Below are 51,836 nucleotides of genomic sequence, written 5' to 3' on the forward strand. Positions count from 1 at the left end.
GCGGAAGGTTAAGTCAACGACGGACACATTCGGAGTCGGGACTCGAAAGGCCATTCCCGTCAGTTTTCCTTTTAAGGCAGGTAACACTAAAGTTACAGCCTTAGCCGCCCCAGTAGACGATGGAATAATATTTTGGGCCGCACCCCGTCCCCCGCGCCAGTCTTTCTTACTGGGGCCATCAACGGTTGGTTGAGTGGCGGTCATGGAGTGAATAGTGGTCATTAACCCTTCCGTTAACCCAAAGCTATCGTTAATCACCTTAGCAACCGGGGCTAAACAGTTGGTGGTACAACTGGCATTAGACACGATTAAATCAGAGGCGGGGTCAAAGGTTTCGTGGTTGACTCCCACTAACAGAGTTTTAACTTTTTCCGGGTCTTTGGTGGGTGCGGAAATAATCACCCGTTTAGCCCCGGCTTCAATATGTTTGTGGGCGCCATCGTAGTCACTAAATAACCCCGTACACTCGACCACATAATCCACCGTGTCTTCCTTCCAGGGGAGTTGGGTGGGGTCTTTGATGGCCGTACAGCGAATAAAATGCCCATCGACAATAATGCCATCTTCCTTGGCTTCCACCACCCCCGGAAAGACCCCGTGGGTGGAATCATATTTGAACAAATAGGCTAAGTTATCGGGAGGAACGAGATCATTAATTCCCACAAACTCAATATCTGGGTTATTAATCGCTGACCGCATCACCAAACGACCAATGCGACCAAACCCATTAATTCCTACTCTTAACGCCATATTATTAACTCCTTGCGGCAAAATTTAAAGGGACTTGATGATTCAAGCCACAACTAGGGATAGACTGTAGCACAAGTCTTGATTGTTGAGCTTCTTTCTTTCTTTAATTTTAATAAAATCCGTATTTTCATTTTGATTAGATGACTTTCCAGGTTTGGCTATTTTTAGCAATTCACAAAAGTTTATCCCCAGGTTAAGGGTTTAAAACCCTGATCTTCTTACAATCAAGATTGATTTAATCGAGATGGTTTCATCGGTAAATCTCAAAAAGTTTTTTTCAATTAACGTTAAGAAACAATAAAAAACACTAATTTTTTCCCTAACAGTATTAACAAATTGATAGAAAATCTGTACTATTCAAGGGTATAGGATTGGGCTTAAATTTAAGATGAACAAACGTAAACGAATTGGCATTCTTACCAGTGGCGGAGACTGCCCGGGTCTCAATGCCGTGATTCGGGCTGTTGTCAATCATGCCACATCTGAATATAACTGGGAAGTCCGAGGCATTCCCTATGCCACTCAGGGGCTGATTGAACGAAAAAGTGTAGTATTAAATTCCTATGGTTTAGAGCGACACGGCACCGACCCCTTGTTAAGTATGGGGGGAACCATTTTAGGGTCGATTAACAAGGGAGATACCGAAGGCAATACAGACGAACTTATTCAGGGATATTATGATTTAGGACTTGATGCTTTGATCGCCATTGGCGGGGATGGTAGCCTAGCAATTTTGCAGAAACTCGCCGAAAAAGGCAATTGGAATTTAGTCGCCGTCCCCAAAACCATTGACAATGATGTGGCCCATACGGAGTTATCCGTGGGGTTTAACTCCGCCGTCACCACTATTTTAGACTGTTTAGATCGGTTGAGTTATACCGCCGCCAGCCACGACCGGGTGATGGTGGTGGAGGTGATGGGACGGACAACCGGACATTTAGCCCTATATTCGGGCATTGTTGGGGGGGCTGATGCTATTTTAATCCCAGAAATTCCCTATTCGATTAAAACCCTCTGTAGACGCATTCGCGAGTTACGCAATCTCTGGGGACGGAAATTTGCCATTGTGGTAGTCGCTGAAGGAGCAAAAACCGCCGATGGGGAGAGTCGCTACTATAAAGACGCCCTGGGAGAAGTCCGACTGCGGGGTATTGGGGAATATGTGGCCACGGAAATCGAAAAAAATCTGGGGGTGGAAGCCCGAGTTACCGTCCTGGGCCATGTTCAACGGGGTGGGGCTCCTTCGGCTTTAGATCGACTCATTGGCACAGCCTTTGGCAAGGTAGCCGTGGATTTAATTGATCAGGAAACCTACGGGGTGATGGTGGCTTGGCATAATAATGCCGTCACGACTATTCCCTTAGCTCAGGTGTTTGCCGATAGTCCCCTACTGGTTGACCCCCAGGGATTTTGGGTGGAAACCGCTAGATCCCTGGGAATTTATCTGGGAGAAGAACTCGATTGTGAAAATATCACTCCGATAAACCCGGATATTAATGGTTTAAAACCTGCTTCTTTAGAAACGATCACTCAGATTAATTAGGTTTGAACAGGGTGTTTGAACCGACGGAGGCGATCGGAATAACTTTTGAGCAGTTCTAAGGCAAACATGGGGGTTTGCTGAACGGCAAACAGAAATCGAGATTTATCCATGGTGGCTAAAAGACAATCCGTTTTAGCGATCGCCGTAGATGCTCGTGTTCGGTCGGGTTGAATCAGCGCTCCTTCCCCAAACACATCGCCAGCAATCAGAGTTTCCACCACTTTCCCATTCACCCATAACTGGATTTCCCCTTCAAGAATGCCATACAAAACCTCTCCGGTTTTGCCCTCCTCAAAAATCACTTGATTGGCCAGATAGGTTTGTTCTGGCTGTTTTTTAAACAGTTTTACGGTTTCGACGGGCTGTAACATAGTTTTATTCAGTTGAAATATGCGCTCTGGGATCAATCCTAGGGCAAAATAGAAAAAGAAAGATAGGGTGATATAGCGATCGCACCCTACAACTAGGACAGAAACTAATACTCAAACCCCAAGGTTAAAATCTTTTCTTCCCCATTACCCATTACCCATTCCCCGCTCTATTTGTATCTCATGCCTAACACTGTTACTGTAACCGTTCCCGCCACAACCGCTAACTTGGGGCCAGGATTTGATTGTATTGGAGCAGCCCTCACTCTTTATAACACGCTCCGGTTTTCTAATTTAAAAAACACCTCAACTGAGACTCTAAAAATTACGGTTCAGGGCACAGAAGCCGCGGCCGTCCAAACCGATGAGAGTAACCTAGCCTATCAAGCCTTTATTCGGGTTTATCAGCACCTGGGTCAAACCCCGCCCCCGGTTCAAATAGAAATTGATTTGGGCATTCCCTTGGCCCGGGGTTTAGGCAGTTCCGCCACGGCCATTGTCGGGGGAATACTAGGGGCAAATACCTTAGCGGGAAATCCCTTGACCCAGGGGGATATCTTGCAATTGGCGATTGAAATGGAAGGACACCCGGACAATGTGGTTCCCGCCCTGTTAGGCAATTGTCAATTATCCGTATCCCGAGGAGAACATGGTACTGGCTGGGAAATTTGCCCCATTCCCTGGCATTCTGATCTAGTTCCAGTCCTGGCGATTCCTGATTTTGAATTATCGACCGCAGAAGCCCGAAAAGTTCTCCCCCAAACCTATAGTCGGGGGGATGCAATTTTTAATACCGCCCATCTGGGATTATTAATTCGAGGGTTAGAAACCCGTAACCCCGACTGGTTAAGGGTAGCCCTCCAGGACAAAATTCATCAGCCCTATCGGAAATCCTTAATTAAAGGGTTTGAAGCCGTCCGCAGTGCAGCATTACAGGCCGGGGCTTTTGAATTAGTGATTAGTGGGGCCGGGCCGACGTTATTAGCCTTAACCGATGGCATTTCCGCCTCTAGGGTAGCCGAAGCCATAACGACCGCCTGGAAACAAGAGGGAGTTAACCCAGAGGTTAAGGTTTTACAACTAGATACTCAAGGAGCGACGACGATCAATATTATAACTCTTGCAAAATAATTTTATGGTATTATGGTGAGTTTTGCTCAATTTCATAAAATCCCAGAGACTAACCATTCTTCACAAACTTTTGCTAAAAACTCCATAAAATGGTAAAAATTGAAAGTGAATTAAGACAATAACTCGGCGATGAACACTCAATTTTATCTAAATTTGAAACCTCCTGAATTTAAACGGAGATTTGGTGTCAAGATTCAAACCTTTCAAGCAATGGTTAATGCCATAGAGCAGTTCAGGTTAGAACATCCTAAAGATAGGAGAGGACGTCACACCCGCCTGACTCTCCAAGAGCAAGTTTTAGTAGCCTTGGAGTATTGGCGAGAATACAGAACATATTTTCATATTGGGACAAATTGGGGAGTATCAGAATCAACTATTTGCCGAATTGTTGCTAATATTGAATCAACTTTAATGAAAACAGGAAAGTTTCGGATTCCGGGAAAGAAAGCATTAATTCAAGATTCTGGCTACCCCGAAATCGTAGTGATGGATGTCACGGAAACGGCTATTGAAAGACCGAAAAAAAAACAGAAAAAATGTTACTCAGGAAAGAAAAAACATCACACGCTCAAAATTCAGTTAGTAATTGAGCCAGAAACTAAACAGATTATTTGTACAGATTTTGGACAAGGACATTGCCACGATTTCAGCTTATTCAAAAAAAGCAAAATTCATTTTCACCCCCAAACTGATAGTTTACAAGATAGTGGCTATCAAGGGATTAAGGATTATCACTTGAATAGCTATGTACCCAAAAAGAAACCCAAAAATGGCAATCTTTCGGTCTTAGAAAAAGACTATAATCAAGCTTTGGCTCATCAACGAATTGTGATTGAACACGTTAATCGGAGCCTCAAAATTTTCAGGATCTTATCGAGTCGTTATCGAAATCGTCGTCGCCGTTATGGTCTTCGTTGTAATTTGTTGTCAGCCATTTATAATTATGAGTTGACACTCTTAGTCTGAAAGTGAAAGTTGGGCATTATAGCATAGATTTTTTTTGCAAGAGGTCTAATCTTTCCAGGAATTTGCTACTTTCTCCATATAAACTATCCGCCAGTACCAGTTCAACATTAAAGCCTTCATCAATTAATTCTTTGATATAATCTTAGGCTTCTTAATTTATTCACTGACCATTCGGAATTGGCTAGAAAATGATGTAATGACTGGGCAGATTTTATACTGACCACTTTAGCAATTTCTGGTAAGGATTTTCTTTTGATCGGTGAAATTATTCCTAAGTGTAAATATTTGAAGCATTCATAATTTCTGACTTCTTGAAATAAGTCTTTATACTCGGCACAATATTCGTCTATGATGGCAACTGTTGGCTGAGCCTCTCTTGCCAAATGCTTCAGGATTTGTATTTCTACATCCATTGCCACACCTACTTTGTAGAGTTTGATCTTTTGATTCTTCTATTCATTATACTCGGAGACTGACAAAAGAGGGTTAAGAGGAAGAAGAAGAAAAAAATTGTCCCAGAGTCCCCCTTCACTGATGACTGATAACTGATGACTGATAACTGATCAATGCTTCTCCCAAATTCCGATAAAACCATAAATGAATAGGTTCTCCTTGCAATTCTATCCCTTTTTGATAACAATTAATTGCTTCTTTTAAATAGCCTTGACGATGTAATTGTTGTCCTAGATCCTGATAAATTTCAGGATCGGTAGGACTATTTTTCTGTGTTTCCCGATAGCGAGAAAGGGGATCTAAGTTAACTGCCTTTTTTTTTTTGAAATCACACGACCCATGGCTTCATAGGCTAAATCAAAATCCGGTTTTAGGTTAATTGCTTTTTGCAAATAGGCGAGAGCATCTTGATAGTTTTCTTTCTGTTCTAAGGCTTCTCCCCAATGTAAATGAATATCGGGAGAATGGGGATAAATTTCACAAGCGCGACGATAGCAACTAATGGCTTCATCCCACTTTTGGAACATAGCAAAGGTATGACCTAAAAGGTGATAAGCAACCGGAGATCCGGGGTTGAGAGTACAGGCGCGCCGGAGGGCGACAATAGCATTTTCAATGTTCCCTTGTTGTCGGAGGGTTTGTCCTAAATTTTGATAGGACTCAAAGGAATTGGGGTTAAATTCTTGGGTACGAGAATAAATGGCGATCGCTTCTTCAAATTGACGTTGTTTGTCTAAAATTTGTTGTAGGCGAACTTGAATTTCTCCCTGATTTTCAGGATTTAATTCTAAGGCTTGGCGGTAAGCGGCGATCGCTTCTTCAAATTGATAAAATCGGGCTAAATTCTGTGCTAATTGATCATATAATTCCGCCGCAGTCGGTTGTAAATGACAAGCGTGACGATAAACGGCGATCGCTTCTTCCAAGTTATAAACCTGAACTAGTGCTTTAGCCAAATTCCATTGATTTTCAACAGAATCGGGGTTAAGTTCAACACAACGACGATAAACAATTACGGCTTCTTCCCATTCATTTTGTTGAGATAAAGCCTGTCCTAACTGTTGGTAAGCCTCGACAAAATCAGGATTAAGTTCACAAGCTTGATGTAAAGCAATAATCGATTCTTCCCACTCTTTTTGGTGAATTAATGCTGTTCCTAAATGATAATAGGCTTCGGCGGAGTTGGAATTCACCTGACAGCAACGGCGGGAGAGTTTAATAATTTCTTCCCATTGTTCCTGTTGTTCTAAAATAGGTCGCAAATTCTGATAAACTTCTATCAAACTAGGATTGAGTTGATAAGCTCGGCGATAATTTTTTACCGCTTCATCGGTTTGACCTAACTGCTCTTGAAGTTTAGCCAATTCTAAATAACATTCTGACCAATAGGGATTAATTTCTAAGGCTTGATGGTAGGCGGCGATCGCTTCTGGGTGTTGATGTTGCTGGGTAAAAGCCCGTCCGAGATGGTAATAGGTTTCCCCATCCTTGGGTTTTAGGGCTAACGCCTTATGAAAGGAAGAAATAGCCTCTGGAATCCTACCTTGTTGAGTGAGAGCAATGCCCAAATTTGTGTAAAATTGATGATAGCTGCCATCGAGATCAATCGCTTTTTGAAAACAGCTTAGGGCCTTACTTCCATCTCCGATTTGTAGTTCTAAACTGCCTAAGCGGTCATGAAACCAGGGAGAATTAGGGTTGAGATCCACAGCTTTTTGATAAGCCGCGATCGCATCTTCTGGATTTCCACTATTGACGAGAGCCTCCCCTAAGTTATAGTAATACCAAGCGGATTTTGGGTTTTCCTCAATCGCTTTTTGGTAACTTTCAATGGCATTTTCAAACTGACTTTTTCTTAACAGTTGATTGGCGGTCTCAAAATAGCTAACACTCATACTAAAATTCTCAATAATTTCTATGATTTTACTGAAAGTTTCGGGATATTTTGCCTAGGAGTACAAGAAAAACGATTAGAGGTTCAGAGGCTAATCACCCCCTAATTGTTCCCATTGAGTCTTTATCCCAGTATACCTATTTAAGATTTTACACCGAATTTATGTCATTTTCTGATTCCCAATTAAAAAAAATTCGAGATCAACTAGAGCGATCGCAGTCCTGGTTAGAAAATATTCAATCTGAGATAGAATCTTCCCCATCTCAATCAACTCTACCCCTTGCGTCCACAAAACCAACTCAACCCCCACCCTCGTCAATTTTATTTGACCGAGATTATGGAGGTTTTACCGGGGGACATTTAAAAGTTTGGGATTATTTTAATCATGTCACATTTTCACCTCGTTATTCTCCCTCGATTTATTTTACCCCCCAAAGTAGTTGGGATAGAAATAATCCTTGGTTTAATTTAGATAAAAAGTTTATTTTATCCCAACCTTTAGCTAATCCTGATCTGATTTTTATGGAAGGGTTAGACTGGCAGTTACTAGATCAAAACTATAAACATAATTCACCTGTTCCCATTATTAATCTAATTCAGCACGTTAGACACGGATACCCAGATAATCTCCGTTATCCCTTTCTTAAGTATAAAGCCATTCGGATTTGTGTGAGCCCTGAAATCAAACAATATTTAGAAGACCATGCTCAAGTCAATGGTGAATTATTAGTCATTCCTTGTGGCTTAGAACTCCAGCAGATTCCTCTCTCTAAAAATTGGGATCAAAAAGATTATGATGTTTTAATTGCAGCTTTGAAAGAGCCAGAATTAGGCCAAGAGTTAAAGCAGAAATTAGAAATAACGGGTCAAAAAGTAGAACTCTTAAGCCATCAACTTTCCAGGTCAGACTATTTAGAACAGCTAAATCGCGCTAGAATAACCGTATTTCTTCCTAACCAAAAAGAAGGGGAGGGTTTTTATCTTCCCGCGTTAGAAGGGATGGCGGTAGGAACACTGGTCATTTGTCCAGACTGTATTGGCAATCGTTCCTTCTGTCTTCCGGGGTATAATTGTTTACGTCCTGACTATCGGGTAGAAAGCTTATTGAATGCGATCCAACAAGCCTTACAATATTCTCAAACACAAGTTAAACCCCTATTAACCCAGGCCAAAAGAACTGCTAATGAACATAATCTTCTAAAGGAGCGTCAAGCCTTTTTAGAGATTCTCGATCATATTCATGAAATTTGGTGAGATAGATTACCAATTTCACGTAAAATTATTCTCTTGAGATAGTATTCATAGATCATGCAAAAATCTAACACAGAACAAACCGTTTTCATTATCACCGGAATGCACCGTTCAGGAACCTCGTTAACAGCATCAATTTTGCAAAGTGCGGGGGTTCATATTGGCCGAAATTTATTAGGTGCAGATCATGTTAATATCAAAGGCCATTTTGAAAATATTGACTTTTATCAGTTTCATATCAACATTTTGGACTCACAAGGAGTCAGTGGTGCGGGTTGGACATTACAGGATAATCTGGAAATTAAAGAAGAATTTGTTGACCGAGCAAAACAACTCATAGAACAAAATGCCTTAAGTTCAATTTGGGGATGGAAAGAACCTCGAACCACCCTGTTTTTAGAATTTTGGGCAAAACTGTTACCCGAAGCTAGATTTTTATTAATCTATCGATCACCTTGGGAAGTGGCTGACTCCTTATATAGAAGGGGAGATGAAATTTTTCAATCTCAACCCGAATTAGCGATCAAATATTGGCAACATTATAATCAAAAAATTCTCGATTTTTATAATCAAGAACAACATCGTTGCTTGTTGACTAACCTAAAAACAATTGTTCAATATCAAACTGCCTATATTGATACTATCAATCATAAGTTTAACGTTAATTTAAGTCATCCCGCCCCTACCGCTTACGATCCTTCATTGTTAAGAACAGAGATTTCATCGAATAGTCAGCGACCCACTTTAATTGACCATTACTTTCCCGAAGCTATTGAACTCTATCAAGAACTAGAAGGGAGAGGATGGCATCCTGAACAAACACCGGATTTTTCTTGGCAAGAATTATTAAAACCTACTCTTTATAAAACTTGGGCATTTCAAGAATGGGTCAATTTGCGTCAATTAGAAATAGAGAATAAATCCCTGAAATCTCAATTGCAGGAGGAACAAGTTGGATTAGAAGAAGTCAAAGTCATCCAAGCTGAATCAGAACAAACAAAAACCCAACTCAAAACAGCAGAATCTCTATTAGAGCAATCTCAATCTCAATTACAAGAAACCGAATCTGTTTTACAACAATCTCAAACTCAGTTAACTAAAACCGAGTCTATTTTACAAAAATCTCATCATCAACTTAATCAAACCCGGACTGAATTAGAAACAGCTAAAACCCAATTTAGTCAATCTCAATTTGATGTGATGCGGTATCAATCACAATTACATCAAACTCAAGAAGAATTAGAATATTATGAACTTCATCGCCAGGAGTGGGAAGATGCTCAATCTCAACTAGATCAAGTCGAAGTAAGTTTAAGTCAATTAACAACTCAGTTACAGCAAACCCAAAAGCGGGAAGAACGTTTTCAAATTCAACTGCATCAAACTTTAGAAGAACTAGAGCAAACTAAAACCCAACTCCAACACGATCAAGATAACTTCCAAGAAACCAGCAATCAAGTTAAACAGTTAAAGCGAGATTTAAAACGGTCTACTTCTCAACTTTATCAAGTACAAAGTGAGTTTGATGTGTCCCATTCTCAATTGCAACAGTCTGAATCTCAACTCCAACAAACCCAAACCGAATTAACCGAAATTAAATCCCAATTCCAGGAAAGCAATCGTGATTTAAAACAAAAACAAGCCCAGGTTAATCAACTGCAAACCGAATTAAAGCGATCGCAATCTCAAATGTATCAACTTCAGATTGAGTTAGCCCAATCGCAATTGCAAATTCAACAAATCCAAGAGAGGCAACAACTGGAACAAAGCCTCAGCAATGATCCTAAAAAACATACTGAGATGGACTATAACCTCTTAATTTGGGATGCCTGGAACGCCTATCGCAACGGTAAACTCTCTCAAATGAAAGCCCACCTGCAAAAAGCATTAAAGTTAACCACAGCTTCCCCCAGCGAAATCATTTTAACCTGGTTAGAAAGTTTCTCCAAATTGTCACTCGCCCAGGGAATGGAACTAGATTCCGAAAGTTTAACAAATTCCGAGGAATGGCAACAGTTAGTCCGACAAATGACACGAAAAAAAGGTGTTACCCTGACCGAAAAATTTCATGACCCAAGCAAGACCCAAGAGGTTGAAGTTGAAGCGGTTGAAACCGCAGCTACACAAGCAAAAACCGCCGATGCGGGTTAAAGATTTGGATGCTGTGGACATTATTTTTCCGCGCAGGCGGACATCGTTTGTGTAGTAGCGATTTCAATCGCCGGGATTTCTTTTTGCGAGAAAGGTTCCCAAATGTAGTAAACTCTGGCTGACACATTAAGAACCTTTTGCACCTGTAACCTCAGATGCCCCACCATCTGTACCACCTAATCGCTTTTGTGATTTCGGCTCTAGTTGTGATCTGGAGTACCCCGATTGTTAAGAAAATCGCCATCCGTTCAGGACGGGTTGATTTGCCCAATGATCGCAAAGTTCATCAACAACCGATGGTGCGCTTAGGTGGCGTTTCCATCTTTGCTGGCGCCTTAATTGCTCTGTTATTGGTTTGGGGGTTAGGTGGCTTTATTGATGCCACGGGAAAACCTCTAAGCCCACGGGATGAATATGAAATTTGGGGCGTAGCCCTTGGGGGTATTGCTTTTTTTCTGATTGGTCTAGCGGATGATTTATTTAACCTCTCCCCTTTAACTCGCCTCCTGTTACAAACCGGTGTAGCCAGTTTGGTTTGGTGGGTAGGTGTCCGCATTGACTTTTTAACGATCCCGAATTTGGGTCTAGTTCAGATTGGATGGTTGAGTTTACCCATTACGGTGATTTGGTTAGTGGGAATGACCAATGCGATTAACTGGATTGATGGTTTAGACGGACTGGCGGCGGGGGTTTGTGGTATTGCCGCCGTGGTGATGTTGATTGTCAGTTTATTTATGAATCAACCCGCCGCAGCCCTAATTGCAGCGGCTTTGGCTGGAAGTGCCCTGGGATTTTTAAGGTATAACTTCAACCCAGCCCAGATTTTTATGGGGGATGGGGGGGCTTATTTTATGGGCTTTACCCTAGCTGGAGTGGGGGTGATTGGTTTAGTCAAAGTAACGGCCGTGACGTCGGTGATTCTGCCCTATTTAATTTTAGCAGTTCCGATTTTAGATATGTCGGCGGTGATTTTGGATAGAATTCGTCATGGAGAATCGCCCTTTGCTGCGGATAAACGCCACCTGCATCACCGACTATTAGACGCGGGTTTATCCCAACGCCGAACAGTATTATTTATCTATTCTCTCACCCTGTGGGTGGGAAGTTTAGCCCTAGCGTTTTCGGGAATACCCAGTGGTTTAGCCTATGCCTTGGGTGCAACCGGATTATTAGGATATACCAGTTGGCAAGCCTTAAAACGAGCCAGATTATAACAACCGTAGTAACCCCTTCAGGGGTTTCTTAATGATTGAATTCAAAAAGAAAGGGCTGTTGATTGAACTTCTTGCCAATGTAAACGATAAAGTTGCAGGGGTTCGGTTTTCCCTTTAACAATAACAGGAGGAATTTTTTCTAAAGGCAAACTCCGATCTTTTAACTGATCCAAAGTCGATTGAGAAATTAAAATTTCGTTTCTATTAGCGGCGGAACAAATTCGACTAGCAACATTCATGGTATCCCCAATATGGGTATATTGAATCAGTTTTTCTGACCCAATATTTCCGGCTGCTACCTGTCCGGTATTCAGTCCAATATGAATATAAATCGGTTCTCCATAACGCTGTTTCCATTGTTGATTCATTCTATCTACCGTCCACTGCATTTCAATGGCCGCTCGCACTGCTCGATCCACATCATCATGGCGAGAATAGGGCGCGCCCCAAACCGCCACTAAAGCATCCCCAATATACTTTTCTAAAGTTCCCTCAAAGGGAAAAACAATCTCCTCCACCATCAGTTTAAAATATTCATTTAACATGGAAATAACTTGACGCGGCTGCATCCGAGAAGACATTTCTGTAAATCGAGTAATATCAGAAAATAAAGCCGTTACTTCACTTTCCACGATCGCATCAAATTTTCCTTCTTCCCGCAGTTTTCGACTCACGGCTGGCGGAAAAAACCGTTCTAATTTATTTCTAATTACGGCTTCTTCCTGCATTTTTTTATAGAGTTCGGCATTTTCAATCGCGATCGCGGCTTGATTGGCTAAGGCGGCTAAAAATTCTACATCTTCGGGAGAATAAAGATTAGATAAAGATAAATTATCCACATACAAAACCCCAATCACACTATCCCGCAACTTTAAGGGCGCACACATGGACGCATGAATGGCTTGACACAGAATCGACTCAGACCCCTCAAATCGCTCATCGGCTTGAGCATTATCTATTAATACGGCATTTCCTGTTTCTCTAACAATATTGGTAATTTTTTTACTATAAAAATGTTCGTCAGCTAGGGGTTCTTCCCGAAATTTAACCGCCTTATTTTCTAAATTATTGGTTTGGGGATTAACTAGCAAAATCGCTGCCCGATCCAGATTCATGATTTGAAATAATAAATCTAAAATTCTATCAAGTAGTTTATTGAGTTCATTGGGAGAAGATAGCTCTTTACTGACTTCTAATAAAATTTTTAACTTGTCAACAATTCTTAAATTAGCATCCTGTTGTCGAATATTTAAAACTGAATTTCTGGCTTGAGAAGTTCCTAATAAATCTTGAATAATGGTATAACTATTATCGGTAGCAAATTCCTGAATAACCGAGGTTTGATGATTTTCAGCATCGGCTTTTAAAGCTGGGGTTAGGGAAACATTCATAAATTTAAACACCACCCGACCACAACGAATTAAATCTCCAGATTTGAGATTCGTGTGTTCAATCATCACCTCATTCACAAAGGTATGATTACTACTCTGCATATCGGTAATTGTGTTTTTTCCCTCACTGACATCAATGCGAGCGTGATGACGAGAAAGGCTCACATCCGCTAAACAAATTGTGCTATCCCGTCCCCGTCCGATGGTATTTACACCGAACTGTAGGTTAAAGGTCATGGCACTGGTTGTGTCGGGATTACAAATTAAATATGGCACTGTCCTCTTATTAGTAATCAGTTATTAGTACAGACGTGCGATGGCGTCTCCGTATCAGTGATTTCTACGGTTTCCATCCCTGTCCCCTTCCAATGTAACCCCAATTCACCAATTTATCTAGTTTAGGGCATCTTACCACTGAATTGGGCTGGGGTAACAACCCAAAACTCCATTCGATATTATGGTAAAGTAATTACGAATTACGAATTATGAATTACGAATGGGTAATGAGTAATGTCAATTTATTTTTTAATTTTTATAATAAGAGTAATCAGATTTTAGCTATATCTATAGCTTTTTGCAACATTTTTTAGTCTTTAAAATTATTAACTTAGGACATGAGCTACATCTAATTTTTACCCAAAACTCAAAACCCATTCGTAATTCGTAATTCGTAATTTGTAATTTCCCATTCTCTCTTGCCATGTATTTGAAATTATTACATCTCCGACAGTTTCGTAATTATGCCGATCAAAAAGTTATATTTGAAGCTCCCAAAACAATTTTATTAGGAAATAATGCCCAAGGTAAATCTAATTTATTAGAAGCGGTTGAGTTACTTTCTACCCTCAAAAGTCATCGAGTTAGTCGAGATCGGGATTTGATTTTCAATCCCCAACCTACTGCACAAGTTACAGCTACTTTAAAACGGGATTTAGGTACATTAGATTTAGGGATTACTCTGCGTTCCCAAGGGGGGAGAACTGTTTGTTTAAATGGGGAATCCCTGCGCCGACATTTGGATTTTTTGAGTGTTTTAAATGTGGTACAGTTTTCTAGTTTGGATTTAGAATTAGTTCGGGGAAGTCCCGAATATCGACGCCATTGGTTAGACCGTTTATTGGTTCAGTTAGAACCGATTTATGCTTATATTTTACAACAATATAATCAAGTTTTGCGTCAAAGAAATGCTTTATTAAAACAAATTAAACAAAATCCAGAAACATCAGAAATTCACCATAAACAAGAGGAATTAGAACTCTGGAATGTTCAATTAGCCATAGCTGGAACTAGGGTTATCCGCCGTCGCGATCGCGTTTTAGAACGTTTAGTCCCTTTGGCTAAAGTTTGGCATGAATCTATTAGTGGAAGTACGGAATTATTGGATATTAGTTATCAACCTAATGTTAATTTAGATTTACCCAATCACAGTTTATCAACGACTCCACCGGAAAAAATTCAACAGGCTTTTTTTGATAAAATTACCACAAGAGCGATCGCGGAAAAACAACAAGGAATTTCCTTAGTAGGGCCCCATCGAGATGATGTTATCTTTACTATTAATCAAACTCCAGCCCGAAGTTATGGCTCATCCGGTCAACAACGAACATTAGTTTTAGCCTTAAAATTAGCGGAATTACAACTGATTGAAGAAGTCGTAAGGGAGCCGCCTTTACTGCTTTTAGATGATGTTTTAGCAGAATTAGATCTAAACCGACAAAATCAACTATTAGATGCGATTCAAGACCGATTTCAAACTTTAATTACAACGACTCATTTAGGGGCTTTTGATACTCAATGGTTAAAACATACTCAAATTTTAAATGTTAAAGCGGGAGAGATTAGTCAGTTTATATATTAGGGAATAGGGAATAGGGAATTACGAATTACGAATTACGAATTACGAATTGGCAATCTTGCTATAATTATAACTTACGCATCAACTAATTATCTAACGGATTTTTTGCCTGATTCAGCTTGTTTAATTGATTCTAATAGGTGTTCTGCATTGGCTGGATTTGATAATAAATATAGTGTTTCTTGACAAGAGTTAAATTCATCTTTCGTTAAAGATAACATAAATCAGATGTTGATATTTAGCGAGCGAGGAGGCTCGCACTGCTTCCTCGTTTTCTCACCCAACTTCAATCCGTAAAACCATCTTTAATTCGGTTAAGTTGTTTCGGATAATGGCGGCGGAGTGTCGGTTTTAAACACAATTCGCAGTAAAGGAGGTGCTAAGAAAGTCGTGATAATGACCATCAGAATAATTGCCACATCCAAGGCGGGAGATAATGCACCACTAGCCGAACCAACGGCTGCGAATACTAATCCCACTTCTCCTCGGGGAATCATCCCGACGCCAATGCCAAGACGGTTGGGATTATCTAACCCAAACACTCCCCAACCCGCGGCAATTTTGCCCACAATAGCCACCACAATCAAAAAGGTAGCAATAATTAACCCTTCTCGATTTTCTGGGACTGCCGGGTTCAAAACCCCTAAATTGGTTTTTGCCCCCACCGCCACAAAAAATACCGGGACAATTACATCCGCAATGGGTTTAATTAGTTCTTCTAACTCTCTACCCGGTTCGGTTTCATCTAACACTAACCCGGCTGCAAATGCGCCTAAAATTGCTTCTAGGTGAATCGCGCCGCCAATATAGGCTAAAAGCAACGCTAAAGTTAACGCAGGTACTACAACCCGACCCCGGGTTTTAAATTGGGAAGCCAGGGCCACAAAAGTCCCGTTAAAAAACTTCCCTAAAACAATTGCACCGACAATGAAAACCGTGGCACTAATAATCAAATAAATGATATTAGTCACATCGATTTCTCCGGTTTTTGCGAGACTGGCAACAACGGCTAAAATTAGAATTCCTAAGACATCATCAATTACCGCCGCACCCAAGATAATTTGACCTTCTTGGGTAGATAAACAACCAATTTCTGATAAAACCCTAGAGGTAATGCCGATACTGGTAGCGGTCAATGCTGCCCCGGCGAAAACCGCCGGAATCACAGGAACATGGAAAATAACGATTAATCCGGCTGTGCCGACGACAAAGGGCACCACAACCCCCAAAGAAGCGACAACAAAGGCTTGAATGCCAACCGCTAGTAGTTGTTCAATATTGGATTCAAGGCCAATTTCAAACAGCAGAATAATGACACCCAGTTCCGATAAAATCTCTAAAACTTCGCTTTGACTTTTAAAAGTCGCTTCTGCGGCATCTGGACTTAACCCGGCGGTTTTTTCCAGAATACTGATAATTACAGACTGAGCGCTATCAATACCCCCTTCTGGAAAAACGACCAAATTCATGGCCGAAACCCCGATAATCACGCCTCCGAGGAGTTCTCCCAGAACTGGCGGAAACCCTAACCAGTTGGCAAATTCTCCCCCCGCTTTACTGGCTACAAAAATAGCCACTAAACTCAGCAGAACTCCTAGGAGTACCATGGTTGATTCTGCTTCAACGGGAGGACAGGCTTCCGTTGCTGTCCCCAAAATCGGCAAGAAATTTAATCCCCAGCTTGAGAATATAGAGTCTAGCGAGAAAAATCCTGTAACTAGATCCACAGTTAGCTCCAGATAACTCATCCAAATCACTTTACCGAAAATAGGGATATTAAGAAAGGGGGAGGAGAAAAATCAATAGCTACCTGTTTAAACTCTAAATGTTACAGGTTATTTGGCTAAGGGAAGTGAAAATTTAAAAATACTACCTTTTCCTAAATTACTGGAAACCGTAATTTTTCCGCCTTGTAATTCCACTAACCGACGGGTAATTGCTAATCCAATTCCGGTTCCCCCCGAATGTCGAGAACGGGAACGATCAGCCCGCCAAAATCGTTCAAAAACATGGGGTAAATCTTCGGGAGAAATGCCGATTCCGGTATCAATAACCCCAATCCAAAAAAAGTTTAAATCATAGTTAGTTTTAACGGTAATGGTTCCGGTTTCTGTATAACAAATAGCATTGCCTAATAAGTTAACTAAAATTTGTTCGGTTCGATCTAAATCGGCTAAAACCAAAGGTAAATCCGGGGAAGATTCTAACTGAATAATCGGCCCATCTTCTAAGATTTGATCGGAAAACCTCTGTACTAATGATACTAATAAGGGATATAAATTAACGGGTTTTTGATGGATGGGTAAATAACCGGATTCAACTTTTGAGAGTTCCTGTAAGTTATTTACTAATCTTTCTAAACGTTTTGTTTCCTTAGCTAATTGTTGATAAATTTCTGGGGAAGGATCAATATTTCCATCGGCTATTTCTTCTAAATAACCTCTAACAATTGTTAAAGGAGTTCTGAGTTCGTGGGTTAAATCACTCACTAATTCCCGTCTACCTTTTTCCACATTTTGTAAACTAGCCGCCATTTGATTGAAACTCATGGCTAATTGATTTAATTCGGGAATATCATTAGGAGACATTCGTTCTGACCATTCCCCGGAAGCAAATTTCTGGGTGATTTCTTCCATTTCCGTTAAGGGTTTAGTAATGCGTTTAGTTAACCAATAACTGAGTCCTACGGCGGCGGTTGTCCCGGCTAAAACTGACCAAAAGGTGCTGCGGTTCCAGGCTATTTCAAAGCCTTTGACCAGGCGAGTTCTAATATATTGTAACCGAAATCCTGGGCCTTCGAGTTGTTCTAAATTACTGACAAAAAATCGAGGAGAATATATTTTTCCAATAATCACTAAGGATGTTACCCCAATTAACATTACTAACAGATGGGATAAAAATAAACGACCTCGCAAACCAATTTTATTCATATCAGTAGTAAGCCCTTCAGGGCTTTATTAAATCTTGGTTAATAAACTAACCCCTAGTAATAACTGTTGACTATTGCCTATTCTAGTTTACCAAATAACGCGATCGCTAATTTTCTCTAACAATTTTGGCCCAAAACCAGATACCTGATCTAAATCTTCTAGGGAAGTAAAGGATTTTTTCTGTCTAGCTGCTATAATATTTTGAGCTAACTTTGGCCCGACGCCGGGTAAGGTTTCTAACTCCTGTTGACTAGCGGTATTAAGATTGATTTTACCAGAGGAACTTGTTTTTGCAGGAGCAGTTTGAGAGATAACCGTATTACCACAGGCTTTTAGATCTTTTTCAGCTTTTGTTAATAGCCAATTAGGAATCCCTTGGGCTGAATTTTGATAAAGTCGCTCAAATTCTCGCTGAAAATGAGACGCAACTATTGGATTTTTAACCTCAATTAGAGTTTCATCATTTTGGGTATTTGCGCCTTCCGTCCAATTATGGGAACCTGTAATGACAATTTTACCATCAATAATTCCAAATTTATGATGTAAGCGATCGCCCGGTGGTAAATTAGGAATTCCTACCGTTGAAATCGGCTGTTTCCAAGGCTTATTTCCTACTTCATACCGACACTTATTCACTAAAGCAATTCCCATCATATCCAAACCTTCACTATAGGAACGATAGGCAAAACTAGGATCAATTAATCCTCGAATTGAGACGTTATTTTGATATTTTTTTTCTAAAGTATTAACAATATCTTGGGCGGAAAACACAAACAAAGCAAAATCAAAAGATTGATTCATTTGTTTCAATTTTTGATTAATTAAACCATTCGTGCTAGTCTCCCAAGGTTGTTTTCTCGACGTAGGAGAAAATTGAATGTTTACAGGAGTATTATCAACTAAAACATTCTGCATCCCGCGAAAAATTTTGTTAATTCCAAATAGACTATCCTTTTTTTTACCGACTCCATCGCCCCACATCAAGTTAAATTCTTTAGAAAACAATTTTGCTAATTTTGAACTCTCAATCTTTAATAAATTATTGGCATTTCCTAGACTTTCAATCGTCTGAAAATCTCCGTGAACATCGCTAGTTGTGAAGTTAGCAGAAGTAACAATTACGGTTTTTTCGTCTACCACAATAAATTTATGGTGCATTAATCCCGTCCCCTTGGAACCATCTTCGGTATCATCAATAATCGGAATCCCCGCCTTTTCTAATATGATTAAAGCATCCCGTTGTAGACTTTCCTCCGAGCTAATTTTTTTATCTTGATTCAAATCAGCAAGTAAGATAAATTCTTGATATCGAGCCTTTTCTGGTTCAGGTAACTGTTGAATTTCTGCTGGCGTAAATTGACTCCAGGGACGGCGATAATTATTTTCTAAAATAACTCGAACTTCAACCCCAGCTTGGTGACGTTCAACTAATGCTTGAGCAATATTCGGTAAACGAAATTCTTGAACTGCCACATCAATTGTTGATGTAGATTGAGTAATAGTATCAATAATAATTTGTTCTAAATTATCTCCAAAGCGAGATATATGCCGATAAGGTTCGGTATAAACTGAGGCTTCCGAATGATTAAAATAAACCTGAATTAAAGGATCTTGAGGAAGGGGTTCTAAACGGGGTTTTAAGACGGATTCGGATGATGTTTTAACACAACCATCCAGACCTAAAGCTAACAATAGGGTTAAACCCAATCGTAACGATCTTTTGATTACTTGATGCACAACCATAAAAAAATCGGGGCTTTTTTGTTATATTAACTCTTGACAGGATTTCTGATAAATCTTTGCCACGCAATCGCCTTGATTTCGATGCCAACATTCAGCAAAAAGTTGCCCCGCTTCAGCTAATTTCCCTTGAGAATAAAGTTCCAATGCCTCCGTAAATAAAGGCAAAGTCCCTAACTTTCCCTCCTTAACATCGGGGGAGTCCCCATCAAACACCTCATAAACCGTCACCGCCTCGGATTTTCCCTTAACCTTAACAATATCAATGGTACGGATATAATAGTCTAAAGGATTTTTCAGACGACAATAGGTTTGTTCAGTAATCAACAGAGACACTTGATAATTTTTGGTTAAACCTTCCACCCGGGACGCTAAATTAACTGCATCAGAAATCACAGTTCCATCCATCCGATTCTGTCCCCCAACGGTTCCCAACATCAAAGACCCGGTATTAATGCCAATGCCAATTTTTAATGGTGGATAATGATTTTGGAGTCTCTTAATATTATATTTATCCAGTCGCTTCAACATAGAAATTCCCGCTTTTAAAGCATTATCTGCATCCCCACTAAATAAAGCCATAATGGCATCACCAATATATTTATCAATAAAGCCTTGGTTTTCAATAATAGCGGGTTCCATCTGACTCAAATAGGAATTAATAAACTTAAAATTTTCTTCGGGTGTCATGCTTTCACTTAAACTGGTAAAGTCCCTAATATCCGAAAATAGCACCGACATTTCTAACTGGACATTATCGCCTAATTTCACATCAACAATACTAGACTTATCTAAAAACTCAAGAAATTGACTCGGAACAAATCTTTCATAGGCTTGATTCAATTGTGCCATATTCTTATAGAGTTGGGCATTTTCAACGGAAATGGCAACTTGAGCCGAAAGCAGATTTAATAGTTCTTGTCTTTCGGTGGTAAAAGCTTCTGTGGTTAAATTATTTTCTAAATAAACGATACTAATTAATTGACCTTGATTAATTAAGGGAACACACAAAATAGATTGGGGTTGATAATTTTTGATATAAGCATCATTTTGGAATTGACCGTTTTGGGCGGCATGGTTTAGGACAACACTCTCTTGAGTCCGAGCCACATAATTGACAACTGCTTGCGAAATTTCTAAACAATTTTCAACCGGAATCGATTGTAATACCGTTACTGCTTCATGGTCAAGGGTTCCTTCGGCTTCAATGAATAGTTTTCCCTGGTTTGATAAAATCAGATAGCCTCGCTGTGCTCCCGCATTTTCAATTAAAATTTTCATTAAGCGGGATAGTAATTGCTCTAATTCAATTTCACTAGAAATAGCCTGGGATGCTTTTAATACTGTGGCAATATCCAGATTTGAACCCGAGCTAGTGGTGGTGATTTGACTAGAAGAAACATCTCGTTGAGTTACCGTTAATAAATCGGGATATTGGGTTTGTAATTGTTTAACCTTAGCCGTTGCCCCCCAAAGTTGATAGTAATAGCGAGCTTCTTGCATATAGGCTTTAGCGATAATTTCTTTATCTTTCCCTAGATAAAACTTCGCTGCTAGTTCATAAGCGATCGCAACTTCGTGAATATATTCATTTTCTTTTGCTAAAGTAATCGCTTGATCATAATAACCCATCGCCGAATAATCTTTTCCCAAAACTCGACATAATTCGGCTTCTACCAGAAGATATTTATGTAGGTTATTTTGAGGAGCATAATCTGCAAATTTTTTTAGTTTTTTTTGATTATTTTTTATTCTTAAATAACTCTGTTTAAAGCCAGATTTACTTTGATAAAGACCTAAATGAACCAAGGAATTATAAAAATTGAAGTGGGATATTTTTAAAAGAGAGAATGCTCCATCACTATAATCTTCTATAACTTTGGCATTAGAAATAGCCTGCTCTAGTTCTCCAAATAAAAAGCAAAGTACAAATTTGAAAAAATATATAAAATAAATTGCATTCCGATCATTTCTATCATAAAATATGGGGATGGCTGTTTGTTCATCAAAAGATTGTCCAATTAAATCATGAGGTGCTTCTGATTCTCCCATTAAATTGAGCATAGCTTGATGCAAAATACAGTTTAAATCAGCACTTCTATCTTGTCTTAATTGACGAACAGCTTGGCTATAAGTTGCTACTTCTAACTCCAGTTGTGGTAATGCAAAACCACTCAGAAAAGCACAACAGATGTAAGCATAAGTTGCATAGGAAGCAAATTCTAAATCACCGGTTTCCAGTCCAAGTAAATAAGCATTCTGAAGGGGAGTTAATATATTTTTTACAGGTTCTTTCCAATGTATTATAAAGTTATTTACTGTAAATTCTGTTCTACATTTTACCTCTTTAGCATTCAGTTTTGAGACCAATGCTATAGCCAGTTGACCAAATTGATAGCCAGCATTAATATCACCAAAAATACCACAAAGAATTGTTCCATAGCCACTATAGGCTGAAAAAGGGGATTCAGAAGTATTCCCCCACTTGATGGATAAATTAACTTGTTCAAACACAACTAAAGGTAACATTAAAGGGGCAAACATATAGGTTGTGCTGCTAATTTTACTTAAAATTCTCATGGCTGCCTGAGCAGAAGAATTAGTCATGATTGGCAAGTCAATTAAACTATTAATCGGTCGAAATCCCAGGGTTAATTTTGTTCGTAATAGTCCCCATAAAATATCTAAATTACCAGGATTTTTCGATAATTTAATCCCCAGTAAATTCAAGACTTCTAATCCAGTTTTTATAGCTTCCTTGAATTTTCCTTGGGCGTTATAGCTCATAATTTTTATTTCATAAACTTTGACTTGATCTAAAACTGTTTTGGCTTGCGAGAGTACCATTTCAATCCAGGTTTCCATCAAAGTAAAATCCGTATTTAGATAGGCAATCTCCGCCGATTCTTCATATAAAGAAAGTGTTAATTGATATTGGGTTTCCCAGCTATCAGTTGTTAATAGTTTTATTCCCGTTTGTAAATAATTTAAAGCTGGTTGATAGGCCGCAGACAACTTGGCTTTCTTGGCTGCTATCAAATTTAATTCTGCTAATTCTTGTTTTTCTAACGAATCAGAAATTAAGGGAATGCTAAAATTGAGTTGATTCACAATATCAAATATTTTCTCATCTCGCCCCTCTAAAGTCGTATTTTTCAGGATTAATTGACCAATTTTTTGATGAAAATAATATTTTTTACTGTCTTCGATTAGCCCATAGGCAGCTTGCTGAATTCTATCGTGATTAAATTGATATGTGACGGATTTAATCTCCCGAATTTCTAAGGATTTTGGCAAAAATTGTTTTTTAGCTAAGACTAATTCTATATCGATCATATTTACTATGGGAGTGACTAAATTTTCCGCCATAGCCCCATATAAATCACCGATGATTGTCTCGATTTCTTTTTGAGTAATCAAGGCTAAAGTTTCCAAATCAAATTGATTTCCGATACAGGCAGAAAGGGTCAATATATTCTGTGTACTTTCGGGCAAACTTTTGATTTTTTCCGTCATAAATTCTACCACATTATCAGTAAAATTTCGACTTTTAATCTGTTCTAAATTCCATTGCCATTTTAAATCTCGATAATCGAAACTTAATAACCCTTCCATATAAAGTGATTTCAAAAATTCATTCATAAAAAAAGGATTTCCACCTGTTTTCAAATGCACTAAATTAGCCAATTCTCTGACTGATTCCTGATCACAATTAATTAAATCAGCAATAAATTTAACCGTGTTTGATTCATCTAAAGCAGATAAATAAATATGATCAATAATAATTCCTTGTTGGGTTATTTTATCTAGGGTTAGCATTAATGGATGAGCAGGCGTAACTTCCTGATCTCGATAAGCACCAATGAAAAATAGCCCAGGTGAATTAACTCTCATCAGCACTTGTATTAGTGATAATGATGCACCATCTGCCCACTGTAAATCATCGATAAATAAAACTAAAGGATGTTCGGGTTGTGTAAAAACTTGAATAAAATTTTGGAAAACTAAGTTAAAGCGATTTTGAGACTGATTCGCATTTAGTCTATTTATAGGCGGTTGTTTTCCTATGATTAATTCAATCTCTGGAATGACTTCAATAATCACTTGACCATTAACACCTAATGCGGTCAAAAGTTTTTCTCGCCATTGTCTTAACTCTACTTCACTTTCTGTTAATAGTTGTTTAACTAAAGATTGAAAGGCACTGACCACAGCACTATAGGGAATATCACGCTGATATTGATCAAATTTACCTGAAATAAAATATCCTCGTTTTTCGGTAATTGGTTTATAGATTTCCTGCACTAAAGCGGTTTTTCCAACACCAGAATAGCCAGCAATTAATATCATTTGTCTTTGGTATCTCACCCTAGCAAAAACTGTTAGTAATTGCTCTATTTCCTGCTCTCTGCCATAGAGTTTTTGAGGGAGTTGGAATTTATCGGAAATATCTTGAGTGGCTAGAACAAAATTTGATATAGTCCCAGAATCCTGAAGTTGATTTAGACATTTTTCTAAATCTGATTTAATTCCAAACGCACTTTGATATCGTTTTTCCGCCGTTTTTGCCATCAGTTTCATGACCATATCCGAAACAACTTGGGGAATGTCAGAATTAATCTTGGAGGGGTCTAAAGGTTGTTTGGCAATATGACAATGAACTAATTCCAGGGCATCCGTTGTTTCAAAAGGAAGTTGATAAGTTAGCAATTCATAAAAAGTAACACCAAGAGAATAAAAATCCGTGCGATAATCTAAACTACAGTTCATTCGTCCAGTTTGTTCCGGGGACACATAGGCGAGAGTTCCTTCGAGAATATTAGGATTTTTCAGGCTTGTATTTTCTTGAGTTAATTGCGTAGAAATCCCAAAATCAATAATTTTTACTTGTCCGGTCGTGGGGTTAAAAATAATATTAGAGGGATTAATGTCTTTATGAATAATATTTTTAGCGTGAATATGTCCTAGGGTTTCCGCGACGCAAAGGGCAATCTTTAAAAATTCCTTTAGGGTCAAGGCGTGTTTTTCTATCCAAAGTTTTAAAGATTTTCCTCCAAAATCCTCCAGGAACATAACCAGGGTATTTTGATATTTTTGCAAATTATAGGCTTTAATCACCCCGGGTAAATTCAGGGATTGGGTAATTTCATATTCCGTACGATAACGGGCGAGTTCCGTGGGAGTCGGATAATTTTCTTTGAGAACTTTTAAAATTAGTGGTTGATTATCTTCCTGTCGAATCGCTTTATAAACGAGAGAGTTGGCACTTTCATAGAGTTGGGAAATAATCGTCACGTCAGGAAGATTGAGCATATCTATAATGTCGACTAGATAATAAGTATTTATACTACAATAATTTGAAAAACTTTACAGAAACTCTAACTGGCATATTAGCCATAAATTAATTTTTAACCGAGATTTTAGATAACAATCAAAAAAATCAATAACGATTGTCCATTGCCCATTTTTCTAAAACCCATTACCTATTGCCCATTGCCTAGCTTCATGATTCAGGTAATCTATTAATAGGACGAGATTAACTTAATTTCTGCCAAGTCACCGACGGAAAAAGATGTAATAGTCTCTCAGCGCCGTAAGCACTTGCTCAGAGCTTGTAGGCGCGGGTAATCACCCTCACTGCTGTGCTATGCCAAAACGAAAGAGGACATTTCCCTGTGGCCATAAAGGATATGGGAAAATCTGTCATCGTTGTAATCAACAAGAGGTGACACAGGATTCCCACAGTCAGGCTATAGAGGACAAACGAACCAAAAAACTAGAATGGGAAGCCTCCTTTACTCAGGATATCATTGATCTCAGAGGCTTACCCGATTATGTTGTGATTAAGGCCAGGACTATTTTAGCGGGCTTAAATGACCAAAAAAATTACCGAGACTTTGGAGGGAAGCGGCTGCGCCATAATCGTTTTATTATCAGTATTCCCGTAACCCGAAATTATCGAATGCTTTGTCAAGATAGCGGTAATTTGCTCGTTCCCCAAAAAGTCCTTTCCCATGAAGATTATAACGTTTGTAAACCAGGAGATTAATTAACTTAAACACCTTGAATTTTAACGATTTTTAATTGTGCTTGCGGAAAATAAAACTCAATTTTTGATTGATAAAAATCTATGCAAATTTACCTTGATCATAGCGCCACCACTCCGCCCTCAGATGAAGTTATCGCCCTCATGCAAATGGTGATGACTGAAAATTGGGGAAATCCTTCGAGTATTCATGAGTGGGGTAACAGAGCCGCCATGGTTTTAGAGCGCTCCAGAATACAGGTAGCTCACCTGATTAACGCCCCACCGGAATCGATTATTTTTACCTCCGGGGGCACCGAAGCCGATAATCTGGCCATTATGGGCGTCGCCCGTCAATATTCCCAACCGCAACATTTAATTATCTCGGCGGTGGAACATTCGGCTATTTCTGAACCGGCGAAACTCCTAGAACAGTCTGGATGGGAAATTACCCGCTTACCCGTGGATAGTTACGGACGGATTCACCCCTTGGACTTACAGGCGGCCATTCAACGGAATACGGTTTTAGTATCGATTATTTATGGCCAAAGCGAAGTGGGAACCCTGCAACCGATTCAAACCCTAGGCAAAATCGCCCATGCTCACGGGGCTTTATTTCATACCGATGCGGTACAGGTGGCGGGACGTTTACCCCTGGATATGCAGCAGTTACCCGTTGATTTATTATCCCTGTCCAGTCATAAATTATATGGCCCCCAAGGAGCCGGGGCGTTATATGTGCGGGATGGGGTACAGTTAACTCCTGTGTTAGCTGGAGGAGGACAGGAATTTCAACTGCGTTCTGGGACACAAGCTGTTCCTACCCTGGCCGGATTTGGGTTAGCTTGCCAATTGGCGGCCCAGGATATGGTAACAGAAACCTCCCGGTTAATTAGGTTACGCGATCGCCTATTTGACTTATTGGCCGATGTGCCGTATTTATTACCCACAGGCGATCGTTTAAATCGTTTACCCCATCATGTTAGTTTCTGTGTCACCCCAAAACCCATTAATCCCGCAACTTTAACGGGAAAAACCCTAGTCCGTCAACTGAATTTAGCCGGAATTGGCATTAGTGCAGGTTCGGCTTGTAGTAGTGGTAAACTCAGTCCCAGTCCGATTTTATTGGCGATGGGATATGACGATATTACCGCCCTAGGGGGGATTCGTTTTACCCTGGGACGGAATACCACCGAAGCCGATATCGATTGGACAGCAATGGTGGTGAAACAAGTCCTCAAGCGTTTGATTCCCTGTGTGGCATTAGCACGATGTTAGGGGAATTCTAAATATATCCCTAATCCCGTAGAGACGTTGCCTGCAACGTCTCTACAGGTGGGAACCGGAGTTTCAAAGTCCCGCTTTTTAGGAGGGATTTAGGGGGATCATCAACCTATTTTTCAACAACAGTTAATCATTAATAAATTTAAAATTTATGCCCGAATTACCTAACAGTTTAGCAGCAGCAATTGAACAAGCTAAACAAGCAACTCAAGCCGCTTTAAATGATGGTTATAAATTAATTCAAATTGAATTAGTTTTTCCTGAAATTGAACTTGAAGCTCAATCTATTGCCCTAGAATTTATTCCGGTTATTCAAAAACCCGATAGTCAATTAGTCGTCTTATTTCCCGATACCGGCGCCGCCGCTTTAGCCCGTCGAGACTGGGGACAAACCTCATTTCGGGTAACGGATTTAGGAACTTCTCGTTCTCCAGTGGAAACTCGTTTACAACCAGAAGATCAGCAATTTTTGGTTGTATCTCCCTCGGCGATAGAAGTGGCGCAGGTAGAAAAATTGTCCCAATTTGCCGGAGACCGTCCAGTAATTCTACTAAATCCGAAACTAGAAGATATTGCTATTATAGGAATAGGATATGCTGCTCGTCAGTTGCGAGAACGTTTTATCAAGACCATTGAGTCTTGCTATTACCTGAAGTCCCTAGAAGGTGCGACACTCAGACGTTGTTATCCTTCAATGTGGGAAGTTTGGTTAGAAGTGGATGGACAATATAAGTTAATCACCGAGCTACCAACAAAACCTGTCGGGGATGAACTCGATCTAATTCTGGCACAGGCGATCCCTGGAGGTGACTCGTCGGTGTCCCCAACTGTCCAACGGCCCAAAAAAGGTGTTTTATCTGGACTTCAGAGTTTTATTCGCGCCTTAAGTCGATAATTTCTGTTTTGAAGAACACTTTATATGTGTGCAATTAAATAAAAAATGCTGACTCGACGCATTGTTATTGGTGACGTACATGGGCATTACGACGGGCTAATCACCCTATTAGATCGTATTGCTCCGGGTGCAAATGATCAAGTCTATTTTTTAGGCGATTTAATTGATCGTGGGCCCAAAAGTGCCCAAGTGGTTGAATTTGTCAAAAATAGTCCCTATCAATGTTTACGGGGCAACCATGAACAACTGATGTTAAATGCGTTGCCGGATGAGGGGAAAAATCCCCAAGCGTGGCAAGCTTGGTTATATAGTGGCGGTTTAACTACTATTACCAGCTATCAAGATGTAGGAATTCTGCCTCGGGATCATGTGCATTGGATGGCTTCTTTACCCTTATATCTCGATTTGGGTGATGTTTGGCTAGTTCATGCGGGTGTAAATCCCAAAATGTCCATTAAAGAACAAAATGAGGAGGAATTTTGTTGGATACGGCGAGAATTTCATAATATTCCTAAACCCTATTTTTCGGACAAGTTAATTATTATTGGTCATACTATTACTTTTACTTTTGATGGCATTGAACCGGGACAGTTAGTTCAAGGTCAGGGATGGTTAGGCATTGATACGGGAGTTTATCATGCTAAAAGTGGTTGGTTGACAGGATTAGATATTACGAATAAAAAAGTTTATCAAGTCAATGTTATGCACCATAATCAAATGCGGATTTTACCTTTAAATCGGGTAGTTACCCATTTAAAACCGCCTTCTTTATTAGCCCGATTAAGTTATGTTAGGCCTTAAATCAGTTATCAGTTATCAGTCATCAGTTATCAGTTTATTACTGATTAACCATTCGTAATTCGTAATTCATAATTCGTAATTCCCCATTACCTCTGATATTGAACTGGGCGATCGCTTTCCTCAGAAACACAATAAGCCTGAATTAGTGTATATAAATCGATATCATTTTCTAACAAACAAGCATGACCACTATCGGGTAAAACCACCATTTGAGCATTAGGTAAAGCCTGGGTTAAAAATCGAGCTTCTAACACCGAAGGTAATAATCGATCCGCACCACTGGCAATGACTAAAGCCGGAATATTAACCCGATTCAGATCAGATTCACTGGGTTGAAATAAGCGTAATAATTCTAATCGCCAAGCTGAAGTGCTTTGAGGAACAGACTTCATCGCTATTAATAATGCTTGACGTTCTGAGGCTTCAATTCGTCCTAAAGCCGCTAAAAAGGGCAATAAACCAACAACAGAACTAGGATAAAACCAATCAGGAAGCCATTGGGTTAAATAGGAACCCCATTGTAACCAAGGTTGTTGTTTAATTGATGATGCGGGATTAACTAAAATTAAACGAGTAAACCAATGGGGCGCAAAAATTGCCACTAATAAAGCCAAACATCCCCCAAAAGATTCTCCACATAAATAAATCTCCCGTTTGGGATTGGTTTTACGTTCTATTTCAATTAAATCTATGGTTTTTTTAACTAGAGTTTTCCAGTCAGATTGATCGGTTTGGGGGATGGCTAAACAACGAATTTCAAACGCATCCATTAATCGAGGAATTTGAACCGTGAATAGTTGACCTGTTCCATCCATTCCTGGAAAAAAGAGGAATAGGGGTAAATCGGGTCTGGGAGAAGTGGGTTTGAGAAAATTCAAGGTATTTTAGGTAAGTCTGGTTAATATTCCCCGTTGTTGCGCTTTAGCGCCATCTTAGAAGTGCTCAAGTGAAACAACAAACCTTAGTATATTGTCTTTCGTTGTTGCTGCTAAGGCTGTTAAGATTGCGCCCAAGCGCAACAACGGTTGCTTGTAAGATTGCGCTCAAGCGCAACAACGGTTTTTAGATGTTTTTTAACAGAATTTCGGGACAAGTCCGCTTCATTAAGCCCGTGAGGACGTTTCCAGGGCCAATTTCTACAACTTGTGTCACCCCTAATATTGATAATTGTAAACAAATTTCTCGCCATCGCACAGAACCGGTCATTTGTTGGGTGAGACGTTGTTTTAAGAGCGTCCCATCGGTGGTCGGTGTGGGATCAACATTTGATAATACGGGAATTTGAGCAGTGTTAAAAGAAATTCCGTCTAAAATCTGTTGAAATTCTGTGGCGGCTTCTTGCATTAAGGGGGAATGAAAAGCGCCAGAAACGTTTAATTTAACCGCCCGTTTGACTTTAATATTTGCTAATACTTGATCAACGGCTTCCGGGGTTCCAGAAATTACCACCTGGGCGGCACTATTATCATTCGCCAGAACAATATTTGGGGTTTGTTGAATTTGTTGATCCAGTTGTTCTCGATCAAACCCAATTAACGCGGCCATTTGTCCCCCCGCCGCAGTATTCATTAATTCAGCCCGACATTGAACTAATTTTAAACCCGTTCCAAAATCAAAGACTCCCGCCGCATATAAAGCCACATATTCCCCCAAACTATGACCCGCAACATAATCAGGAGATTGTCCTTGTTGTTTTAACTTATCAACTAATAGGGTTTCAAGGACATATAAACTAGGTTGAGTATATAAAGTTTGAGATATTTTATCTTCAGGATCTTGACAAATTTCAGGAACACACCAACCCAGAATTTTTTCAGCTAATTTTAATCGTTCTTGATGTTCAGACTGTTCAAATAAATCCGCTCCCATCCCAATTTTTTGTGAACCCTGACCCGGAAAAATCCATGCTGTTGTTGTCATTTGTATTAGTTAATTGTTAATTGTAAATTGTCAATTGTTAATTGAGGACGCTCCCCCTGCCTCCCCTGCGGTCACTGAGCCTGTCGAAGTGCCCCCTGCCTCCCCTGCCTCCCCTGCCTCCCCTGCTCCGAACACCCTTATCTCCCCCATTCAAACAAAGCCGCCCCCCAAGTGAGTCCCGCGCCAAAACCAGACGTCATAATCCGATCGCCGGGTTTAATTTTTCCCTCTCGCACCGCTTCATCTAGGGCTAAGGGAATAGAAGCCGCAGAAGTATTACCATATTTGGCTAAATTACTAATCACTTTTTCCGAAGGAATATTTAATCGTTCTGCCACCGCATTTAAAATACGTTGATTGGCTTGATGCAGAATTAACCAATCAATTTGATCGACGGTTAAATTTGCCCTAAATAATGCTTTTTCAATGACTTCTGGAACCTTTTTAACCGCAAATTTATAGATTTCTTGACCATTCATAGAAATCGGGTTATAGGTTCCTTGACCAATCGTAATTCCGGGTAATATTTCCTGGGGTTGGGGTTGATAGGATAAATTTAAAGACTGATTTTGTCTGCCATCACTTCTAATTTCAAATCCTAATAAGCGATCGCGTTCATCCGCCTGCAATACCACTGCCCCGGCGCCATCCCCAAATAAAATACAGGTTCTACGATCTGACCAATCCACCCAACGGGAGAGGACATCCGCCCCAATTAAAAGAACAGTTTGATAGACTCCAGTACGAATAAATTGGGAGGCGGTGACTAACCCAAATACAAACCCCGAACAGGCGGCGGTCATATCAAAAGCCACCGCTTTAGTTGCACCTAGTTGAGATTGAATTAAACTGGCACTCCCAAACAGATCATCAGCCGTTGATGTAGCTAGGATAATCAAATCAATATCCGCCGGGTCAATGGCTGCCATGGCGATCGCATTTTGGGCCGCCACTGTTGCTAATTGACTTAACGACGTATCGGGATCAGCTAAACGTCGCTGAGTAATTCCGGTGCGAGAAGTAATCCATTCATCGGAGGTTTCGACTCGTTGAGAGAGTCCATGATTATCAAGTAAAACCGAGGGTGTAGCCGATCCGCAACCCGTAATTGAAATGCCTGTTGTCATCATTGTTTCTGTTCCGGTGTTCCCTATTCCCTATTCCCCGAAATAGCGATTAACCACTAATCACCTTTTCATCGGGTTGAGAGTGTTTTTGATATTGGGATTGAATCCGTTCTAGGACTTGGTTATCGATCGCTTCTTTGGCCAAACGAACTGCATTGGCAATCGTTGCCGCTTTAGAAGATCCATGACTAATAATGCAAACCCCAGCTACCCCGAGGAGTAAGGCGCCGCCGTGTTCAACATGATCCACCCGTTGTTTAAACCGCATTAAACTAGGTTTGAGCAACGCAGTTCCCAATTTAGCCTGTAATCCATCGGTTAACTCCTCCTTGAGCATTTGCAAAACGGCTTCTCCCACTCCTTCGGCAAATTTCAAAAGCACATTCCCCACGAAACCATCGCAGACAATCACATCAAATTTTCCCGTTAGGACATCCCGCCCTTCGGCGTTTCCAGCAAAGGCAATTTCAGGATGATTTTCTAGGAGTTGATAGGTACGAATCGCCAGATCATTGCCCTTACAGGATTCTTCACCAATATTGAGTAACCCCACTTGCGGTTCAGAAGTTCCCAGGACATAACGACTGTAAATCGATCCCATCACCGCAAACTGTTCTAAAAACTTAGGGCGACAATCGACATTCGCCCCCACATCTAAGACCAGAACCGGGGAGTCAGGCTTCATGGTGGGCAAAACTGCCCCAATAGCTGGCCGATCAATCCCGGGCAGGCGTCCTAAGCGCAACAGGGCTGAGGCCATAGCTGCACCGGAATGACCCGCCGAGACGACGGCATCGGCTTTTTTTTGTTTGACCAGATTCATAGCCACGTTAATTGAAGCTTTGGGTTTGCGTTTTAAGGCGCCCAAGGCTTCTTCGTGCATTTCGATTGTGCCTTCAGCCGGAATAATTTGAGACAGAGGGAGCTTGCTATGGTGGTGTTTGAGAGCGGCTTCAATTTGATCGGGGTCGCCGACCAAAAAGACTTCCACATCCCATTTTTCCTGGGCCATTAGCGCTCCAGCAACGATTTCGGCAGGAGCATGATCTCCGCCCATAGCGTCAATTGCAATTCGTGCGCGAGTTGAACTCATTGACCAACTTTTGAGAAACCTTCAGGATTTTACCAAAAAAACGGCTCTAAAGCCCTGTCTTTTCCTCGCGGATGCGGGGGATGGCTTTTTAATTGCACTGATAGAGTCAATTTTGATCGGGTGCTGGTACGATCAATCTGGGTTTATTAAAAATATTTTGGCTACCTGCCCAGGGCTGTTTCATGTTTGAAAATTATAGCCTACTTTTGGGCCATAATTCTCAAACATGATAGCTATTTTCCGAATAATTAATATTTCATATAATTGCTATATTAATATTAATTATAGGAGATATCATCTAAGCAACATAAATATTCTTATTCCCTACGGAGTAAGACTTACATTCCCGATTTTTAACTATCGGATTAAGAGATAGCCACTAATTTCTCCCAATGATTTCCTAACCACCTTCTTCCCTCTGTTATTGACCAAAATCCTAAACCTCTGAAAATATTCAATCCTAGGGTGTTGAGCAGTGCCCAATTAGTCGCCGCTTGTACTTGATGAATTTTCATACTATCCTCTTTAAATAACACATCTTTTACCCAATGAACTTGATTCTCAATCCCCCAATGCCCTTTAATCTTTTGGGCAAAAAAATCTGCCTTTTCCCAGATACTACTTATATAATAAACCGTTTCTTTATAAGGCTTTTTTCCTCTATATCCCCACCGTTCTACCTGAATTATACTTTCAATATGTTCCCAAGGGCTTTCAAATTTTATTGATTTTTTAAACACTGATACCCGACGAGTTGTTTCTCGTCCATGACCCCGCTCTTTTTGAGTATCTATACTTTCAGCTTTCGTCGTCTTTGTGATTTTTTCAATTTGATTATACAGTTTGATTTGATTCTTCTTAACCGCAATTAAATAATCGTTTTCACTCTCGATAATCTTTCGGGCTGTGGTGACATTACAATGTAACGCATCCGCAGTTATTAACTTTCCTTTTAGACCACATTCTCCTATTATACATTGGGCTACAGCTTGTTCTGACCCGGTTTTACTCTCGAACTTTTCCGTCGCTAATACTAATCCGGTTTCTTGACTAAATAGAGATACCATTATTACCATGTTTTGCTGCTGATTTCCTGGGTCTTTTACCGTACTTCTTAAACTTTTTCCATCTATTGCTAATCCCTCTATTCCCTTTAATTTAGGAGAATTCTCTCTTGACCATTCTTTTACTATTTTGCTTAAATCCTTCTCGTCTACTCCTCTCATCACTCTCCTTCTTGTTGAATAAGATGGCATTCCTTGGCTATAGATATTGAATGTTCTTTTCAGGATAACTTCGTTGGCTTTGACAAAATATTCCATCTCTCGATATCCTTGATGCCCTGACATCACCCCTAAAACTACTACTAATAGCACTTCCCATAAACTATACCTTTTTCCCTGACTTTTTCGGAAATCCTTGACTTCTTTTAAATTTTCTATTAAACTTGTTAGCATCTTTATTTTAGAAAAAAATGGCGATCGCTCTCCATTTTATCAGGTGGCGATCGCTCTTTCTTTACTCTTTTTCACCTGACTTTGAAACAGCCCTGGGCTACCTGCCTACTCACCTAAGCTAAATTCAAAAGTGCTGGAAAATTTAGGTCAAGAATATGCAATTAATTTTGTTTAGGTACTTAACAATAGGTTTGCAGTCAGCAAACCGGGTTTTTTCAGTAATATTTCTGTTAGAAAGAAAACAAATTGCATTAAACTCGGTTTTTCGGACTGTTCTTTAGAGTCAGTATAGAAAAGTAATTTATTTTAGCTCATCTTCAGATATATTTGCAGTTTTCATAAGAACACACCTAATGTTCCGAGCTTTAAATCTTGATTCCGATGAACTGGAACAGAAACGATCCTATTATTTTCGGGATTTTGATAAATATGATGACTCCCTTTGATTCTTTTCAAAATCCACCGTTTTCTTTCCAAAATTTTACAAAATGTTTTCCCAGAAATTGATTTCATACTGCAATTTCCACAATGCGGTCAGTTTCTTTTTCCTTTAGACTTTGATTTGCTACCTCTAACCAACCTTCTATCGCTTCTTGCAGATTTTCCATCACTTCTTCCCAAGTTTCTCCTTGGGTCACACATCCAGGAAGTGCAGTAACTTCTGCCCAATACCCTCCATCTTCTGCTTCGTGAACAATAGCTTTAATATTCATAGTTGAGTAAAGGGGCTATTTTCCTATTTTAGCATTGATGCAATCCTTTCGGGTTAGACTGGTTTATTTGATAGTGTTTAGCGATTTACAATGATTGATATTCTGAGTTCAGGATTAGTTGGTGTTTGGTTGCAAATGGCGGGGATAGATCGGGCGGGACTCAATACTTCTGTATTGGAGAATTTGGAAACGGAGTTATCCCAGGTGGTGTTTCCCGAACAGCCCGATCCCGTGGCGGAAGCGGTGGTACAACAATATTTGAATCGGTTAGCGGCTAAGGGACTTTCCAAGGACGTCCAGGGAATTTGGGTGCAGTCAAGTTGGGTTCCCCTGGCTAAAAATTCTGAGACGACGCCCCTGCCAGCCGCTTCTCTAACTAAGGTCGCGACTTCTTTGGCTTCTTTACAGGTTTGGCCCCCCGAACATCGGTTTGAGACGATTCTAGGGGTGACTGGGCCGATTGTTGGGGGTGTGGTACAGGGGGATTTAGTGGTAACGGGGAATGGTGATCCGTTTTTTATTTGGGAAGAAGCGATCGCCCTGGGAAATACATTAAATCAAATGGGAATTCGCGGGGTTGCGGGGAATTTGATCATTACAGATCGTTTCTATATGAATTATGAAGTTGAACCCCTAAAAGTGGGTCAATTATTAAAAGAGGCATTTAATTCACCATCTTGGAAGGAAGAAATTATTTATCAGCATTCTCGGATGACACCTGGAACAGCTAAACCTCAAGTTATGATTTCAGGAAATATTATCGCTCAACCTGGGACGGTAAATTCAACCCCAATTATTCGTCATCAATCTTTAGCTTTAGTTGAAATTATTAAACAAATGAATATTTATAGTAATAATCCCATGGCTGAAATTTTAGCAGCCAATGTGGGTGGGGCGGCAAATGTTAGACAATTAGCATCACAGGCGGCGGGAGTTCCTATCGAGGAAATTCGGTTAATTAATGGTTCGGGTTTAGAGCCTGAAAATCAAATTTCTCCCAGGGCTGTTGTCGCAATGTTTATGGCTTTAGCTCGATATTTACAAGATACTAATATTACCATTTCTGACTTATTTCCCGTTGCTGGAATCGACACCCAAGGTACGTTAGAAGATCGAAAAATTCCGGTTTCTTCTCCTGTTAAAACTGGAACATTATCGGATGTTAGTGCGTTAGCTGGGGTTGTACCAACTCGCGATCGCGGTTTAGTTTGGTTTGCTATTATTAATCGGGGAACTGATTTAGATGGGTTAAGGGCTGATCAGGATTATTTATTACAGCAATTCGTGAGTCAGTGGGGTTCTCCTGATAGCTTACCCGAATTAATTCAACCTCATATTGATGGTCGTCGTCCGGGTATTGGTGATCCAAATCGTAATCAGATTTTAGTACAAACACCTTGATTTTTCCTCCTTCCGCCTTGTAGTGAGGCGTTCACGCCTCAGAGTCCTAAAGGACTCACTACAATATCATCAGAAGGGAATTTTTTTAAGGCTTCATCAAGCAATTATTTGCTTGAAAATAAGGTTTAACCAAAATTTTAATCGCTTCAGTTAAATTCATTTCTTGCCTTGAGGATATAGAAAAAATTGAATTGTTTTAATTATAACAAAATAATTATTTTTTGTATCAAAAGCAGTAAGGATTTTTCTAAAATATGCTAAACTTGTTTATATTGTGAATACTGATCTCTAACAATATGGTATCCTCTTTAACAACTCTACCCTTAGAAAACGGCGATCAATTAACTCGGATTGAGTTTGAACGTCGTTGTGCAGCGATGTCTGATCAAAAAAAAGCAGAATTAATTGAAGGAATTGTTTATATGGCGGCTGCATTACGTTATAAAAGTCATGGAAAACCCCATGCTTCTATTATCGGTTGGTTAGCTTTCTATGAAGCAGCAACACCAGGCATCGGTTTAGCGGATAATACAACTATTCGTCTGGATAATAATAATGAACTTCAACCGGATGCTTTATTAAGAGTTGAACAGGGGGGACAATCCATTATTAGTGAAGATGATTATGTCGAAGGCGCGCCGGAATTAATTGTTGAAATTGCCGCTTCGAGTGCTTCTATAGACTATCATCAAAAGTTAAAGGTTTATCGTCGTAATAATGTCCAAGAATATTTAATTTGGCGGGTTTATGAACAGCAATTAGACTGGTTTAGATTAATAGAAGGACAATATATTAAACTTTTAGCAGATTCAGAAGGAATTTTAAAAAGTGAAATATTTCCAGGTTTATGGTTAGATGAACAAGCCTTATTAAATGGGAATTTAGCTCAGGTTTTAGCCCTATTACAACAGGGAATAGCCACCGTTGAGCATCAAGATTTTATTAAAAATTAATCCAAGAAAAAATAATTGTAGTCGGAGTATTCTCACCCGCTAACCTGCCTCCTCTCCAACCCAACAGTACCCCCCAGCCCGACCAACCCCGATTAACTCCCTGATCGGTCAACGCTTTGACCCCCTCGATTCCCTTGACAACTATTAGGGTAACCGTCAACCCTACCGGACAAATTACAGACTCTAGGATCATTGAAGTTTGATCTCGCCTCAAGTCAGCAAACCTAGATTTAGCTAGGGAATTGACCTCAACAGAATCGAGAAAAGCTAACCCGTCGTAAAGATTCTGATTCAACCTCTTTACCGAAACCCAATTATCTGTAACTATATTGAAATTAATGCTTGTAGGGATGATCCCCTTCTGGTAAAATCAGAAACAAAAGTTAGTATTAAATACTTAGGTTGCCTAAGTACAGGGCCTTCTGTCAGTCGGGAGTCTGTTCACGACCCTCAGTTGAGGTTTACTCTACCTTTGGATCAGGTGAAAACTCAATAGTGCTGGCGTTGGTCAGAGTTTTAATGCTCTAAATTCAATGATTAAATTGTCAACAGTTTCTTTTAGGGTAGAGGAAGATGGGAAATAAGCCGGATCGCGTGGTTTTAATTGGCGTTGCTGGAGATTCTGGGTGCGGAAAATCAACATTTTTACGTCGGATAACAGACATCTTTGGAAAAGATTTTGTGACGGTTATCTGTTTAGATGACTACCATTGTTTAGACCGTAAACAACGCAAAGAAACCGGAATTACGGCTCTAGATCCTAGAGCTAATAATTTCGATCTAATGTATCAGCAAGTTAATGCTCTTAAAAACGGTATATCTATTGATAAACCCATTTATAATCATGAAACTGGTGAGCTAGATCCCCCGGAACGGATCAATCCCAATCATATTATCGTAATCGAAGGATTACATCCTTTATATGACGAACGGGTGCGAGGACTGCTTGATTTTAGTGTTTATCTCGATATCAGCGACGAAGTTAAAATTTCGTGGAAAATTCAGCGCGACATGGCTGAACGGGGACATCGGTATGAAGATGTTTTGGCGGCAATTAATGCTCGTCGTCCCGATTTTGAAGCCTATATTGACCCCCAAAAGCAATATGCTGATGTGGTGATTCAAATTTTACCCACAAATTTAATTGCTGAAGACAAGGAACACAAAGTCCTGCGGGTACGTTTGGTACAAAAAGAAGGCGTGGAAGGACTCGAACCCGCCTACCTGTTTGATCAAGGTTCAACCATTTACTGGACACCTTGCGGACGCAAACTCACCTGTTCCTATCCGGGTCTGAAAATGTATTATGGCCCTGATAACTACTACGGAAATGAGGTGTCTATCCTCGAAGTGGATGGTCAATTCGATAACCTCGATGAAATGATCTACGTCGAAGGACACTTAAGCAATTTGTCAACAAAATACTACGGGGAAATGACCCATCTCCTGCGCGAGCGCCAAGAGTATCCCGGTTCCAATAATGGTAGCGGATTATTCCAGGTGTTAGTCGGTCTGAAAATGCGAGCGACCTACGAGCGCTTAGTCGGATCTAGCGAAAAAGTTGCCGCAACGGTCTAATGTTTTGACTGTTAGCAATTAACTCAAACAACTATAACGTGGGGTCAATCGATCTCGCGTTTTTTTATATTTATTCAAGAAACCGGGTTTCTAATTAAGATTAATTGTATCCGATCAATATTTGTTGAGCAACCCGGTTTATGTGGTGAGATCAGGAGTGTAGTAATCAATCCACTCTCTTAACTCTTGGACAAGTAAATGAACTTTTGTACTGGGATTAGCTTGTATTGGTGCAACTCCCTTTTGGGTCTGTAAAAGAATTTCAGCCCGTTCAATTGCGTTTAATTCATTACCAAATTGGTTGATTTTTTCGACTATTTCTATATTACCATGAACGTATACGAAATTAGACTCATTGGGATTTTGCCTTATAAGTTCTCCTAGACGAGTGTAAATATCCGATCTAGGAATAGGAAGATGAGAAGGAACTTCCTCTAGGTGTAGTAAAAACCAAAGCTCAAAAGCTTCGTTACTATATGCGATTTCAAATTTATTTTGGTTTGCTATTTCAAATGCTTCGTCAAAATTCCGTCTTGTAGTATCATTTAGATCAGCATCATCTTTATCAAAAACAACCCAAACAGCATCATCTCTGCCAAATTCTCTCTTAGATTCTTTTTGTAATTTAGCTTTTTCAATAATTGCTTGCTTGACAACACCTAATGGTGAGAAACCTGTGCCTACTGGTCTTACATACAATGTGAGATCGGGAAACAGAGCGACAAATTGTTGAAAATATTCTGGCTCAGTTTTTTTATCTTCACAAACAATTAAAAAAAGGTATTCGTAGCGATGCACATTTTTTGGACGTTCAATTGTTTCTTTAGTTGCCTTTTGTTTTAACTTACCTTTCCTTGCCATTGCTTTTTATAATTACACTAGATTAAAATTTCCTAAAACTGGAATTGCGCCATATCTACCTTCAAAATATCTTTTTTCTTTATCTGTATCGGGTCTTTCTTTTTCAGATATTCCGTTGTTTTTACCCTTATATATGAAATCAGATAAAGAATAAAATTCCGTTGATTCCCAATGATTTTTTTCAGTAAAATATATCTGATCTCTTCTCAAATTAGCATAAGACAATAAATTAGTATCATGGGTAGCAAAAATCAATTGAGCATGATTAGGGTTAGTCTTATTATTCAAAAACATATTGATTGTATGAAGCGTCATTATCGGATGCAATTTTCCTTCTATTTCGTCAATAATTAATATGCCTCCATTGATCAAAGTCCATAGTATAAGCCCGCTTAAATGAAATACTTTTTGAGTTCCAGGGGATTCATTTTTATTCAATTCCCAAGCTATAGATTTTTGAGTTTCTTGGCCCTGACTGTCATAAATACGATGTGTTGAATAGACAGTATATTTTTTTGCTCCGGTGAGTTCATTAATTAAAAAATTCTTAAATTCATCTGGTATTTTTCCTGACAATTCTAATGGATCAAAATCTTGGTCTTGAACCTCTAAATCAATAATTCCAAAATTTAGGCTAGTAAAATATTCCTTAATTTTTTGACGATATTCTTGATCGTCCCAGAGACTAATGGTTTTGATTGCCTCATGATCTGTATTTAATCCGTCGATAATTGTATATTTCTTGAACCAATGAAGAATATTTTTTGCTTCTTCAATATTTAATATATCGCAAGTTGATAAAAATAATCCGTTGTCTCTTGTTGCTTCTATTGCGGCATCAATAATCGTTGAAGAAGCTTTTAAACCCGAAGAAACATCAATTATATCTTGGCTTCTTTGAAATAAGTTAACTTCTCTACCTACAGATTTTCTAAATAGCCATTCTGAAACTATTTCATTTTGGTTGAACTCAATTCCATATCTGTATCTATCTTCTGCAATTAAAAAAACAATTTCCAAAAAAGTAGGTTTATTAATCCAATCTTCTCTAAGTAAAAAAGGGTCGTATGGTAACTTTGTTGTTGAAGAAAAACGTGCAGAAAAATTAATTAATTTTCCCAGCATACCCATTGCTTTCAACAGGTTGGATTTTCCACTAGCGTTAGCACCATATATAGCCACAGCGTTTAAAGCCTGATGCTTTCCCCTTTGAATGATATTTTCAGAATGCTCCTTTTGCTTTGGGGCAGGAACCAAGCTTAACACTTGTTCTTCACCAATTGATATGTAGTTAGCGACTCTAAATTCTATCAACATTGCTTTTTTGGGATTATTTTCACAAAATCATACTGGTTCCATCATTTCAAGATAACCAACCAGTATGATTTTGTCAATCAACCAGGACTAAAGTTGTTTCACTTCCGAAACCAACTTAGCCACAACATCCTTAGCACTGCCAAACAACATCATGGTTTTATCTTTATAAAACAGGTCATTTTCTACCCCGGCAAACCCAGTATTCATACTGCGTTTAATCACAATGGTATGTTTAGCTTTGTCCACATCCAAAATCGGCATCCCATAAATCGGGCTATTTTTGTCTTCCCGTGCCGCCGGGTTAACGACGTCATTCGCTCCGATAACTAACGCAACATCCGTTTGATCAAATTGCGGGTTAATATCATCCATGTCATATAGCTGAGGATAGGGAACATTCGCCTCGGCTAACAGCACGTTCATGTGTCCTGGCATCCGTCCCGCCACGGGGTGAATCGCATATTTGACATCCACCCCATTACTTTCCAATTGATCGACCAACTCCTTAACGCTATGCTGCGCCTGGGCTACGGCCATGCCATACCCCGGGACAATCACCACAGAACGGGCATATCCTAACATCATTGCCCCTTCCTCGGTGTCAATGCTACGAATAGTTTGATCCGTTGCACCCGCCCCACTAACAGTCCCAGAACCGCTTTCTCCAGTGCCAAATCCAGCAAATAGCACGTTAGTTAAAGAACGGTTCATCGCCTTACACATAATCACGGTCAGGATAATTCCCGACGCCCCAACTAACGCCCCAGCAATGATTAACAGGTTGTTCATGACCACAAACCCAGCCGCTGATGCTGCTAACCCGGAGAAGGAATTTAACAGAGAAATTACCACGGGCATATCGCCGCCCCCGATAGGAATGACGAATAACACGCCTAAAATTAGGGAAATGAACACTAACCCTAAAAATACTGCCACATTAAAAGGGGTTAGGCAAATATAAATACTGCCTAATCCAAAAGCAACAAACAGCAGAATATTAAACTGTTGTTGCAGGGGAAATAAGATCGGAGAACCACTCATAATTCCCTGCAATTTGGCAAAGGCAATCATCGAACCTGTGAAGGTTATCCCCCCAATTAATACCCCTAAAATTGCGGTAATTGTTGTGCCTAAAGGCGGAGTTTGTGCTAGGGCTAAATAGCGCCAAAATTCTCCCACCGCTACCATGGAAGAAGCCGCACCCCCCAAACCGTTTAGTAAACCTACCATTTGGGGCATTTCTGTCATCTGAATTTTATAGGCCATCACGGCCCCAATGACCGAACCAATCACTAAGGCAAGGATAACCCATTCATAGTTTAAAACCTGCCGATCTAACATCGTGGCAACAACAGCAATTAACATCCCAATGGCTGCCCATAAATTGCCACTTCTAGCAGTTGCTGGAGATCCTAACTTTTTCAATCCAAAGAAAAAGAAGGTGACAGCTACTAAATAACTGAGTTGTATTCCCGTTAAGCGAATATCCATTAGGCTTTAACCTCTTTTTTCTTGAACATTTCTAGCATTCGATCTGTAACCAAAAAGCCACCCACAACGTTAATCATGGCGAGAATAATGGCAATAAATCCCAGAATTACGGTGACATTCAAATCGCGATCGCCCGCAATAATTAACGCTCCTAAAACGGAAATTCCTGAAATCGCATTTGCCCCAGACATCAGGGGAGTATGGAGAGTAGGCGGAACTTTCGTAATCACTTCAAACCCCGCAAAGGTCGCTAAAACAAACACAAACAATGCGGAAATTAATGTTTCAGTAGTCATAATTTCAGAACAATTGACAGTTAACTGTTGACGGCGGACTGTTGAGGATTTTGGGTTAGGGCTTGTTTGACTCTTTCAGAACGAATTTCACCGTTATGAGTCACACAAGATCCATCAAGAATATCATCGCTAAAATTAATCTCCAGTTGCTTATCTTTATTAATCATTAATGCCAATAAAGCCGAAATATTTTTAGCATAAACTTCACTGGCATGGATGGGCATGGAAGCGGGTAAATTAATCGGCCCAATAATCGTCACGCCATGTTTCACCACATCTTTCCCGGCTTCGCTGCATTCACAGTTTCCCCCCTGTTCGGCGGCCAGATCGACGATCACCGAACCGGGTTTCATTTGGGCCACCATATCCTCTGTGACCAATACCGGGGCTTTTCTGCCGGGAACTTGGGCCGTTGTCACCACCACATCAGAAGCCGCGACGTGCTGGCTCAGGACTTCCCGGGTGCGTTCCTTGGCTTTTTCGGAAATTTCCTTGGCATAACCCCCCTCGGCCACGGTATCTTCCTCTAGGGACACATCTACAAACTTAGCCCCCAAACTTTGTACCTGTTCTTTGACTTCGGGACGAATATCAAACCCTTCGACAATAGCACCCAGACGTCGGGCCGTGGCGATCGCTTGTAACCCAGCGACCCCCGCCCCCAAAATTAACACCTTAGCGGGGCGAATGGTTCCGGCGGCCGTGGTTAACATGGGGAAATATTTCGGTAAAGCCGCGGCCGCAATTAATACGGCCTTATATCCGGCCAAGTTGGCTTGGGAGGATAGGGCATCCATGCTTTGGGCGCGACTGGTACGCGGGATCAGTTCCATACTAAAGGCGGTCACGTTCTGCGCCGCCAGTTTCTGAATTAATTCAGGATTTCCCAAGGGGTTCAAAAAGGTGATTAAAACCCCGCCAGACTTGAGTTTAGAGACTTCTGAGTCCTCTAACACCCCCACTTTCAGCAGGACGTCCACTTCGCTCCAAAGTGTCCCCTGATCAACAATTTTCGCCCCTGCCTGTTCATAGGTTCCATCGGAAAAACAGGCCCGCTCCCCGGCTCCTGCCTCTACCCACACTTCCACACCCTGTTTAACCAACCGGGCGACAACATCAGGGATGAGGGCAACTCGCCGCTCATCTACCTGACTTTCCTTAGCGATCCCAATTTTCATAAAATCTCCTGATAATTTGTTCACTGTTGACAGTTAACGGTTAACGGTTATGTTTTTTCCTCCGCTTCGCCAAGTTAATGCAATAGGGGCCAATCCCGATAACATGAACAAGATCGTGTTATATTATATGCGAGGTTTTGAAAATTCGATAAAATTCCATACATACAAGTTTAGGTTATACCTTAATACAGATAAACAAATCTTCCTAAGAAAATAGGTTTATAAATATGGGTAATCTCAAGGAAATAGCCATGCTGACTAAACAAGATTGGGACTGGTTAGCAGTGTGTTCTCATTATCAAACGGCTGTCAACGTCCATAAATTTCTCAAAGAAGGAAAATCTATGAAAGCAACGGAAGGTTTAGAATCTCTAATTGAAGCAATGGGAAGAACTGAAAAAAGAGCCGTCAAAAGCCAGCTAATTCGCTTAATGCGACCCGTTATTAAATGGAAATGCCAACCTCAAAAACGTAGCTCTAGTTGGACTATTAGTATTCGTTCAGCCCGTCGAGAAATTCAGGAAAGTCAAGAAGAAATGCCAAGTTTGAATCGTAATTTTATTGAGTCTATCTGGGATAAATGCTTTGAGAACGCGGTGAAGGATGCTGAGGATGAAATGGGGAAAAAATGTCGATTAACCTCGCTGTCTTGGTCAGAGATTTTTGAGGATGAATATATTTTATCGGATGATAGCCCAGAGGATTAAATGTTTTACTATTATTAAGGAATACTCTGGACAATAAAATAACTAACGAACAGGCTTAAAGTTCTGTACAAAATCAATCCATGAATCGACCTTTGAACCTGTAATATCTAAAATCTCAATAGAACGAGTTCTAGGAATAGGTGGCCCGGCTTCTTCTTGAGAGTATTCAATTACTGTTGATTCAGGTTGACCTAAACCATAGCGGTTAACCATTCGATTAGCAAGGTCACAACTAATAAAGAATTCTCCCATATTAACTTGACCATTTCCAGCATAATATAACCAAGTTCTTGAACTACCTTGATTATTACAATCATAATAAGTCACTTCAAACATTTTAGCGATATGCACATCATAAAGCCTCAATTTTCCCCCATAAGCAGCACGAGTTGTATCTCTATCAGGAACAGTCATTGTATAAATTCCTTCACCATGTTGTAACCTCATGGGAACTGCGGTAGACTGCGCCAAGACTAATGTAGAATTGCCAATTAGTTCAATCAAAGCAATGATTGATACAATTAAAAATTTACCAAAATTGTTCAGCATTGAAATTTGCTCATAGAAAGGATAATGTTGATATGATATCCGGTGAAATCCACAAAATCTCCGTAGGGGCGGGTTCACGCAGATATTGAATACCCATCAAAGATTTTACTAAACCCGCCCTTCTTGTATCTCAAATATACTGAATGATAGTTCTAAAATCAAATCAGAAAAGTTAAGCTAAATAATCACAAAATCATTAGCAGTTAGAGTAAAGTTATCTCGATCCCGTCCTAGCACTGCCAGTAACTCACCACCAGACTCAATTTTCAAAAACTTGGTGATATTACTTTCAAAGTTTTGGTCAAAGCTTCTTCCTTCCCCAAAAATACTATCAATCTGTTGCGGTTGGATATCGCTAATTAATAATTGTTCAAAGGTAACACCAACTAAACCAATTTTATCCTCACTATTGATAAAGTCTAAAATTAAGTCAGCATTTTCAGTACCCGTTGGAATTTCATTAAGATCAGCAGTTTTACTGATAATAAAAGAATCTGCTCCACCTTTTTCCTCAAAATCACCTCTTAATATATCTTGACCCCTATCTCCAGAAATATTATTATCACCTCCATTACCAATTAACAGATCTTTACCTTGCCCTCCAAATAAAGCAGTATCTTCAGAATTAGTGGATACACTGATTATTAAATCATCCCCTAAATTACCGAATAAAAAGTCTGTACCTTGATCAATATCAATTACAGGAAAAGCTGAATCCCTAATAATATCGTTTCCTTGACCCCCATAAATTGTATCGTAGTCAAAATTTCCTTCTAATGAATCGTTGCCTTCATTACCATATAAAATATCATTATTTTGACCACCTACTATTGTATCATTTCCCTCCATTCCAAACAAAATGTCCTTCCCTTTAGCTCCAACAATAGAATCTTGTCCTGACAAACCTAATATTGTGTAAGAGATTGTATCTTGATCATTTTCTACTGTAATAGTATCGTTATCAATACTGCCAAAAAATTGACCTAATGGATCTAAATCTTGTTCAGAAATAATATATTTAGCCATGTGTTCTTAATCCTTAAATATTGTAATTTTACAGTTTAATAACAGTTGACCGGACATGGAACCTGAGTTATCCAATAACAGAACAACTGGACAGCGTGGTTCCTGGTTGACGGCAAAATCCGCTAGATTCCTTATTGGCATAGGTTTCCTATCCTTCCCTGGTTTGTCAAACTCTTCTATTACTGATAATAAATTAACTGATTTCTGATTGTCTACTGATTAAGGTTAGAATTAATGTTAGAATCGTGTTAGCTCTTTTTTATACCCGAAATATGGCTCAAGTGGACAAAATATTTAGCCAAGCTGCCCAGGAATGGGATTTAGATAGTCTTTATGCTGACTTGGCATCTGCGAAAGGAAAGCATCTAACCCCTATTGAAAAAGCTCACTTGAGGGGGTTATTGTCCGGCTGTAGTCCCTCAGAAATTGCCGAAAAATTAGATAAAATTCCTAGAGGTGTAGAATCGGATTTATGTGCAACGGTTTATAAATATGTAAAGTCTTTATTAGATAAAGCTGAAAAAGTAGAAAACTGGCGTAAGATTTATGAATGGCTTGATGAATCGGGTTATAAATCCAAGCTGGATAACAAAGTTCCTGTTAAGACTTTATTACCTAAACAAAGCATCGTTAATATCACTAATTTTAATATTGAACAAGATCAAATCGTTTTTCAGTTTCATCTAACAATCCCCACATCACAAATTACTGAATTATCTATACAAGATTGTAATATTGATGAGAATATTAATAATAATCATACGGATAATAATTGAAGTTATTGTTATTAGGTAAATTACCATTTTTCCCTTATTTGTAACATTTGTTTAAACCTGCCTTGTTTTTAGGTTTAAGCGATCGCTTCACTTTAATTATTTTTTTATATCCTCCCAAGTCATAACATTATCTGGATTTGTTTCATAAGCAGTAATTCGATGATCAAGTTCTTGCTTTTCAACCTCTGTCAAATCGGGGTAAGATTGCTCTGCTGCAATGCTATCCCAAATCGCTTGTACAGGGCGAATCCGGTCTTCAATACCCAGAGATGTAATTTGATTTAAGGTGACAGTAATATCCATGCTAATAACCTAGATAGAAGACTTCACAACTAATACACCTAAAATATAACAAAAATCAAGAAATACCATAATTAGTATAAGATAGAGTAATTATTGTATAAAAACCCGAAAGATGCTACAATGCCCCGCGTATTGGGTTGATGTAAATTTTTAATCCTCTAACCTATTTTTGATATAGTTGGTAAAATTTAAACAAAACTTAATTTTTTTACAGGAGCCGATATGCGACGACTACTTTCTGCGATATTAATCACCGGTTTAGCCCTGACAAGTTTAGCTAAAATCGCCCAAGCCCAAGGATTACCAGGGATGACCCTGTTGAGTGGGCCCGACAAAACCAATATCTTAGATTATTTTCTCCAAAGCGGACGGTCGGGAGAATGGGATCGTTATAAACTCAGACTTCCGGCCGATAAGTTGAATTTGGCGATCGCCGAAGTTTCCATCACCTATCCCGAATATTATAAAGGCAAAATCGATCCTAAAAAAGTAGAAATTCGACTCAAAGATGAAAAGGAGTCCATTCCTTTAGAAGAAGTGATTTGGGATGAAGAAAACCATATTATCCAAATTTATCCCCAAGAACCCATTCCGGCTGGGACTAAAGTAGAAATCGTTCTCTCTAATGTCAAAAATCCTACCTTTGGGGGCGTTTTCAACTTTAACGCCAATATTCGCTCCCCTGGGGATGTGCCCATGTTGCGTTATGTAGGAACCTGGATTTTGACGATTGATTAATATTCTAGTTGCGGAGCAGCTTTTTGCACCCAATATCCAAAGTCCCAAAGATGTGATACACTGAAAAATTGTGACTTTTAATTAACAAATTAACAAAAAGGCACCGGAGGTAAGCAATGGCTCAACAAACCCTGCAAGGAACAAACCGCAAAAAGAAAAGAGTTTCTGGCTTCAGAGTACGAATGCGGACAAAAAACGGTCAAGCCGTGATTAAAGCGCGTCGTAGGAAAGGACGGGCGCGTTTAACTTTTTAATTCCTTGATCCCAATTCAAGAAAACCTATTGCTATTCCCACGAACTCATTGCCATCCCGACGGTTAAGCGAAAGGAAATTTTGAATTTGTGGGTGGCAGTACCTAATTAATGTTACCCAAAATCAATCGACTCCGGCATCCCAAGGATTTCAAAGCCGTCTATAGCAAAGGACTGCATCGCAAAACCCCTCATTTAACCTTGAGGGCTTTACGAGGTCAACCCCATAGAATAAAAGGGAATTCAACAGAATTGTCGTCTGTTCAGCCGACTCGGATGGGAATTTCCATCAGTCAAAAAGTCAGTAAGCGCGCGGTGGTTAGGAATCGGATCAAACGTCAAATCCGGGCGGTTTGGCATCAGTTGTTACCCTTGATCTCACCGGGTTGGGACATTGTGATTGTTGTTAAACCAACAGCCGATCCGTGCAATTATTCAGAAATTCTGCAAGAATTAGAAAAGTTGTTGGTAGAAGCAGAGGTTTTAAATGGGTATACGGGAGGAAAGTTTTTATGAAGGAGGCCCTGCAATCGGCGACCTCATTATCAATCTATTAATAGGACTGACGGTTATTGGCATCCCTCTAGCGATTGGGGCGATTGTGCGGGCATTGTGGCTGCGCTATCGGATCACGAACCGCCGAATCTCTGTGATAGGTGGATGGATGGGACAGGATCGTACCGATATCGTCTATTCGGAAATCATCAAAATCGTCAAGGTTCCCAGGGGACTCGGGACTTGGGGGGATATGGTTTTAACTCTGAAAAATGGTTCTCGTCTGGAACTGCGGGCTGTCCCTCGATTTCGAGAAACCTATGACTTTATCCTCGATAAAATCTCACCCCAAGCGCAAAAAGCTAGTGCGACAACTAGCCGCTAATCTGGGAAAAGGATGCAGTTTTTTCGGTTTTGAGCCTGAAGGCTGACGGATGGTATGGGTTGTCGCTAACCTATAAGTCCAGCGTCGGCTAATGGTTCTTAAAATTATATATATTTTACGCAAGCAGTTCAATAAACTCAAAAGAATGGACTTTGGTATCGGGTTTCTTTCCAATAATGTGATGTTGCCGATCCTAGATTTTTTCTACGGGATCGTGCCTAGTTATGGTTTAGCAATTGTGGCGTTAACCTTAGTGGTTCGCTTCGCGCTTTACCCCTTGAATGCGGGTTCCATTCGCAATATGCGGCGAATGAAAGTTACCCAACCGTTGATGAAAGAACGGGTAGATCAAATTCAACAACTGCATAAAGACGACCCGGTGAAACAACGGGAAGAAATGAGCAGAGTCTACAAAGAACTGGGAAACCCCTTAGCCGGATGCTTCCCACTTCTGATTCAAATGCCCATTCTTTTTGCTCTGTTTGCCACTTTGCGGGGTTCACCCTTTTCTGATGTCAACTACAGCGTAGACCTACAGATTTTACCCCCAGAACAAATTGAACAAGTCCAGCCCCAAGCCTACGCCACTAAAGCTCAAAACTATTATTTCGCCGATGGAATTCATACTTCCGTTGTCGCGATGATTCCCAGTGGTAATCGTTTAGGGTTGAACGAAAAAGTACAGGTAGAACTGCAAACCGTTGACGGTAAACCCTTAACATCGGAATTGGAGAAGTATCCCGATGTGAATTTAATCCCCACCTGGAAAATTCTGAAAGGGGAAGATAAGATCCAAGTCGGTGAAAACGGTCAAATCCTGGCCATAGCACCTGGAGATGCCACGATTCAAGTTGGTCTGAGGGGATTAGCTTCGGATAAAGGATTTCTGTTTATTGATGCTTTGGGTCGAGTCGGGGCTGTTGATCCCGATGGTACGATTCACTGGGATATTGTCGGGATGATTCTGGCCTTTGGGGTGTCTTTATACCTGAACCAAGTTCTATCAGGACAGGGACAAGGCTCCAGTGGTAATCCGCAGCAGGATACGGTGAATAAAATTACACCGGTGCTTTTTAGTGGGATGTTTTTCTTCTTCCCGCTTCCAGCAGGTGTATTGCTGTATATGCTGATTGCGAATATCTTCCAAACGGTTCAAGCCTTTATTTTGTCGCGGGAACCGCTGCCCGAACACTTGCAAAAAATTGTGGAAGAATCAAGTAAGACTGCTAAATTAGCAACGGTTGATGGGGAAAGAGAAGCATTACCCTTTGAGCCGGGACGTTCTAAGAAAAAGGCGCAATCGTAGAAATGAACAATAGCGATATACAACAGGGGCAAGAATGGTTAGAGGAATTGCTCAAATTAGGGGCAGTTCCCTCCCAGGTAAAACCCAGTTTAGAAGCTGACTCTTGTTGGTTAACCATTGATCAAGTTAATCTGACCCCCGAACAGGTGGCAACTTTAATCGGCCAGGACGGGGAAGTTTTGGATGCGATTCAATATTTACTCAACGCCATTCATAACCTCGGTAAAGAGGACGAAAATCGCACCTCTTACACCGTAGAACTCAACGGATATCGAACTCAACGTCATTTGGAATTGCGGGCTTTAGCTGACCACGCGGCCAGTCGTGTCCGTGAAACTGGGGGAGAGGTGGAAATTAAATCTCTGTCTTCGCCAGAACGACGTCTGATTCATTCCTTTCTCCAAGAAAGCGATGATTTAGAAACCTATAGTCGGGGACAGGAACCCGATCGCCGTTTAGTGATTAAAATAAAAGGCTAGACAGGGAAAACTTGTTTAGCCTTGCTTATTGTTGGCAGGTGGGAAAATAATTATGGACTCCATCTATATCCCGGATTTACTCAGGACACAAAACCGATCTTTAGAATTTGAGTTTCAAGAGTTTTTCCCTGACTTAGAAACTCTGACTCCCGTTCGAGGTCGGATGCGGGTCAGTCACAAAACCACTTATATAGAGGCGGTGGTTCAGGCGGAAACCATTGTTACTTTGACCTGTGACCGATGTTTAAAACAATATAACCATCGGTTGAAGGTTGATACTTCTGAGTTAATTTGGTTGGACGTTTCGGCAGATAAAGTTGATACTTCTAAATCTGAAGTTGAAATTTCTTTAGATGAACCGGTGGAAAGTTTGCACCCCCAAGGTAATTTTTTACCTGGGGATTGGCTCTATCAGCAATTGTGCCTAGCTCTACCCCTACGCCAACTCTGTGAGGGGCCCTGTGAACTTCCCCAACCGATATCAACCGAATCCCAGCCTATTATTGATCAACGCTGGGCCTCATTACAAGATTTAAAGCAAAATCTACAGTAATTCAGAGGTGTTAATAGTTAACATTTCATGGTTAATAAATCCTATTTGATTTGTGTTCAAAATTTATTGATAAAAGGCAATAGGGAATGGGTAATGGGTAATGGGTGATGGGTAATGGGTAATGGGTAATGGGTAATTACGAATTACGAATTACGAATGGCAAAAGTTTACCTCCCCTGCTCCCCCTGCTCCCCCTGCTCCCCCTGCCTCCCCTGCTCCCCCTGCTCCCCCTGCCTCCTC

General features: G+C 40.1%; 47 protein-coding genes and 1 pseudogene (1 of these 48 only partly in view). 23 read left to right on the plus strand and 25 right to left on the minus strand.

Annotation, left to right across the window (positions count from 1 at the left end):
- A protein-coding gene (gap, locus tag PL9631_RS20915; protein ID WP_083623361.1) for a type I glyceraldehyde-3-phosphate dehydrogenase crosses the window boundary here: on the minus strand, window positions 1–750 show its 5' portion. The gene continues 273 nt to the left of window position 1, outside the view; only the first 750 of its 1,023 coding nucleotides appear in the window; its start codon is at window positions 748–750; the stop codon falls past the left edge of the window.
- A 388-nt stretch (window positions 751–1,138) separates the two neighbouring features.
- Here gap and PL9631_RS20920 point away from each other — a divergent pair, with 388 nt between their 5' ends.
- Window positions 1,139–2,293 (plus strand): ATP-dependent 6-phosphofructokinase, encoded by a 1,155-nt coding sequence (locus PL9631_RS20920; RefSeq protein WP_083623363.1) that lies wholly within the window; start codon window positions 1,139–1,141, stop codon window positions 2,291–2,293.
- On the opposite strand, the gene PL9631_RS20925 is transcribed toward PL9631_RS20920, so the two are convergent.
- A complete protein-coding gene (locus PL9631_RS20925) occupies window positions 2,290–2,664 on the minus strand; it encodes a cyclic nucleotide-binding domain-containing protein (protein WP_083623364.1) in 375 nt (124 codons plus the stop codon). The two genes, PL9631_RS20920 and PL9631_RS20925, sit on opposite strands and share 4 nt — an antisense overlap.
- A 180-nt stretch (window positions 2,665–2,844) precedes the next feature.
- On the opposite strand from PL9631_RS20925, the gene thrB reads away from it, so the two are divergent.
- On the plus strand, window positions 2,845–3,792 hold the full coding sequence (gene thrB, locus PL9631_RS20930) for a homoserine kinase (protein ID WP_083623366.1): 948 nt from the start codon (window positions 2,845–2,847) through the stop codon (window positions 3,790–3,792).
- A gap of 129 nt (window positions 3,793–3,921) precedes the next feature.
- On the plus strand, window positions 3,922–4,758 hold the full coding sequence (locus PL9631_RS20935) for an IS5 family transposase (RefSeq protein WP_083623367.1): 837 nt from the start codon (window positions 3,922–3,924) through the stop codon (window positions 4,756–4,758).
- 137 nt (window positions 4,759–4,895) lie between these two features.
- Here PL9631_RS20935 and PL9631_RS20940 read toward each other — a convergent pair.
- From PL9631_RS20940 to PL9631_RS20945, 3 genes and pseudogenes are all read right to left on the minus strand, one after another.
- A pseudogene (locus tag PL9631_RS20940) lies at window positions 4,896–5,171 on the minus strand (IS701 family transposase); the annotation flags it as partial.
- A 115-nt stretch (window positions 5,172–5,286) separates the two neighbouring features.
- Complete coding sequence (locus PL9631_RS27220; protein WP_331281290.1) at window positions 5,287–5,457, minus strand: hypothetical protein; 171 nt, start codon at window positions 5,455–5,457, stop codon at window positions 5,287–5,289.
- A gap of 53 nt (window positions 5,458–5,510) precedes the next feature.
- Entirely contained in the window at window positions 5,511–7,106 is a 1,596-nt protein-coding gene (locus PL9631_RS20945; protein ID WP_083623369.1) for a tetratricopeptide repeat protein, read from the minus strand.
- A 161-nt stretch (window positions 7,107–7,267) separates the two neighbouring features.
- Here PL9631_RS20945 and PL9631_RS20950 point away from each other — a divergent pair, with 161 nt between their 5' ends.
- From PL9631_RS20950 to PL9631_RS20960, 3 genes are all read left to right on the plus strand, one after another.
- Entirely contained in the window at window positions 7,268–8,359 is a 1,092-nt protein-coding gene (locus tag PL9631_RS20950; RefSeq protein ID WP_083624275.1) for a glycosyltransferase, read from the plus strand.
- Window positions 8,360–8,413: 54 nt separating this feature from the next.
- Complete coding sequence (locus PL9631_RS20955; RefSeq protein WP_156090650.1) at window positions 8,414–10,507, plus strand: sulfotransferase; 2,094 nt, start codon at window positions 8,414–8,416, stop codon at window positions 10,505–10,507.
- 155 nt (window positions 10,508–10,662) lie between these two features.
- Window positions 10,663–11,721: a glycosyltransferase family 4 protein gene (locus tag PL9631_RS20960; RefSeq protein ID WP_083623370.1), complete on the plus strand. Its 1,059-nt coding sequence runs from the start codon at window positions 10,663–10,665 to the stop codon at window positions 11,719–11,721.
- A 41-nt stretch (window positions 11,722–11,762) separates the two neighbouring features.
- Here the strand turns inward: PL9631_RS20960 and PL9631_RS20965 are convergent, their stop codons facing one another.
- Entirely contained in the window at window positions 11,763–13,388 is a 1,626-nt protein-coding gene (locus PL9631_RS20965; protein WP_331281280.1) for an adenylate/guanylate cyclase domain-containing protein, read from the minus strand.
- Between the two features lie 424 nt (window positions 13,389–13,812).
- Between PL9631_RS20965 and recF the strand changes: the two genes are divergently transcribed.
- Window positions 13,813–14,970 carry a DNA replication/repair protein RecF gene (gene recF / locus PL9631_RS20970; RefSeq protein ID WP_083623372.1) on the plus strand — a complete coding sequence of 386 codons (1,158 nt, stop codon included), beginning with the start codon at window positions 13,813–13,815 and terminating at the stop codon, window positions 14,968–14,970.
- Window positions 14,971–15,281: 311 nt separating this feature from the next.
- Here recF and PL9631_RS20980 read toward each other — a convergent pair whose 3' ends face one another.
- From PL9631_RS20980 to PL9631_RS20995, 4 genes are all read right to left on the minus strand, one after another.
- A complete protein-coding gene (locus PL9631_RS20980; RefSeq protein ID WP_407947602.1) occupies window positions 15,282–16,715 on the minus strand; it encodes a cation:proton antiporter in 1,434 nt (477 codons plus the stop codon).
- An 87-nt stretch (window positions 16,716–16,802) separates the two neighbouring features.
- Window positions 16,803–17,897 (minus strand): sensor histidine kinase, encoded by a 1,095-nt coding sequence (locus tag PL9631_RS20985; protein ID WP_083623373.1) that lies wholly within the window; start codon window positions 17,895–17,897, stop codon window positions 16,803–16,805.
- A gap of 87 nt (window positions 17,898–17,984) precedes the next feature.
- Window positions 17,985–19,640, minus strand: coding sequence for a DUF655 domain-containing protein (locus PL9631_RS20990; protein WP_083623375.1), 1,656 nt, complete (start codon window positions 19,638–19,640; stop codon window positions 17,985–17,987).
- A 21-nt stretch (window positions 19,641–19,661) separates the two neighbouring features.
- Window positions 19,662–24,950 carry an AAA family ATPase gene (locus PL9631_RS20995; RefSeq protein ID WP_083623376.1) on the minus strand — a complete coding sequence of 1,763 codons (5,289 nt, stop codon included), beginning with the start codon at window positions 24,948–24,950 and terminating at the stop codon, window positions 19,662–19,664.
- Window positions 24,951–25,284: 334 nt separating this feature from the next.
- On the opposite strand from PL9631_RS20995, the gene PL9631_RS21000 reads away from it, so the two are divergent.
- From PL9631_RS21000 to PL9631_RS21015, 4 genes are all read left to right on the plus strand, one after another.
- Window positions 25,285–25,686 carry a DUF7682 family zinc-binding protein gene (locus PL9631_RS21000; protein ID WP_026797214.1) on the plus strand — a complete coding sequence of 134 codons (402 nt, stop codon included), beginning with the start codon at window positions 25,285–25,287 and terminating at the stop codon, window positions 25,684–25,686.
- 81 nt (window positions 25,687–25,767) lie between these two features.
- Window positions 25,768–26,940, plus strand: a complete 1,173-nt coding sequence (locus PL9631_RS21005; protein ID WP_083623378.1) for a cysteine desulfurase family protein — start codon at window positions 25,768–25,770, stop codon at window positions 26,938–26,940.
- Between the two features lie 157 nt (window positions 26,941–27,097).
- A complete protein-coding gene (locus PL9631_RS21010) occupies window positions 27,098–27,841 on the plus strand; it encodes a DUF1995 family protein (RefSeq protein ID WP_083623379.1) in 744 nt (247 codons plus the stop codon).
- Window positions 27,842–27,886: 45 nt separating this feature from the next.
- Entirely contained in the window at window positions 27,887–28,642 is a 756-nt protein-coding gene (locus PL9631_RS21015) for a metallophosphoesterase family protein (protein WP_083623381.1), read from the plus strand.
- 86 nt (window positions 28,643–28,728) lie between these two features.
- On the opposite strand, the gene PL9631_RS21020 is transcribed toward PL9631_RS21015, so the two are convergent.
- The 7 genes from PL9631_RS21020 to PL9631_RS21050 form a co-directional block, all read right to left on the minus strand.
- Window positions 28,729–29,520 carry an alpha/beta fold hydrolase gene (locus PL9631_RS21020; protein WP_083623382.1) on the minus strand — a complete coding sequence of 264 codons (792 nt, stop codon included), beginning with the start codon at window positions 29,518–29,520 and terminating at the stop codon, window positions 28,729–28,731.
- Window positions 29,521–29,704: 184 nt separating this feature from the next.
- On the minus strand, window positions 29,705–30,562 hold the full coding sequence (gene fabD / locus PL9631_RS21025; protein ID WP_083623384.1) for an ACP S-malonyltransferase: 858 nt from the start codon (window positions 30,560–30,562) through the stop codon (window positions 29,705–29,707).
- A 137-nt stretch (window positions 30,563–30,699) separates the two neighbouring features.
- Window positions 30,700–31,692, minus strand: a complete 993-nt coding sequence (locus PL9631_RS21030) for a beta-ketoacyl-ACP synthase III (RefSeq protein ID WP_083623385.1) — start codon at window positions 31,690–31,692, stop codon at window positions 30,700–30,702.
- 46 nt (window positions 31,693–31,738) lie between these two features.
- Window positions 31,739–32,782, minus strand: a complete 1,044-nt coding sequence (gene plsX / locus PL9631_RS21035; protein ID WP_083623387.1) for a phosphate acyltransferase PlsX — start codon at window positions 32,780–32,782, stop codon at window positions 31,739–31,741.
- Window positions 32,783–33,147: 365 nt separating this feature from the next.
- On the minus strand, window positions 33,148–34,239 hold the full coding sequence (locus PL9631_RS21040) for an ISAs1 family transposase (RefSeq protein WP_083617868.1): 1,092 nt from the start codon (window positions 34,237–34,239) through the stop codon (window positions 33,148–33,150).
- Window positions 34,240–34,575: 336 nt separating this feature from the next.
- On the minus strand, window positions 34,576–34,752 hold the full coding sequence (locus PL9631_RS21045) for a type II toxin-antitoxin system HicA family toxin (protein WP_231516806.1): 177 nt from the start codon (window positions 34,750–34,752) through the stop codon (window positions 34,576–34,578).
- Window positions 34,749–34,952, minus strand: coding sequence for a type II toxin-antitoxin system HicB family antitoxin (locus PL9631_RS21050; protein ID WP_083623389.1), 204 nt, complete (start codon window positions 34,950–34,952; stop codon window positions 34,749–34,751). Before PL9631_RS21050 ends, PL9631_RS21045 begins: the two co-directional genes overlap by 4 nt.
- A 90-nt stretch (window positions 34,953–35,042) precedes the next feature.
- Here PL9631_RS21050 and PL9631_RS21055 point away from each other — a divergent pair, with 90 nt between their 5' ends.
- The 3 genes from PL9631_RS21055 to PL9631_RS21065 all read left to right on the plus strand — a co-directional run bounded on the left by PL9631_RS21055 (window position 35,043) and on the right by PL9631_RS21065 (window position 38,884).
- Window positions 35,043–36,353, plus strand: coding sequence for a D-alanyl-D-alanine carboxypeptidase (locus PL9631_RS21055; RefSeq protein ID WP_083623391.1), 1,311 nt, complete (start codon window positions 35,043–35,045; stop codon window positions 36,351–36,353).
- A 296-nt stretch (window positions 36,354–36,649) separates the two neighbouring features.
- Window positions 36,650–37,306, plus strand: coding sequence for a Uma2 family endonuclease (locus tag PL9631_RS21060; protein ID WP_083623393.1), 657 nt, complete (start codon window positions 36,650–36,652; stop codon window positions 37,304–37,306).
- Between the two features lie 573 nt (window positions 37,307–37,879).
- Window positions 37,880–38,884, plus strand: a complete 1,005-nt coding sequence (locus PL9631_RS21065) for a phosphoribulokinase (RefSeq protein WP_083623395.1) — start codon at window positions 37,880–37,882, stop codon at window positions 38,882–38,884.
- A 138-nt stretch (window positions 38,885–39,022) separates the two neighbouring features.
- Here PL9631_RS21065 and PL9631_RS21070 read toward each other — a convergent pair whose 3' ends face one another.
- The 5 genes from PL9631_RS21070 to PL9631_RS21090 all read right to left on the minus strand — a co-directional run bounded on the left by PL9631_RS21070 (window position 39,023) and on the right by PL9631_RS21090 (window position 44,027).
- Window positions 39,023–39,745 carry an RloB family protein gene (locus tag PL9631_RS21070; RefSeq protein ID WP_083623396.1) on the minus strand — a complete coding sequence of 241 codons (723 nt, stop codon included), beginning with the start codon at window positions 39,743–39,745 and terminating at the stop codon, window positions 39,023–39,025.
- Window positions 39,746–39,757: 12 nt separating this feature from the next.
- Window positions 39,758–41,062, minus strand: coding sequence for an AAA family ATPase (locus PL9631_RS21075; protein ID WP_197046459.1), 1,305 nt, complete (start codon window positions 41,060–41,062; stop codon window positions 39,758–39,760).
- Between the two features lie 87 nt (window positions 41,063–41,149).
- Window positions 41,150–42,553 carry an NAD(P)(+) transhydrogenase (Re/Si-specific) subunit beta gene (locus PL9631_RS21080; RefSeq protein ID WP_083623398.1) on the minus strand — a complete coding sequence of 468 codons (1,404 nt, stop codon included), beginning with the start codon at window positions 42,551–42,553 and terminating at the stop codon, window positions 41,150–41,152.
- Entirely contained in the window at window positions 42,553–42,849 is a 297-nt protein-coding gene (locus PL9631_RS21085; protein ID WP_083623399.1) for an NAD(P) transhydrogenase subunit alpha, read from the minus strand. The genes PL9631_RS21080 and PL9631_RS21085 overlap by 1 nt, the downstream gene beginning before the upstream one ends.
- Window positions 42,850–42,869: 20 nt before the next feature.
- Window positions 42,870–44,027 (minus strand): Re/Si-specific NAD(P)(+) transhydrogenase subunit alpha, encoded by a 1,158-nt coding sequence (locus PL9631_RS21090; RefSeq protein ID WP_083623401.1) that lies wholly within the window; start codon window positions 44,025–44,027, stop codon window positions 42,870–42,872.
- Window positions 44,028–44,278: 251 nt separating this feature from the next.
- Between PL9631_RS21090 and PL9631_RS21095 the strand changes: the two genes are divergently transcribed.
- A complete protein-coding gene (locus tag PL9631_RS21095; protein ID WP_083624280.1) occupies window positions 44,279–44,734 on the plus strand; it encodes a DUF29 domain-containing protein in 456 nt (151 codons plus the stop codon).
- A gap of 42 nt (window positions 44,735–44,776) precedes the next feature.
- Here PL9631_RS21095 and PL9631_RS21100 read toward each other — a convergent pair whose 3' ends face one another.
- The gene (locus PL9631_RS21100) at window positions 44,777–45,283 is read right to left on the minus strand and encodes a hypothetical protein (protein WP_197046460.1); all 507 of its coding nucleotides are present in this window, start codon (window positions 45,281–45,283) and stop codon (window positions 44,777–44,779) included.
- Window positions 45,284–45,460: 177 nt separating this feature from the next.
- Window positions 45,461–46,309 carry a calcium-binding protein gene (locus PL9631_RS21105; RefSeq protein WP_083623402.1) on the minus strand — a complete coding sequence of 283 codons (849 nt, stop codon included), beginning with the start codon at window positions 46,307–46,309 and terminating at the stop codon, window positions 45,461–45,463.
- A 245-nt stretch (window positions 46,310–46,554) separates the two neighbouring features.
- On the opposite strand from PL9631_RS21105, the gene PL9631_RS21110 reads away from it, so the two are divergent.
- Window positions 46,555–47,085 carry a helix-turn-helix transcriptional regulator gene (locus tag PL9631_RS21110; protein ID WP_331281281.1) on the plus strand — a complete coding sequence of 177 codons (531 nt, stop codon included), beginning with the start codon at window positions 46,555–46,557 and terminating at the stop codon, window positions 47,083–47,085.
- A gap of 96 nt (window positions 47,086–47,181) precedes the next feature.
- On the opposite strand, the gene PL9631_RS21115 is transcribed toward PL9631_RS21110, so the two are convergent.
- Entirely contained in the window at window positions 47,182–47,388 is a 207-nt protein-coding gene (locus PL9631_RS21115; protein WP_083623404.1) for an addiction module protein, read from the minus strand.
- A 222-nt stretch (window positions 47,389–47,610) separates the two neighbouring features.
- Between PL9631_RS21115 and PL9631_RS21120 the strand changes: the two genes are divergently transcribed.
- The 7 genes from PL9631_RS21120 (at window position 47,611) to PL9631_RS21150 (ending at window position 51,596) form a co-directional block, all read left to right on the plus strand.
- Window positions 47,611–48,126, plus strand: coding sequence for a DUF2808 domain-containing protein (locus PL9631_RS21120; protein ID WP_083623405.1), 516 nt, complete (start codon window positions 47,611–47,613; stop codon window positions 48,124–48,126).
- A 116-nt stretch (window positions 48,127–48,242) separates the two neighbouring features.
- Window positions 48,243–48,380 carry a 50S ribosomal protein L34 gene (rpmH, locus tag PL9631_RS21125; RefSeq protein WP_071782564.1) on the plus strand — a complete coding sequence of 46 codons (138 nt, stop codon included), beginning with the start codon at window positions 48,243–48,245 and terminating at the stop codon, window positions 48,378–48,380.
- A 109-nt stretch (window positions 48,381–48,489) separates the two neighbouring features.
- Complete coding sequence (gene rnpA / locus PL9631_RS21130; protein WP_083623407.1) at window positions 48,490–48,894, plus strand: ribonuclease P protein component; 405 nt, start codon at window positions 48,490–48,492, stop codon at window positions 48,892–48,894.
- Window positions 48,866–49,258 (plus strand): PH domain-containing protein, encoded by a 393-nt coding sequence (locus PL9631_RS21135; RefSeq protein WP_083623408.1) that lies wholly within the window; start codon window positions 48,866–48,868, stop codon window positions 49,256–49,258. Before rnpA ends, PL9631_RS21135 begins: the two co-directional genes overlap by 29 nt.
- A 145-nt stretch (window positions 49,259–49,403) precedes the next feature.
- Window positions 49,404–50,564, plus strand: coding sequence for a membrane protein insertase YidC (gene yidC, locus PL9631_RS21140; protein ID WP_083623410.1), 1,161 nt, complete (start codon window positions 49,404–49,406; stop codon window positions 50,562–50,564).
- 2 nt (window positions 50,565–50,566) lie between these two features.
- Window positions 50,567–51,043, plus strand: coding sequence for a Jag family protein (locus PL9631_RS21145; RefSeq protein ID WP_083623411.1), 477 nt, complete (start codon window positions 50,567–50,569; stop codon window positions 51,041–51,043).
- Window positions 51,044–51,095: 52 nt separating this feature from the next.
- Complete coding sequence (locus PL9631_RS21150) at window positions 51,096–51,596, plus strand: YceD family protein (protein WP_083623412.1); 501 nt, start codon at window positions 51,096–51,098, stop codon at window positions 51,594–51,596.
- The last annotated feature ends 240 nt before the right edge of the window (window positions 51,597–51,836 follow it).

Source organism: Planktothrix paucivesiculata PCC 9631 (assembly GCF_900009265.2).
GTDB lineage: Bacteria > Cyanobacteriota > Cyanobacteriia > Cyanobacteriales > Microcoleaceae > Planktothrix > Planktothrix paucivesiculata.

Bases quoted from the DNA above. Each gene is read 5' to 3' on its own strand.
- PL9631_RS21030 (WP_083623385.1), bottom strand. From the start codon at position 31,692: ATGATGACAACAGGCATTTCAATTACGGGTTGCGGATCGGCTACACCC.
- PL9631_RS21010 (WP_083623379.1), top strand. From the start codon at position 27,098: ATGCCCGAATTACCTAACAGTTTAGCAGCAGCAATTGAACAAGCTAAA.
- PL9631_RS21045 (WP_231516806.1), bottom strand. From the start codon at position 34,752: ATGAAATCAATTTCTGGGAAAACATTTTGTAAAATTTTGGAAAGAAAA.
- PL9631_RS21060 (WP_083623393.1), top strand. From the start codon at position 36,650: ATGGTATCCTCTTTAACAACTCTACCCTTAGAAAACGGCGATCAATTA.
- PL9631_RS21095 (WP_083624280.1), top strand. From the start codon at position 44,279: ATGCTGACTAAACAAGATTGGGACTGGTTAGCAGTGTGTTCTCATTAT.
- PL9631_RS20990 (WP_083623375.1), bottom strand. From the start codon at position 19,640: ATGGTTGTGCATCAAGTAATCAAAAGATCGTTACGATTGGGTTTAACC.
- PL9631_RS20985 (WP_083623373.1), bottom strand. From the start codon at position 17,897: ATGAATAAAATTGGTTTGCGAGGTCGTTTATTTTTATCCCATCTGTTA.
- PL9631_RS20980 (WP_407947602.1), bottom strand. From the start codon at position 16,715: ATGAGTTATCTGGAGCTAACTGTGGATCTAGTTACAGGATTTTTCTCG.
- PL9631_RS21080 (WP_083623398.1), bottom strand. From the start codon at position 42,553: ATGGATATTCGCTTAACGGGAATACAACTCAGTTATTTAGTAGCTGTC.
- PL9631_RS20925 (WP_083623364.1), bottom strand. From the start codon at position 2,664: ATGTTACAGCCCGTCGAAACCGTAAAACTGTTTAAAAAACAGCCAGAA.
- thrB (WP_083623366.1), top strand. From the start codon at position 2,845: ATGCCTAACACTGTTACTGTAACCGTTCCCGCCACAACCGCTAACTTG.
- PL9631_RS20945 (WP_083623369.1), bottom strand. From the start codon at position 7,106: ATGAGTGTTAGCTATTTTGAGACCGCCAATCAACTGTTAAGAAAAAGT.
- PL9631_RS21150 (WP_083623412.1), top strand. From the start codon at position 51,096: ATGGACTCCATCTATATCCCGGATTTACTCAGGACACAAAACCGATCT.
- PL9631_RS21115 (WP_083623404.1), bottom strand. From the start codon at position 47,388: ATGGATATTACTGTCACCTTAAATCAAATTACATCTCTGGGTATTGAA.
- PL9631_RS21055 (WP_083623391.1), top strand. From the start codon at position 35,043: ATGATTGATATTCTGAGTTCAGGATTAGTTGGTGTTTGGTTGCAAATG.
- PL9631_RS21065 (WP_083623395.1), top strand. From the start codon at position 37,880: ATGGGAAATAAGCCGGATCGCGTGGTTTTAATTGGCGTTGCTGGAGAT.
- PL9631_RS20935 (WP_083623367.1), top strand. From the start codon at position 3,922: ATGAACACTCAATTTTATCTAAATTTGAAACCTCCTGAATTTAAACGG.
- PL9631_RS21040 (WP_083617868.1), bottom strand. From the start codon at position 34,239: ATGCTAACAAGTTTAATAGAAAATTTAAAAGAAGTCAAGGATTTCCGA.
- PL9631_RS20920 (WP_083623363.1), top strand. From the start codon at position 1,139: ATGAACAAACGTAAACGAATTGGCATTCTTACCAGTGGCGGAGACTGC.
- PL9631_RS21090 (WP_083623401.1), bottom strand. From the start codon at position 44,027: ATGAAAATTGGGATCGCTAAGGAAAGTCAGGTAGATGAGCGGCGAGTT.
- rpmH (WP_071782564.1), top strand. From the start codon at position 48,243: ATGGCTCAACAAACCCTGCAAGGAACAAACCGCAAAAAGAAAAGAGTT.
- PL9631_RS21005 (WP_083623378.1), top strand. From the start codon at position 25,768: ATGCAAATTTACCTTGATCATAGCGCCACCACTCCGCCCTCAGATGAA.
- fabD (WP_083623384.1), bottom strand. From the start codon at position 30,562: ATGACAACAACAGCATGGATTTTTCCGGGTCAGGGTTCACAAAAAATT.
- rnpA (WP_083623407.1), top strand. From the start codon at position 48,490: ATGTTACCCAAAATCAATCGACTCCGGCATCCCAAGGATTTCAAAGCC.
- PL9631_RS20955 (WP_156090650.1), top strand. From the start codon at position 8,414: ATGCAAAAATCTAACACAGAACAAACCGTTTTCATTATCACCGGAATG.
- PL9631_RS21070 (WP_083623396.1), bottom strand. From the start codon at position 39,745: ATGGCAAGGAAAGGTAAGTTAAAACAAAAGGCAACTAAAGAAACAATT.
- PL9631_RS21120 (WP_083623405.1), top strand. From the start codon at position 47,611: ATGCGACGACTACTTTCTGCGATATTAATCACCGGTTTAGCCCTGACA.
- PL9631_RS20950 (WP_083624275.1), top strand. From the start codon at position 7,268: ATGTCATTTTCTGATTCCCAATTAAAAAAAATTCGAGATCAACTAGAG.
- PL9631_RS21000 (WP_026797214.1), top strand. From the start codon at position 25,285: ATGCCAAAACGAAAGAGGACATTTCCCTGTGGCCATAAAGGATATGGG.
- recF (WP_083623372.1), top strand. From the start codon at position 13,813: ATGTATTTGAAATTATTACATCTCCGACAGTTTCGTAATTATGCCGAT.
- PL9631_RS21085 (WP_083623399.1), bottom strand. From the start codon at position 42,849: ATGACTACTGAAACATTAATTTCCGCATTGTTTGTGTTTGTTTTAGCG.
- yidC (WP_083623410.1), top strand. From the start codon at position 49,404: ATGGACTTTGGTATCGGGTTTCTTTCCAATAATGTGATGTTGCCGATC.
- PL9631_RS21050 (WP_083623389.1), bottom strand. From the start codon at position 34,952: ATGAATATTAAAGCTATTGTTCACGAAGCAGAAGATGGAGGGTATTGG.
- PL9631_RS20995 (WP_083623376.1), bottom strand. From the start codon at position 24,950: ATGCTCAATCTTCCTGACGTGACGATTATTTCCCAACTCTATGAAAGT.
- PL9631_RS21015 (WP_083623381.1), top strand. From the start codon at position 27,887: ATGCTGACTCGACGCATTGTTATTGGTGACGTACATGGGCATTACGAC.
- PL9631_RS21105 (WP_083623402.1), bottom strand. From the start codon at position 46,309: ATGGCTAAATATATTATTTCTGAACAAGATTTAGATCCATTAGGTCAA.
- PL9631_RS21145 (WP_083623411.1), top strand. From the start codon at position 50,567: ATGAACAATAGCGATATACAACAGGGGCAAGAATGGTTAGAGGAATTG.
- plsX (WP_083623387.1), bottom strand. From the start codon at position 32,782: ATGAGTTCAACTCGCGCACGAATTGCAATTGACGCTATGGGCGGAGAT.
- PL9631_RS21135 (WP_083623408.1), top strand. From the start codon at position 48,866: ATGGGTATACGGGAGGAAAGTTTTTATGAAGGAGGCCCTGCAATCGGC.
- PL9631_RS21075 (WP_197046459.1), bottom strand. From the start codon at position 41,062: ATGTTGATAGAATTTAGAGTCGCTAACTACATATCAATTGGTGAAGAA.
- PL9631_RS20960 (WP_083623370.1), top strand. From the start codon at position 10,663: ATGCCCCACCATCTGTACCACCTAATCGCTTTTGTGATTTCGGCTCTA.
- PL9631_RS21100 (WP_197046460.1), bottom strand. From the start codon at position 45,283: ATGCTGAACAATTTTGGTAAATTTTTAATTGTATCAATCATTGCTTTG.